The organism is Streptomyces sp. C36, assembly GCF_040932295.1.
Lineage (GTDB): Bacteria > Actinomycetota > Actinomycetes > Streptomycetales > Streptomycetaceae > Streptomyces > Streptomyces triculaminicus.
The window spans coordinates 283,890-338,790 of sequence record NZ_JBFQGI010000005.1; the positions used below are offsets into that span (position 1 = coordinate 283,890).

General features: G+C 71.8%; 57 protein-coding genes (2 of these 57 only partly in view). 23 read left to right on the plus strand and 34 right to left on the minus strand.

Annotation, left to right across the window (positions count from 1 at the left end; translation table 11 throughout):
* Positions 1-238 carry the 3' portion of an ATP-binding protein gene (locus AB4K12_RS17650; RefSeq protein ID WP_368435074.1) on the plus strand. The gene continues 2,363 nt to the left of window position 1, outside the view, so the window shows 238 of its 2,601 coding nt (coding positions 2,364-2,601); its start codon lies beyond the left edge, outside the window; it ends in the stop codon at positions 236-238.
* Positions 239-338: 100 nt separating this feature from the next.
* On the opposite strand, the gene nucS is transcribed toward AB4K12_RS17650, so the two are convergent.
* Positions 339-998 carry an endonuclease NucS gene (gene nucS, locus AB4K12_RS17655; protein ID WP_368435075.1) on the minus strand — a complete coding sequence of 220 codons (660 nt, stop codon included), beginning with the start codon at positions 996-998 and terminating at the stop codon, positions 339-341.
* A gap of 207 nt (positions 999-1,205) precedes the next feature.
* On the opposite strand from nucS, the gene AB4K12_RS17660 reads away from it, so the two are divergent.
* On the plus strand, positions 1,206-1,598 hold the full coding sequence (locus AB4K12_RS17660) for an SCO5389 family protein (RefSeq protein WP_086574723.1): 393 nt from the start codon (positions 1,206-1,208) through the stop codon (positions 1,596-1,598).
* Between the two features lie 145 nt (positions 1,599-1,743).
* Here the strand turns inward: AB4K12_RS17660 and AB4K12_RS17665 are convergent, their stop codons facing one another.
* Positions 1,744-2,769 carry an LLM class flavin-dependent oxidoreductase gene (locus AB4K12_RS17665; RefSeq protein WP_368435076.1) on the minus strand — a complete coding sequence of 342 codons (1,026 nt, stop codon included), beginning with the start codon at positions 2,767-2,769 and terminating at the stop codon, positions 1,744-1,746.
* Between the two features lie 203 nt (positions 2,770-2,972).
* Between AB4K12_RS17665 and AB4K12_RS17670 the strand changes: the two genes are divergently transcribed.
* Positions 2,973-3,305 (plus strand): ATP/GTP-binding protein, encoded by a 333-nt coding sequence (locus AB4K12_RS17670; RefSeq protein WP_086574727.1) that lies wholly within the window; start codon positions 2,973-2,975, stop codon positions 3,303-3,305.
* Between the two features lie 46 nt (positions 3,306-3,351).
* Here the strand turns inward: AB4K12_RS17670 and AB4K12_RS17675 are convergent, their stop codons facing one another.
* The 7 genes from AB4K12_RS17675 to mce all read right to left on the minus strand — a co-directional run bounded on the left by AB4K12_RS17675 (position 3,352) and on the right by mce (position 14,210).
* Positions 3,352-4,329, minus strand: a complete 978-nt coding sequence (locus AB4K12_RS17675) for an ABC transporter permease subunit (RefSeq protein WP_368435077.1) — start codon at positions 4,327-4,329, stop codon at positions 3,352-3,354.
* Entirely contained in the window at positions 4,326-5,501 is a 1,176-nt protein-coding gene (locus tag AB4K12_RS17680; RefSeq protein WP_368435078.1) for an ABC transporter ATP-binding protein, read from the minus strand. The genes AB4K12_RS17675 and AB4K12_RS17680 overlap by 4 nt, the downstream gene beginning before the upstream one ends.
* A gap of 153 nt (positions 5,502-5,654) precedes the next feature.
* Positions 5,655-6,425: an ABC transporter permease gene (locus tag AB4K12_RS17685; RefSeq protein ID WP_368435079.1), complete on the minus strand. Its 771-nt coding sequence runs from the start codon at positions 6,423-6,425 to the stop codon at positions 5,655-5,657.
* Between the two features lie 2 nt (positions 6,426-6,427).
* Positions 6,428-7,414: an ABC transporter ATP-binding protein gene (locus AB4K12_RS17690; protein WP_368435080.1), complete on the minus strand. Its 987-nt coding sequence runs from the start codon at positions 7,412-7,414 to the stop codon at positions 6,428-6,430.
* Positions 7,415-7,642: 228 nt separating this feature from the next.
* Positions 7,643-8,581: a cellulose-binding protein gene (locus AB4K12_RS17695; protein ID WP_086568306.1), complete on the minus strand. Its 939-nt coding sequence runs from the start codon at positions 8,579-8,581 to the stop codon at positions 7,643-7,645.
* A gap of 124 nt (positions 8,582-8,705) precedes the next feature.
* Positions 8,706-13,592, minus strand: coding sequence for a polarized growth protein Scy (gene scy / locus AB4K12_RS17700; RefSeq protein ID WP_368435280.1), 4,887 nt, complete (start codon positions 13,590-13,592; stop codon positions 8,706-8,708).
* Between the two features lie 177 nt (positions 13,593-13,769).
* A complete protein-coding gene (gene mce / locus AB4K12_RS17705) occupies positions 13,770-14,210 on the minus strand; it encodes a methylmalonyl-CoA epimerase (protein ID WP_368435081.1) in 441 nt (146 codons plus the stop codon).
* A 139-nt stretch (positions 14,211-14,349) separates the two neighbouring features.
* Between mce and AB4K12_RS17710 the strand changes: the two genes are divergently transcribed.
* A complete protein-coding gene (locus AB4K12_RS17710) occupies positions 14,350-15,561 on the plus strand; it encodes an acetyl-CoA C-acetyltransferase (RefSeq protein ID WP_086568311.1) in 1,212 nt (403 codons plus the stop codon).
* Positions 15,562-15,605: 44 nt separating this feature from the next.
* On the plus strand, positions 15,606-16,562 hold the full coding sequence (gene meaB, locus AB4K12_RS17715; RefSeq protein ID WP_086568312.1) for a methylmalonyl Co-A mutase-associated GTPase MeaB: 957 nt from the start codon (positions 15,606-15,608) through the stop codon (positions 16,560-16,562).
* A 131-nt stretch (positions 16,563-16,693) separates the two neighbouring features.
* Here meaB and AB4K12_RS17720 read toward each other — a convergent pair whose 3' ends face one another.
* The 4 genes from AB4K12_RS17720 to AB4K12_RS17735 all read right to left on the minus strand — a co-directional run bounded on the left by AB4K12_RS17720 (position 16,694) and on the right by AB4K12_RS17735 (position 19,417).
* Complete coding sequence (locus AB4K12_RS17720; RefSeq protein WP_086568314.1) at positions 16,694-17,170, minus strand: MarR family winged helix-turn-helix transcriptional regulator; 477 nt, start codon at positions 17,168-17,170, stop codon at positions 16,694-16,696.
* A 102-nt stretch (positions 17,171-17,272) separates the two neighbouring features.
* Positions 17,273-18,040, minus strand: coding sequence for an AIM24 family protein (locus AB4K12_RS17725; RefSeq protein WP_368435082.1), 768 nt, complete (start codon positions 18,038-18,040; stop codon positions 17,273-17,275).
* Positions 18,037-18,687: an AIM24 family protein gene (locus AB4K12_RS17730; RefSeq protein WP_207247967.1), complete on the minus strand. Its 651-nt coding sequence runs from the start codon at positions 18,685-18,687 to the stop codon at positions 18,037-18,039. Before AB4K12_RS17730 ends, AB4K12_RS17725 begins: the two co-directional genes overlap by 4 nt.
* Positions 18,688-18,778: 91 nt before the next feature.
* Complete coding sequence (locus AB4K12_RS17735) at positions 18,779-19,417, minus strand: AIM24 family protein (RefSeq protein ID WP_368435083.1); 639 nt, start codon at positions 19,415-19,417, stop codon at positions 18,779-18,781.
* A 182-nt stretch (positions 19,418-19,599) separates the two neighbouring features.
* On the opposite strand from AB4K12_RS17735, the gene AB4K12_RS17740 reads away from it, so the two are divergent.
* From AB4K12_RS17740 to AB4K12_RS17760, 5 genes are all read left to right on the plus strand, one after another.
* Positions 19,600-19,944 carry a DUF3817 domain-containing protein gene (locus tag AB4K12_RS17740; RefSeq protein ID WP_368435084.1) on the plus strand — a complete coding sequence of 115 codons (345 nt, stop codon included), beginning with the start codon at positions 19,600-19,602 and terminating at the stop codon, positions 19,942-19,944.
* Positions 19,941-20,243, plus strand: coding sequence for an MTH1187 family thiamine-binding protein (locus AB4K12_RS17745; RefSeq protein ID WP_368435085.1), 303 nt, complete (start codon positions 19,941-19,943; stop codon positions 20,241-20,243). Before AB4K12_RS17740 ends, AB4K12_RS17745 begins: the two co-directional genes overlap by 4 nt.
* A 79-nt stretch (positions 20,244-20,322) precedes the next feature.
* Complete coding sequence (locus AB4K12_RS17750) at positions 20,323-20,832, plus strand: MarR family winged helix-turn-helix transcriptional regulator (protein WP_086567705.1); 510 nt, start codon at positions 20,323-20,325, stop codon at positions 20,830-20,832.
* A gap of 55 nt (positions 20,833-20,887) precedes the next feature.
* Positions 20,888-21,220, plus strand: a complete 333-nt coding sequence (locus AB4K12_RS17755; protein ID WP_086567707.1) for a DUF3817 domain-containing protein — start codon at positions 20,888-20,890, stop codon at positions 21,218-21,220.
* A gap of 78 nt (positions 21,221-21,298) precedes the next feature.
* Positions 21,299-22,999, plus strand: a complete 1,701-nt coding sequence (locus tag AB4K12_RS17760) for a methylmalonyl-CoA mutase (protein ID WP_086567701.1) — start codon at positions 21,299-21,301, stop codon at positions 22,997-22,999.
* Positions 23,000-23,023: 24 nt separating this feature from the next.
* Here AB4K12_RS17760 and AB4K12_RS17765 read toward each other — a convergent pair whose 3' ends face one another.
* Positions 23,024-23,710 (minus strand): TetR/AcrR family transcriptional regulator, encoded by a 687-nt coding sequence (locus AB4K12_RS17765; RefSeq protein WP_368435086.1) that lies wholly within the window; start codon positions 23,708-23,710, stop codon positions 23,024-23,026.
* Positions 23,711-23,916: 206 nt separating this feature from the next.
* Here AB4K12_RS17765 and AB4K12_RS17770 point away from each other — a divergent pair, with 206 nt between their 5' ends.
* The 4 genes from AB4K12_RS17770 (at position 23,917) to AB4K12_RS17785 (ending at position 27,919) form a co-directional block, all read left to right on the plus strand.
* On the plus strand, positions 23,917-24,879 hold the full coding sequence (locus tag AB4K12_RS17770; RefSeq protein ID WP_368435087.1) for a tetratricopeptide repeat protein: 963 nt from the start codon (positions 23,917-23,919) through the stop codon (positions 24,877-24,879).
* A 574-nt stretch (positions 24,880-25,453) separates the two neighbouring features.
* Positions 25,454-26,083, plus strand: coding sequence for a DUF6230 family protein (locus AB4K12_RS17775; protein ID WP_368435088.1), 630 nt, complete (start codon positions 25,454-25,456; stop codon positions 26,081-26,083).
* Between the two features lie 113 nt (positions 26,084-26,196).
* Positions 26,197-26,646 carry a DUF6114 domain-containing protein gene (locus AB4K12_RS17780; RefSeq protein ID WP_368435089.1) on the plus strand — a complete coding sequence of 150 codons (450 nt, stop codon included), beginning with the start codon at positions 26,197-26,199 and terminating at the stop codon, positions 26,644-26,646.
* Positions 26,636-27,919: a hypothetical protein gene (locus AB4K12_RS17785; RefSeq protein ID WP_368435090.1), complete on the plus strand. Its 1,284-nt coding sequence runs from the start codon at positions 26,636-26,638 to the stop codon at positions 27,917-27,919. The genes AB4K12_RS17780 and AB4K12_RS17785 overlap by 11 nt, the downstream gene beginning before the upstream one ends.
* On the opposite strand, the gene AB4K12_RS17790 is transcribed toward AB4K12_RS17785, so the two are convergent.
* The 4 genes from AB4K12_RS17790 to pta form a co-directional block, all read right to left on the minus strand.
* Positions 27,920-28,357: a hypothetical protein gene (locus tag AB4K12_RS17790; RefSeq protein ID WP_368435281.1), complete on the minus strand. Its 438-nt coding sequence runs from the start codon at positions 28,355-28,357 to the stop codon at positions 27,920-27,922.
* Between the two features lie 252 nt (positions 28,358-28,609).
* Positions 28,610-30,034 carry a pyruvate kinase gene (pyk, locus tag AB4K12_RS17795; RefSeq protein ID WP_368435091.1) on the minus strand — a complete coding sequence of 475 codons (1,425 nt, stop codon included), beginning with the start codon at positions 30,032-30,034 and terminating at the stop codon, positions 28,610-28,612.
* 72 nt (positions 30,035-30,106) lie between these two features.
* A complete protein-coding gene (locus AB4K12_RS17800; RefSeq protein WP_368435092.1) occupies positions 30,107-31,318 on the minus strand; it encodes an acetate kinase in 1,212 nt (403 codons plus the stop codon).
* A gap of 127 nt (positions 31,319-31,445) precedes the next feature.
* Positions 31,446-33,542, minus strand: coding sequence for a phosphate acetyltransferase (gene pta / locus AB4K12_RS17805; protein ID WP_368435093.1), 2,097 nt, complete (start codon positions 33,540-33,542; stop codon positions 31,446-31,448).
* Positions 33,543-33,763: 221 nt separating this feature from the next.
* Between pta and AB4K12_RS17810 the strand changes: the two genes are divergently transcribed.
* Positions 33,764-34,789 (plus strand): ATP-dependent 6-phosphofructokinase, encoded by a 1,026-nt coding sequence (locus tag AB4K12_RS17810; RefSeq protein ID WP_086568144.1) that lies wholly within the window; start codon positions 33,764-33,766, stop codon positions 34,787-34,789.
* 91 nt (positions 34,790-34,880) lie between these two features.
* Here the strand turns inward: AB4K12_RS17810 and AB4K12_RS17815 are convergent, their stop codons facing one another.
* From AB4K12_RS17815 to AB4K12_RS17835, 5 genes are all read right to left on the minus strand, one after another.
* Complete coding sequence (locus tag AB4K12_RS17815; RefSeq protein WP_368435094.1) at positions 34,881-37,427, minus strand: ABC transporter permease; 2,547 nt, start codon at positions 37,425-37,427, stop codon at positions 34,881-34,883.
* A gap of 60 nt (positions 37,428-37,487) precedes the next feature.
* A complete protein-coding gene (locus tag AB4K12_RS17820) occupies positions 37,488-38,201 on the minus strand; it encodes an ABC transporter ATP-binding protein (RefSeq protein ID WP_368435282.1) in 714 nt (237 codons plus the stop codon).
* A gap of 284 nt (positions 38,202-38,485) precedes the next feature.
* Positions 38,486-39,322 (minus strand): carbohydrate ABC transporter permease, encoded by an 837-nt coding sequence (locus tag AB4K12_RS17825; protein ID WP_207248160.1) that lies wholly within the window; start codon positions 39,320-39,322, stop codon positions 38,486-38,488.
* Positions 39,323-39,444: 122 nt separating this feature from the next.
* Positions 39,445-39,867, minus strand: coding sequence for a CBS domain-containing protein (locus AB4K12_RS17830; RefSeq protein ID WP_368435095.1), 423 nt, complete (start codon positions 39,865-39,867; stop codon positions 39,445-39,447).
* A 64-nt stretch (positions 39,868-39,931) separates the two neighbouring features.
* Positions 39,932-40,357: a CBS domain-containing protein gene (locus tag AB4K12_RS17835; RefSeq protein ID WP_368435096.1), complete on the minus strand. Its 426-nt coding sequence runs from the start codon at positions 40,355-40,357 to the stop codon at positions 39,932-39,934.
* Between the two features lie 226 nt (positions 40,358-40,583).
* On the opposite strand from AB4K12_RS17835, the gene AB4K12_RS17840 reads away from it, so the two are divergent.
* Entirely contained in the window at positions 40,584-41,390 is an 807-nt protein-coding gene (locus AB4K12_RS17840; protein ID WP_086568156.1) for a VOC family protein, read from the plus strand.
* 198 nt (positions 41,391-41,588) lie between these two features.
* The gene (locus tag AB4K12_RS17845) at positions 41,589-41,870 is read left to right on the plus strand and encodes a hypothetical protein (protein ID WP_368435097.1); all 282 of its coding nucleotides are present in this window, start codon (positions 41,589-41,591) and stop codon (positions 41,868-41,870) included.
* Here AB4K12_RS17845 and AB4K12_RS17850 read toward each other — a convergent pair.
* A complete protein-coding gene (locus AB4K12_RS17850) occupies positions 41,855-42,505 on the minus strand; it encodes a helix-turn-helix domain-containing protein (RefSeq protein ID WP_368435098.1) in 651 nt (216 codons plus the stop codon). The two genes, AB4K12_RS17845 and AB4K12_RS17850, sit on opposite strands and share 16 nt — an antisense overlap.
* Positions 42,506-42,696: 191 nt before the next feature.
* Here AB4K12_RS17850 and AB4K12_RS17855 point away from each other — a divergent pair, with 191 nt between their 5' ends.
* Together AB4K12_RS17855 and AB4K12_RS17860 are read left to right on the plus strand one after the other, a co-directional pair.
* Positions 42,697-42,921 (plus strand): hypothetical protein, encoded by a 225-nt coding sequence (locus AB4K12_RS17855; RefSeq protein WP_143587608.1) that lies wholly within the window; start codon positions 42,697-42,699, stop codon positions 42,919-42,921.
* A gap of 145 nt (positions 42,922-43,066) precedes the next feature.
* On the plus strand, positions 43,067-43,585 hold the full coding sequence (locus tag AB4K12_RS17860) for a hypothetical protein (RefSeq protein WP_368435099.1): 519 nt from the start codon (positions 43,067-43,069) through the stop codon (positions 43,583-43,585).
* Between the two features lie 99 nt (positions 43,586-43,684).
* On the opposite strand, the gene AB4K12_RS17865 is transcribed toward AB4K12_RS17860, so the two are convergent.
* From AB4K12_RS17865 to AB4K12_RS17880, 4 genes are all read right to left on the minus strand, one after another.
* Entirely contained in the window at positions 43,685-44,557 is an 873-nt protein-coding gene (locus AB4K12_RS17865; protein ID WP_368435100.1) for a carbohydrate ABC transporter permease, read from the minus strand.
* Positions 44,554-45,918 (minus strand): extracellular solute-binding protein, encoded by a 1,365-nt coding sequence (locus AB4K12_RS17870; protein WP_368435101.1) that lies wholly within the window; start codon positions 45,916-45,918, stop codon positions 44,554-44,556. The genes AB4K12_RS17865 and AB4K12_RS17870 overlap by 4 nt, the downstream gene beginning before the upstream one ends.
* 73 nt (positions 45,919-45,991) lie before the next feature.
* Positions 45,992-46,708, minus strand: a complete 717-nt coding sequence (locus tag AB4K12_RS17875) for a response regulator (protein WP_368435102.1) — start codon at positions 46,706-46,708, stop codon at positions 45,992-45,994.
* Positions 46,705-48,336, minus strand: coding sequence for an ATP-binding protein (locus tag AB4K12_RS17880; RefSeq protein ID WP_368435103.1), 1,632 nt, complete (start codon positions 48,334-48,336; stop codon positions 46,705-46,707). Before AB4K12_RS17880 ends, AB4K12_RS17875 begins: the two co-directional genes overlap by 4 nt.
* A 130-nt stretch (positions 48,337-48,466) precedes the next feature.
* Here AB4K12_RS17880 and AB4K12_RS17885 point away from each other — a divergent pair, with 130 nt between their 5' ends.
* Positions 48,467-49,843: a cation:dicarboxylase symporter family transporter gene (locus AB4K12_RS17885; protein WP_368435283.1), complete on the plus strand. Its 1,377-nt coding sequence runs from the start codon at positions 48,467-48,469 to the stop codon at positions 49,841-49,843.
* Positions 49,844-49,894: 51 nt separating this feature from the next.
* Here the strand turns inward: AB4K12_RS17885 and AB4K12_RS17890 are convergent, their stop codons facing one another.
* The 3 genes from AB4K12_RS17890 to AB4K12_RS17900 all read right to left on the minus strand — a co-directional run bounded on the left by AB4K12_RS17890 (position 49,895) and on the right by AB4K12_RS17900 (position 51,297).
* On the minus strand, positions 49,895-50,635 hold the full coding sequence (locus AB4K12_RS17890; RefSeq protein ID WP_368435104.1) for a DUF899 domain-containing protein: 741 nt from the start codon (positions 50,633-50,635) through the stop codon (positions 49,895-49,897).
* Positions 50,636-50,842: 207 nt separating this feature from the next.
* Entirely contained in the window at positions 50,843-50,983 is a 141-nt protein-coding gene (locus tag AB4K12_RS17895) for a DUF6255 family natural product biosynthesis protein (protein WP_368435105.1), read from the minus strand.
* Entirely contained in the window at positions 50,980-51,297 is a 318-nt protein-coding gene (locus AB4K12_RS17900) for a hypothetical protein (RefSeq protein ID WP_368435106.1), read from the minus strand. Before AB4K12_RS17900 ends, AB4K12_RS17895 begins: the two co-directional genes overlap by 4 nt.
* 149 nt (positions 51,298-51,446) lie before the next feature.
* Between AB4K12_RS17900 and AB4K12_RS17905 the strand changes: the two genes are divergently transcribed.
* Together AB4K12_RS17905 and AB4K12_RS17910 are read left to right on the plus strand one after the other, a co-directional pair.
* Positions 51,447-52,298 (plus strand): helix-turn-helix domain-containing protein, encoded by an 852-nt coding sequence (locus AB4K12_RS17905; protein WP_368435284.1) that lies wholly within the window; start codon positions 51,447-51,449, stop codon positions 52,296-52,298.
* 9 nt (positions 52,299-52,307) lie between these two features.
* On the plus strand, positions 52,308-52,544 hold the full coding sequence (locus AB4K12_RS17910; RefSeq protein WP_368435107.1) for a DUF397 domain-containing protein: 237 nt from the start codon (positions 52,308-52,310) through the stop codon (positions 52,542-52,544).
* Positions 52,545-52,556: 12 nt separating this feature from the next.
* On the opposite strand, the gene AB4K12_RS17915 is transcribed toward AB4K12_RS17910, so the two are convergent.
* A complete protein-coding gene (locus AB4K12_RS17915; RefSeq protein WP_368435108.1) occupies positions 52,557-53,060 on the minus strand; it encodes a hypothetical protein in 504 nt (167 codons plus the stop codon).
* Positions 53,061-53,315: 255 nt separating this feature from the next.
* Between AB4K12_RS17915 and AB4K12_RS17920 the strand changes: the two genes are divergently transcribed.
* Positions 53,316-53,918, plus strand: coding sequence for a DUF3995 domain-containing protein (locus AB4K12_RS17920; RefSeq protein WP_368435109.1), 603 nt, complete (start codon positions 53,316-53,318; stop codon positions 53,916-53,918).
* A gap of 152 nt (positions 53,919-54,070) precedes the next feature.
* Here the strand turns inward: AB4K12_RS17920 and AB4K12_RS17925 are convergent, their stop codons facing one another.
* On the minus strand, positions 54,071-54,613 hold the full coding sequence (locus AB4K12_RS17925; RefSeq protein ID WP_368435110.1) for an NUDIX hydrolase: 543 nt from the start codon (positions 54,611-54,613) through the stop codon (positions 54,071-54,073).
* Positions 54,614-54,616: 3 nt separating this feature from the next.
* Positions 54,617-54,901, minus strand: the 3' portion of a protein-coding gene (locus AB4K12_RS17930; protein WP_368435111.1) for an adenosylhomocysteinase. 837 nt of this gene lie beyond the right edge of the window; only the last 285 of its 1,122 coding nucleotides appear in the window; the start codon falls outside the window, past its right edge; its stop codon occupies positions 54,617-54,619.

Here is a 54,901-nt window from a genome sequence, read left to right on the forward strand (position 1 = left end):
CACCCAGTCGCCCACGCCGGGCCGGCCGTCCCAGAGCCCGACCCGCTCGCCCGGCGGCGGGGAGAGCCCCAAGCCGACGCCGCCCACGCCGACGAAGACCGAGGAGAAGCCTCCGACGACGCCGCCCACGCAGCCGCCGACCAAGGACCCGCAGCCCCCCACGGCCGCCGGCTCCAACTCGGCGAGCGGCCCCGCCCCGGGCGGGACCGCCTCCGGCGGCGGCACCCCCGTCGCCTAGCCGCGGGCTCCGCGCCCACGCGAAGAGGGCCCGTACGGTGCGTACGGGCCCTCTTCGCGTGGTGCGGCGGCCGCCCGGAAGGGTCCGGGCGGCCGGCCGCTCAGAACAGTCGCAGCTTGTCGTCCTCGATGCCGCGCATCGCGTCGTAGTCCAGGACGACGCAGCCGATGCCCCGGTCGGTGGCGAGCACGCGGGCCTGGGGCTTGATCTCCTGGGCGGCGAAGATGCCGCGCACGGGGGCCAGGTGCGGGTCGCGGTTGAGGAGCTCGAGGTAGCGGGTGAGCTGCTCCACACCGTCGATCTCGCCGCGCCGCTTGAGCTCCACGGCCACCGTCGCGCCGTCCGCGTCGCGGCAGAGGATGTCCACCGGGCCGATGGCCGTGGGGTATTCGCGGCGGATGAGGGTGTAGCCCTCGCCGAGGGTCTCGATGCGGTCCGCCAGGAGCTCCTGGAGGTGCGCCTCCACGCCGTCCTTGATCAGGCCGGGGTCCACGCCCAGCTCGTGCGAGGAGTCGTGCAGGACCTCCTCCATGGTGATGATGAGCTTCTCGCCCGCCTTGTTGATCACCGTCCAGACGCCGTCGCCCTCTTTGAGGGTGCACGGCGGGGACATCCAGTTCAGGGGCTTGTAGGCCCTGTCGTCGGCGTGGATCGAGACGCTGCCGTCCGCCTTCACCAGAATCAGGCGCGGGGCGGAGGGCAGGTGGGCGGTGAGCCGGCCCGCGTAGTCCACGGAGCAACGGGCGATGACGAGACGCATGGTGAGCCACGCTACTCGACTCCTGCCACTTCACGCGATTCGCCCTGGAAGGCCCCCTCGGGCTTTGGCCAGTTGTCGGTGTTCTCCTGGTGGGGCAGCAGTGGCCGGATTACCGTTGAAGCGGGCGGTCGTCGTACGGGCACAGGGCGTCGTCGTCCGCTCGCCCATCCCTGAGACCCCGCTCGCGGGGTCGCGAGAGGAGAACCCATGTCGCTCGACGTCTCACCGGCCCTCCTCGAACAGGCCGAGCGAGGCGAGGTCGACGAAGCCGATTTCGTCGACTGCGTCCGGACCTCCCTGCCCTACGCATGGGAGATGATCAGCTCCCTGGTGGACCGGCTCAAGGTCGAAGGCGGACAGTTCGCCGACAACCGGACGCCCCCGCCGGACGAGCAGGCGCGTGGCCAGCTGCTGCGCGCCCTGGCGAGTGACGCGATTCGCGGTGCGCTGCAGCGGCACTTCGGGGTGCGCCTGGCGTTCCAGAACTGCCACCGGGTGGCCGTCTTCCCGACCGACCCTTCGGTGGACGAGCGACTGGCCCGCTTCACCTCCGTGAGGGGCCAGCTGCTGAACCAGTCGCCGGAGCTCCGGGACTGCTGACGCGTCCTGTGCTGCCGCTCCGAGTGCGGGAGGTGCGGAGAAACGGGGGCGGCAGCTCCGCCGGGGCCTGTGGCCGGCGGACGGGACGGGACCATGCGGGACCCTATGGGCGCGGACCGGGCGGGAGCCGGCCGGAGGCGCCGGGTCAGGTGAGCAGAGGCAGCACGTCCGCGCCGAGGCGGCGGAGGTTCTCCTCGGTGGCCGCGAGGTCGCCGGAGCCCTCGGCGAGCAGGGCGAAGCGACCGATGCCCGTGCGCTCGCGGGTGGCCGCGAGGCGGTCGGCGCACAGCCTGGGCGAGCCGACGGGGTGGAGATCGCACAGCAGCTCCGTGTACGCGAGGGGATCGCGCATCCGGCGGATCCTGCCGTCGACGGTCACATGCGCCGACAGTCCGTGGTGCAGCCAGCCCGGCATCGTCTTCAGCAGCGTCTCCCGCGCCTCCTGGCACCGGTCGGCGATCTGCACCACCCCGGCCGCCACATGACCGGCCGACGCCACCTCATCGGGTGAACGCCCCGCCTCCAGCGCGCACTTGCGCCACAGGGCGACCATGTCCGCCTTCTCCTGGTCCTCGCTGTGCATGCCCAGCAGCATCGGCAGCCCGTGCGCCGCCGCCAGCCGCACGCTGGCGGGCGAGGTGCACGCGACGACCACGCCGGGGCCGGTCGAGTCCAGCAGCTCGTCGGGCCGGGGCACCACCGGGACCTCGCGGAAGGAGAACCGTTCTCCCTCAGTGCCCACCCGGGGCTCCCGCAGCCAGCGCATCAGCAGTTCGAGCGACTCGGGGAACCCCTCTTCGTACGCCTCCAGGCCCGAGTTGAAGACCTCGAGGTCCACCCAGGGCCCGCCGCGGCCCACCCCGAGGGTGAACCTTCCGCCCGAGGTGAGGTGCAGCAACGCCGCCTGCTCCCCCAGCGCCACGGGGTGGGTGGTGGGCAGGACGCTGACGGCCGTGCCCACCCCGAGGGTGCGGGTGCGGCCGAGCAGCAGGGCGGCGAGGGTCACCGCGGACGGGCACACTCCGTACGGCACGAAGTGGTGTTCCGCCAGCCAGACCGCGTCCAGCCCCGCCTCCTCGGCGACCTCCGCCGAGCGGACGGCCCGGTACAGCGCCTCCCCGTGCCCCTGGCCGGGGAATTGGGCGGACAGGACAAATGCTCCAACGCGCATCGCTCTTTGTTCCTCCTAGCGACCGACGCGGCATCCCCCTGGAGGCAATAACGGCTGACACGTGCCGAAGGTACGGCCCTGCGTGAAGTTTTCATGATGATCGGTGCGCGGGCGCCATAGAGCCGGGGGACGCCGGGACGGGGCGGTGACCGTGCCGCGTAGGCTGGTCACGACCCGTAGCCCCAGACCCACCGAGGTGCCCCGTGTCCCCGCGCCGAAACCGCCCGCGAGGCGGGACCGACCGATCGTCACCCCTCCCGCCCGACACCGGCGGCGCGCGGTACGGCCTGGAGCGCACCGAGAGCTGGCAGGGCGAGGAGTGGGCGGTCCGCATGATCGGCGGCGGCGCGGCGGCGAAGCACTACCGCTGCCCGGGGTGCGACCAGGAGATCCCGCCCGGGGTGCCGCACGTGGTGGCCTGGCCGCAGTTCGGCGGCGGCGTCGAGGACCGCCGGCACTGGCACACCTCCTGCTGGAACGCGAAGGACCGCCGGAGCGCGCGGCTCCAGCGGTCCCGTAACGCGCCCAGGTACTGACCCCGGGCCGCCTAGGGCGTGTCCGACACGTCCTGGCGGCGGTCGCTCACGCGTCCCGCCTGGTCAGCGAGACGTACGCGCCGGCCAGCGCCACACCGGCCACGCCCAGCATGATCCACAGCGGGGTCCAGCCCGTGGGCCCCTCGATGTGGTCGGCCGAGGTGGCGTAGAACGCCGAGAGCTGCATCGGGATCGAGTACTCGATGAGCGCCTTGCGGACCTCCGAGAGGGCGTCGCCCATCATGAACAGCGACAGCACCATCGGCAGCAGGACCACGCCCAGCATGAGCGTGATCGCCCCGGCGGAGTGCCGCAGCAGCGCGCCCACGGCGAGGCCCAGCAGGCCCAGCGTCGCCACGTACAGGCTCACCCCGACCGTCGCCCGCAGCCAGGTCTCGGCGTCCGGGGTGAAGGTGGTCCTGTCGCCGAGCAGCGCGGAGTCCACCACCGCGATCATCCCGGTGGAGACGAGGGTGATCACGAACGTCAGGAGGAAGAAGACGATCGACTTGGCCCCCAGCACCCGCCCACGGTCCGGGCACGCGGTCAGGGTCGTACGGATCATGCCGGTGCCGTACTCGGAGGAGATCGTCAGCACGCCGAGCGTGACCACGCAGATGATGCCGAGCAGCACCCCGAAGAAACCGAGGGCGAGCGGCGAGGAGTTGCCGGTGTCGCCGTCCTGGCCGGCGACGAGGGTCGCGGCCAGGAAGCCGATGCCGAGGACGAGCAGCACCATGACGCCCAGCGTCCACATCGTCGACCGCACGGACCGGATCTTGGTCCACTCGGAGGCGACGGCGTCGAGGAGCGTGGCCTTGCGGATCGGGATCGGCGACACGTAGCCGACGGGGCCGCCGGCGGGCGTCTGGCCCGGCCAGTAGCCCTGCGCCTGGCCGGGGTGCGGGGCGGCGGCCTGCGCACCCGGGTGCGGCGGCACCGCGGGCGCGGGCACGGCCGGGGCGTGGGGCGGGGTCTGCGGGGCGGTCTGCGGGGGCGCGGGGGGCTGCTGCGGGGTGGTCATCGGGCGTCCTCGCTGTCGCGCTTGGTCAGGTCGGCGGGCGCGCCCTGCGGAGCGGGCCCGGAGGGCGGGGGAGCGGTCGGGGCGGCGGGGGCCACGGGGGCCGGCGCCTGCGGCGCGGCGACGGGCTGGGCGTAGGGGTTGGGCTGCTCGCCCGGCAGGACCGGGTAGGCCTGCTCGGCCCAGCCCTGCGGGGCGGCGGCGGGCTGCTGCCAGCCGTGCTGGGCGGGCGGCGCCTGCAGGCCCGCGCGCTGGTCCTGGGTGGAGCGGTAGTCGACCGCGCCCTGCGTCATCCGCATGTACGCCTCCTCCAGGGAGGCCTGGTGCGGGGAGAGCTCCCACAGGCGGGTGTCCACGTCGTGGGCGATGTCGCTGATGCGGGGCAGCGCCAGGCCCGTGACCCGCAGGGCGCCGTCCTGCTCGGACAGCACCTGGGCGCCGGCCTCGACCAGCGCGGTCGTCAGCTTCTCGCGGGCCGCCACCTCGCCGTCGGGCGTGCGCACGCGCGCGAAGCCGGCCGAGTTCGCGGAGATGAAGTCCTTGACGCTCATGTCCGCCATGAGCTGCCCGCGCCCGATGACGATCAGGTGGTCGGCGGTCAGCGCCATCTCGCTCATCAGGTGCGAGGAGACGAAGACCGTACGGCCCTCGGCCGCCAGGCCCTTCATGAGGTTGCGGACCCAGAGGATGCCCTCGGGGTCGAGGCCGTTGACCGGCTCGTCGAACAGCAGCACCTGGGGGTCGCCGAGCAGGGCGGCGGCGATGCCCAGGCGCTGGCCCATGCCGAGGGAGAAGCCCTTGGAGCGCTTGCGCGCCACGTCCTGGAGGCCGACGACGCCGAGGACCTCGTCCACGCGGCGGGCGGGGATGCCGGAGAGCTGGGCGAGGGAGAGCAGGTGCATGCGGGCGCTGCGGCCGCCGTGCACGGCCTTGGCGTCGAGCAGGGCTCCGACCTGGCGCGGGGCGTTGGGGAGCTTGTGGAAGGGCTGCCCGCCGATGGTGACCCGGCCGGCGGAGGGCACGTCCAGGCCGAGGATCATGCGCATCGTCGTCGACTTGCCGGAGCCGTTGGGCCCCAGGAAGCCGGTGACGGCCCCCGGCCGTACCTGGAACGTCAGGTTGTGCACGGCCGTCTTGGCGCCGTAGCGCTTCGTCAGGCCGACTGCCTCGATCATTCTCCGCCCCTCGCGAGCTTCGTCCAGGGCATGAGCCCCCGTAAGGGTTAGGAGGATAGACGAGGGGTTGACGGTTCCCGATATGTGAGAGGTACGGGTGCGATAAGGCCCGAAGGCCCGGCCGCGCGGGCCCTCCGGGGCCTCGGACACCCCCTAGGCGTCCCGGCGGGCGAGCACCGCGTACCCGCCGATCAGCGCCGCCACCACCCACAGGGCCATGATCGCGAAGCCGCCCCAGGGGCCGTAGGGGGCGTCGTCGCCGACGGTGACGACCTGCATGACCTTCTGCCCGGCCTGGTCGGGGAGGTAGCGCCCCACCTTCTTGGTGGCGGAGACGTTGCCCAGGATGGCGGAGATGAGGAAGAAGAACGGCATCAGGATGCCGAGCGCGAGCATGGGGCTGCGCAGCATCGTCGCGACGCCCATGGAGAAGACCGTGATCAGCGTCATGTAGAGGCCGCCGCCGATGACGGCGCGCAGGACGCCGGGGTCGCCGAGGGAGGCCCGGTGGATCCCCAGCATCGCCTGGCCGGTGAAGAAGGCCGCGAAACTCGTGATCATTCCGACGGCGAACGCGAGCAGCGTGGCAATAGTGATCTTGCTGAAGAGAAAGGTGCCGCGCTGCGGGACCGCCGCCAGCGAGGTGCGGATCATTCCTGTGCTGTATTCGTTCGATACCACCAGCACCCCGAAAACGATCAATGCCAGCTGGCCGAGTCCCATTCCCGCGAAGCTGACGAATGTCGGATCGAATTCGATCTTTCCCTGGGGGTCGAGACGGTCGAAATCCTTCTTGGCCAGCGCGCTGATCAGCGCGCCGAGAACGACGGTCACCACCAGGGCGAGCCCCAGCGTCCACACCGTGGAACGCACCGATTTGATCTTCGTCCATTCCGACCGCAGGACCTGGGCCGCCACCGCCATGGTCAGGATCCCTTCTTCCGCCAGCCGGCTCCCCACTGCCCGCCCGCCTCCGCCGTCGGCGCCGCGGCGGCCGCCGGGCGGTGGTTCTCGTGCGCGTGGTACTCCACCGACCCGGCCGTCAGCCGCATGAACGCCTCCTCCAGCGAGGCCGACCGCGGGCTCAGCTCGTGCAGCACGAGCTGATGCCGCGCCGCCAGCTCGCCCAGGTGCGCCGCGTCCTCGCCCTCGACCTCCAGCGCCCCCTCCGCGCCGGGCGCGAAGTCGATGCCGGCGCCGCGCAGCACCTCCCGCAGCCGCTCCTGGTCGGGCGAGCGCATCGTGACGAACGCCCGGGAGTTCTCCGCGATGAAGTCCGCCATGCTGGTGTCGGCCAGCAGCTTCCCCTGGCCGATGACCACCAGGTGGTCGGCGGTCAGCGCCATCTCGCTCATCAGGTGGGAGGAGACGAAGACCGTACGGCCCTGCGCGGCCAGGCCCTTCATCAGGTTGCGGATCCAGTGGATGCCCTCGGGGTCGAGGCCGTTGACCGGCTCGTCGAACATCAGGATCCGCGGATCGCCCAGCAGGGCGCCCGCGATGCCCAGGCGCTGGCCCATGCCGAGGGAGAAGCCCTTGGTGCGCTTACGGGCCACCGAGGTCAGGCCCACGGTGTCCAGTGCCTCCCGCACCCGGCCCGCCGGGATGCCGTTGCTCTGCGCCAGGCACAGCAGGTGGTGGTAGGCGCTGCGGCCGCCGTGCATCGCCTTGGCGTCCAGCAGGGCACCGACGGTCTTGAGGGGGTCGTGCAGCTCGCGGTAGTGCCGGCCGTCGATGCGGACCGTGCCGCTGGTCGGCCGGTCCAGGTCGAGCATCATCCGCATGGTCGTCGACTTGCCCGCGCCATTGGGGCCCAGGAAGCCCGTGATGACGCCGGGCCGGACGGTGAACGTGAGGTGATCCACGGCGCGGACGTCGCCGTAGTGCTTGGTCAGCCCCTCAAGCTCGATCATTCCGCCACGGTAAGCGCGCCCACCGGGCCCCGCCACCGGTGGCGCGGACTCCGCCGGACGTCGTACGCGCCCCTCCGGAAAGGCCTCCGGAACGGCCTCGGGGAAGGCCTCCGCACAGACCTCGGGGAAAGACCACTCGGCGCGTCACGCGCCCCTTCGGGCGGCACATGACGCGCCGAGTACAGGTCCCCCGGTGGTCCCCCGGTCGAATGCCGTGCGGCCGCCGTGTCAGCGGCTCTGCTGGGCCGGAACGCCGCGCGAGATCGGCTCGTCGTCACCGGGCACCCCGGCCGCCGCCACGGCCGCGCCGGTCAGCGTCGCCAGCATCTCGCGCACGTTGGTCAGCTGGGCGTTGATGCTGTCGCGGCGGTTGGTCAGGGCCGCCAGCTCGCGCTCGGACTCGCTGCGGATGCGGTCCGCCTTGGCGTTGGCGTCGGCCACGATGTCCTCGGCCTGGCGCTGCGCGGTCTCCACCGTCTGGCGGGCCCGGCGCTCGGCGTCCGTGCGCAGCTTCTCGGCCTCCAGGCGCAGCTGCTCGGCACGGTGCTCGATCTCCGCAAGGCGCTTCTCGGCCTTCGCCTGCCGGGAGGCCAGGTCGCGCTCGGACTGCTCACGGCGCTTGGCCAGGTTGGTCTCGAAGTCCGCGGCGGCCTGGGCGGCCTTGGCCCGGGTCTCCTCGAAGAGGGCGTCCGCCTCCTCGCGCTTGGACTGCGCGTCCTTCTGCGCCTCGCTGCGCAGCTGGGCGGCGTCGCCCTTGGCCTTCTCGACGATCCGGGCGCCCTCGTCCTCCGCCTTCGCCTTGCGGTCGGCGGCGAACGACTCGGCGTCGTTGCGCACCTGCTGGGCGGCCGACTCGGCCAGCTCGCGGTGCTGCTCGGCGGCGCGCCGGGCCTCCTCACGCAGGTCCTTGGCCTCCTCCTCGGCCAGCCGGAGGATCTTCTCGACCCTGGCCCCGAGCCCCGCGTACGACGGCTCGGCGTCATTGATCTGCGCCTGAGCGTTCTGCGTTTCGAGGTGCAGCTCCTCGATGCGCTTTTCCAGAGAAGTGATCCGGGCCAGTGCGCTGTCACGGTCCGCTACGAGCTTCGTAATGCGGTCGTCCACCTGGCCGCGGTCGTATCCACGCCGCACCAACTCGAAGCCGAAGGGGGAGGAAGTGTCGCTCATGGGGTTCCTGTCATTGGAGACCTGTGAGGTGATAGAGCGAATCCTAGGGGCGTGAGCGGCGTGTCATCGAGCAGATGGTGGTAGACGGTGGGGGAATCTGGAAAATGACCCCTCGATTGAGTGGCTACTTTCGGTCCTGCTTGCCACCCGATCGAGTTGCGCCGACACCGGCCGCCGCCTTCACCCCGCCGTCCTTGGAGCCACCCGCCCCCGGGGACTCAAATGATTCCAACGCTTCCAACACGTCCTGGACACGGGAAATCTCGGCCTGAATGTCCTCACGACGGCGGACCAGGACGTCCAACTCCCGCTTCCCCTCCTCGAGAAGCCGAGCGGCCTCCTCGCGAGCCTCGGTGCGCAGGCGCTCGGCCTCGCGTACCGCGGTCGTCTTCTTCTGCTCGGCCTCCTTGATGAGCGCGTCCGCCTTCTTCACGGCGGTGATGCGCACCTTGCTGGCCTCGCCCTGGGCGTTGGAGATGAGCTTCTCCGCCTTCTCCTCGGCCTCCGCCAGCTGCTCGGTGGCCGCCGCGACCAGCTTGTCGCAGCGCTCGCCCGCCGACTGCATCGCCTCGGCCGCCTCCCGGCGGGCCCGCTCGTGCAGCTCCTCGACGTCGGTCTCGATCCGGGTGCGCAGCTCTTCGGCCCGCTCCCTTATGGCGGTGGCGTCCCCACGCGCCTCGGCGAGCATGGTGTTGGCGTCCGTACGGGCCTGCTCCACCAGCGCGTTGCCCTCGCCGGTGGCCTCGTTGACGATCCGCTCGGCCTCCTTGCGGGCGGCGCCCACCATGGCGTCGGCCTGCTCCTCGGCGGCGGTGGCGGCTCGTACCGCCTCCTCCTGCGCCTTGGCGACCAGGGCGTCCGCCTGCTCGGCCGCGTCCGCCAGCTTCCTGGCACCCGCGTCCCGGGCCTGGTCGATCGTCTGCTCGCCCTCGGCACGGGCCTCGGCGCGCAGCCGCTCCGCCTCCTGGACGGCGTCGGCCTTGATGCGCGCGGAGTCGGCCCGCGTGCTGTTGGCGTTCTCCTGCGCGGCGGCCAGCGCCTCGGCGGCGTCGGCGGACATCCGCTCCGCCTCCGCCAGCGCCTCGGCGACCAGGGTGTCCGCCTGCTCGGCGGCCTCCGCCCGGCGGGCGTTGGCGGCCTCGCGGGCCTCGTCGGTGGTGCGCGCCGCCTCCCGGCGGGCGCTCTCCAGCGCCTCGTCCGCGTCGCCGCGCAGACGCGCGGCCGCGGCCTCCGCCTCGGCGACGGCGCGCTCGGCCTGCTCGGCGGCCTCGGCGCGGTGGGCGTCGGCGGCCTCGCGGGCCTCCTCGAGGGCGAGGGTGGCCTCGGCGGCCATGTTCTCCGCCTCGCTCACGGCCTTCGCGATGAGCTCGTCGGCCTGCTGGGCGGCCTCCGCGCGGCGGGCGTTCGCCGCCTCGCGGGCCTTGTCCAGGATCCGGTCGGCGTCGTCCTGTGCCGAAGCCGTCAGCTCCGCCGCCTCGTCGACGATGCGCTCGGCCTCGGCCCGGCCCTCGGACCGGATCTTGTTCGCGTCCTCGCGGGCCTCGGCGCGGGTACGCGCCGCGTCCTGCTCGGCCGACGCCAGCGCGTCGGAGGCGTCCGTGCGCATCTGCTGCGCCTTCGCGGACGCGTCCGCCACCAGCCGCTCGGCCTCGGCCGTCGCCTTGGCGACCACGGCGTCGGCCTGCTCGTCGGACTTGGCCTTCTTCTCGGCGGCGGCCGTACGCAGCCGCTCCGCCTCCTCCGCGGCCTCGGCGCGCTGGGCGTCGGCGGCCTCGCGGGCCTCGTCCAGGGCGAGGGTGGCCTCGTCGGCCAGCTTCTCCGCCTCGCTCACGGCCTTCGCGATGAGCTCGTCGGCCTGCTGAGCGGCCTCCGTGCGCTGGGCGTTGGCCGCCTCGCGGGCCTCGTCGACCGTACGGGCCGCCTCGGCGCGCAGTCGGTCCGCGTCCGCCTCGGCCTGCGCCCGGTGGGCCTCGGCCGCCTCGCGGGCCTCGCCCTCGAGCCGGGTGGCGTCCGCCGTGGCGGCCTCCACCAACTCGGCGGCCTCGGCGACCAGCCGCTCCGCCTCGTTCGTCGCCTCGGCGATGAGCTCGTCCGCCTGCTGGGCGGCCTCGGTGCGACGGGCGTTCGCGCTCTCGCGGGCCTCGTCGACCATGCGGGCCGCCTCGGTCCGCAGCCGCTCGGCCTCCTCGCCGGCCTCGGCCAGCGTGACGCGGGCCTGCTCGGCGGTCTCCACGCGCTGGGCGTCGGCCGCCTCACGGGCCGCCTCGACCGTACGGGCCGCCTCGGCGCGCAGCCGCTCGGCCTCCTTCGCGGCCTCGGCGATCAGCTCGTCCGCCTGCTCGGCGGCCTCGGTGCGACGGGCGTTGGCCGTCTCGCGGGCCTCGTCCAGGACGCGGGCGGCCTCGGCCTCCACACGCGTGCCCTCGGCGATGGCCTCCGCGACCGTGCGCTCCGCCAGCTCCTTGGCGGCCTCGGCGGCGGCCTTGGCCTCCGCACGGGTGGCGGCCGCCTCCTCGTCGGCGCGCTCGCGCTCGGCGTAGGCCTCGGCGCGGACCCGGTCGGCCTCGATCTGGGCGTCGGTGACGGTCCGTTCGGCGTTGTGCTCGGCGGCCGAGCGCAGCCCGGCGATCTCCTCCTCGGCCTGCTCGTGCAGCCCGGCCACGGCGTCGCGCACCTGCTGGGCGGTCTGCTCGGCGGCGGCCACGAGCTCGCTCGCGCGCTGCTCGGCCTCCTCGACCAGGCGCCGCCCCTCCTCCTGCGCCTCGGCGACCCGCTTGCGCGCCGAGGCCAGCAGCTCCTCGCTCTGCTCGTGCGCCGCCTCGCGCTCGGCCTGCGCCTCCGTACGGGCGTCGCCGAGCAGCTCCTCGGCCTCCCGGCGGCGCCGGGCGGCCTCCTCCTGGGCGGCGGCCAGCGCCTCGGCGGCCTCGGCGGCCGTGCGCTCGGCGGCGGCGTTCGCCTCCGCCCGCAGCCGGTCGGCGCTCTCCTGCGCCTCCGTGCGCAGCCGCTCCGACTCCTCCTCGGCCTCGCTCACCAGGCGCGCGGCCGTGGCCTCGCCCTCCGCGCGGGCCCCGGCGGCCTCCTCGGCCGCCTCGGTCCGCAGCCGCTCGGACTCCTCCTCGGCCTGCTCCCGCAGCGTGCGCACCCGCTCCGCGGACTCCGTGCGCAGCCGCTCGGCCTCCTCGGCCGCCTCGCGGCGCAGCCGCTCGGCCTCGGCACGGGCCTCGCGCAGCGCCGTCTCGGCCGACTCCACGCGCTGCTCGGCCTCGGCCTGCAGCCGGGCCAGCTCGGACGCGGCCTCCTCGGCGCGGGCCCGGGCGGCCTCCTCGGCCTCCTCGCGGGTACGACGCGCGGCCTCGGCGGCCTCGGTGCGCGTGCGCTCGGCGTGGTCCTCGGCCTCCTCGGCCATCTCCTCGGCCTCGGCGCGGGCCCGCTCCAGGGCCTCCTCGGCCTGCTTGCGCAGCGTGGCGGCGCGCTCGCCGGCCTCGGTGCGCACCCGCTCGCTCTCGGCGGTCGCGCCGGCGCGCGTCTCCTCCGCGTTGGCCTTGGCCTTGGCCAGCAGCTCCTCGGCGGTGGTGGCCGCCTCCTCGATCTGCTGCAGCGCCTCGCGGCGGGCCTCGCCGCGGATGCGCTCGCCCTCGGCGACGGCCTCGGCACGCAGCTGCTCGGCCTCCCCGCGCAGCCGCCGGGCCTCCTCCTGGAGCTCGACGGTCCTGGCGCGGTACTCCTTGGTGTCGTCCTTCGCCTCGCCCTTGAGCTGCTCGGCGGTGTCCGCGGCCTGCTCGCGCAGCCGCTCGGACTCGGCCTCCGCCTCACCACGGATGCGCTCGGCCTCGGCGGCGGCGGCCTTGGTGGTGGCCAGGGCGTCCTCCGACGCCTTCGCCAGCACCTCCTCGGCCGTACGGGCGGCCTTGGCCAGGGCGGCGGCGGAGTCCTCGGCGACGGCGCTGCGCGCCTTCTCGGCGGCCTCGGCCACCAGCCGCTCGGCCTCGGCCGCGGCGTCCGCGCGCAGCTGCTCGGCCTCGGCCTTGAGGGCCTCGGCCTCCTTGGTGGCCTCGCTCACCAGGCGGGCGATCTCGGCCCTGGCCGTACGGGTGCGCTGCTCGTTGTCCGACTCGGCGCCGGCCAGCCGCCGGGAGGCGGCCTCCTTGGCCTCGGCGACGAGCTTGTCGGCCTCGGCGCGCGCCTCGCGCAGCGCCGTGTCGGCCTCCTGCAGGCGCGTCTCGGCCGTGCGCGTCATCTCGGCGGACGCGGTGCGCGCCTGGTCGGACTCGGCGCTGGTGGACGAGCGCAGCTGCTCGGCGTGGTCGGTGGCCTCCTGGGCCTGCGCGGAGGCGGCGCTCAGCAGCCGCTCGGCGTCCGTGCGCGCACGGCGCAGGATCGCTTCGGCTTCCGCGCGGGCCTCCTCGGCGGCGGCCCCGAGCCGGCCGCTGGCCTGCTCGGTCAGCCGCTGGGCCTCGGCGCGGGCCGCGGTCAGGGCCTGCTCGGCCTCCGCCCGCGACTCCTCCAGCAGCCGGCGCGCCTGCGACTCGGTGCGGGCGCGCAGCTGCTCGGCCCAGGCGACGTTCTCGTTGACGTGCGACTCGACGGTGCGGCGGCGCTCGTTGAGCTCCTCGTCCAGGCGCTGGCGGCGGGCCACCGCCTCGGCGTGCAGCTCCGACTCCAGGCGGGCCTGGCGCTCGGCCTGCTCCTGGAGCAGGCGCTGCGTCTGGGCCCGGGCCTCGCGCAGCTCGCGCTCGGCGTCCGTGCGCAGCTGCTCGGCCTGGATCTGGGCGTTGCGCAGCAGCTGCTCGGCCTGGTAGCCGATGTCCGCCGAGTCGTAGGCGGGACGGTGTGCGAGGTTGCGGCGCGCCTCATGGAGCTTGGCGCGCAACACCTCGACCTGGTAGCCGAGGTCGTCGGCGTGCTGGACAGCCTTTTCCCGCTCGGTCTTCAGCCGCTTCATCTCGGCCTCGAACTTCGAGAGGTGGTCGGCTTCCTCCAGCTGACTCTCCTGGCGCTCGTAGCCCCGCACAGCGCGGTCCATCCGTCCCCTGGTCGCGTCGGCGGCCGGCCCCGTACTGCGTCGGTGGTGGAACCCGGAGCCCGCCCTTCCGAAGAAATGGTGTCAGATCATCGGTACAGCCCGGGCCCGGGGGCCACCCGGTAACCCCGGCCGAACCCGCACTCTACCGGCCGGGGGAGGGGTGGGTCAGTGCTCCGCCTCCGGGCGGGGTGCCGAGGTGACCAGTTCGGTGAGCACACCGTGGCAGTCCTTGGGGTGCAGGAACGTGATGCGCGAGCCCATCGAGCCCCGGCGGGGCTCGTCGTAGAGGACCCGTACGCCCTTGTCCCCGATGGCCCGCGCGTCCCCGTCGACGTCCGCGGTGCCGAACGCGATGTGGTGAACGCCCTCGCCGTTCTTCGCGAGCCACTTGCCGACCGCGGAGTCCTCCCGCGTGGGCTCCAGCAGCTGCAGGTAGGAGGCCCCGCCGTCGGAGGTCTCGTTGATTTTCAGCATGGCCTCGCGGACGCCCTGCTCCTCGTTGACCTCGGTGTGGAACACCTCGAAGCCGTACGTGGCACGGTAGAACTCGACGGTCCGGTCGAGGTCGAAGCAGGCGATCCCGATGTGGTCGATGCGCGTCAGCATGGCTCCAGTGCACCGCCGGACGGGGTGGTTACGCAACGTGCGCGCGATCACACCTTCCGCCCGGTGACCGGGTGCCGCACCGCTCAGTACATTGACGGGAACCGTCGTTAACATCCCTCTGCTCGAAGGGGCCGCGCCCATGTCTGGTACGAACGGGAACAACCGCCGCACTTCCGTCATCGTCGCGGGCGCCCGTACGCCCATGGGACGCCTGCTGGGCTCGCTGCGCAGCTTCTCCGGCGCCGACCTGGGCGGCTTCGCCATCAAGGCGGCGCTGGACCGGGCCGGCATCGGCGGCGACCAGGTGCAGTACGTGATCATGGGTCAGGTGCTGCAGGCCGGCGCCGGGCAGATCCCGGCCCGCCAGGCCGCCGTCAAGGCCGGCATCCCCATGAACGTGCCCGCCCTGACCGTCAACAAGGTCTGCCTGTCGGGCCTGGACGCCATCGCGCTGGCCGACCAGCTCATCCGCGCGGGCGAGTTCGACATCGTGGTGGCCGGCGGCCAGGAGTCGATGACCAACGCCCCGCACCTGCTGCCCAAGTCCCGCGAGGGCTTCAAGTACGGCGCCGTCGAGATGCTCGACACGATGGCCCACGACGGCCTGACGGACGCCTTCGAGAACATCGCGATGGGCGAGTCCACCGAGAAGCACAACACCCGGCTGGGCATCCGCCGCCCCGAGCAGGACGAGATCGCGGCGCTGTCCCACCAGCGCGCCGCCGCCGCCCAGAAGAACGGCCTGTTCGAGGCCGAGATCACCCCGGTGGAGATCCCGCAGCGCAAGGGCGAGCCGGTCGTCTTCAGCAAGGACGAGGGCATCCGCGCGGAGACCACGACGGAGTCCCTGGCCAAGCTGCGCCCCGCCTTCACCAAGGACGGCACGATCACGGCCGGCACGTCCTCGCAGATCTCCGACGGCGCCGCCGCGGTGGTCGTGATGAGCAAGGAGAAGGCCGAGGAGCTGGGCCTGGCGTGGATCGCCGAGATCGGCGCCCACGGCAACGTGGCCGGCCCCGACAACTCCCTGCAGTCCCAGCCCTCCAACGCCATCCTGCACGCGCTGGGCAAGGAGGGCCTGACGGTCGGCGACCTCGACCTGATCGAGATCAACGAGGCGTTCGCCGCCGTCGCGGTGCAGTCCATGAAGGATCTGGGCGTATCCCCTGAAAAGGTGAACGTCAACGGCGGTGCCATCGCGCTCGGCCACCCGATCGGCATGTCGGGCGCCCGCATCGTGCTGCACCTCGCGCTGGAGCTCAAGCGGCGCGGCGGCGGGACCGGCGCGGCCGCGCTCTGCGGCGGCGGCGGCCAGGGCGACGCCCTGATCGTCCGCGTGCCGGGCAACTGACTCCCGGCCCCCGGCCGGCATCCGATGTGTGGAACGGAGCAGTGATGGTGGACGTCCCCGCTTTGGTCGAGCAGGCCCGCGACGGCAGGCCGCGCGCGGTGGCCCGGCTGATCTCCCTGGTGGAGGGGGCGTCCCCGCAGCTGCGCGAGGTGATGGCCGCGCTGGCCCCGCTCACCGGCGGCGCCTATGTGGTGGGCCTGACCGGCTCGCCCGGCGTCGGCAAGTCCACTTCGACGTCGGCGCTGGTGAGCGCGTACCGGCGGATGGGCAAGCGGGTCGGCGTGCTCGCCGTCGACCCCTCCTCGCCGTTCTCCGGCGGCGCGCTGCTCGGCGACCGGGTCCGGATGTCGGAGCACGCCTCCGACCCGGGCGTCTACATCCGCTCGATGGCCACCCGCGGCCACCTGGGCGGCCTGGCGTGGGCCGCCCCGCAGGCCATCCGGGTGCTGGACGCGGCCGGCTGCGACGTGGTCCTGGTGGAGACCGTGGGCGTGGGGCAGTCGGAGGTCGAGATCGCCTCCCAGGCCGACACGTCGGTGGTGCTGCTGGCGCCCGGCATGGGCGACGGCATCCAGGCCGCGAAGGCGGGCATCCTCGAGATCGGCGACGTCTACGTCGTCAACAAGGCCGACCGCGACGGCGCGGACGCCACGGCCCGCGAGCTCAACCACATGCTGGGCCTGGGCGAGGCCCGCGCGCCCGGCGACTGGCGGCCCCCCATCGTCAAGACGGTGGCCGCGCGCGGCGAGGGCACCGACGAGGTGGTCGAGGCGCTGGAGAAGCACCGCGCCTGGATGGAGGAGCGGGGCGTCCTCGCGGACCGGCGGCGCCGGCGGGCCGCGCACGAGGTGGAGACCATCGCCGTGACGGCGCTGCGCGAGCGCATCGGCGACCTGCGGGGCGACCGCCGGCTGGCCGCGCTCGCGGAGCGCGTGGTGGGCGGCGACCTCGATCCCTACGCCGCCGCCGACGAACTCGTGGCGGGCCTGACCGAGGGCTGACCCGGCCGAGGGCCGGAACGGCCGAGGGTCGAAACGACCGAGGGCCGGAACGACCGATCGCCGTCGCCGCCGGAGGAGTTCCGGCGGCGACGGCGATCGGCTTTTCAGCGATCAGTGGTGACCGGGAACGGTCAGATGCGCCCTCGCGTGGACCGCAGGTGCTGGGCGACCGGACGCAGGGACTCCTGGAGGGCCTTGAGCTCGTCCGTCGACAGCAGGTCGATGAAGTGCTCGCGCACGGACGCCACATGGTGCGGGGCGACCTTGCGCATGGTCTCCCAACCGTGGTCGGTGAGCACCGCGAACAGGCCGCGCCGGTCGGACTCGCAGTTCTCCCGGCGGACGAGCCCGGCGTTCTCCATGCGCGTGATCTGGTGCGACAGACGGCTCTTGGACTGCAGGGTGGCGGTCGCGAGGTCGCTCATCCGCATCCGGTGGTCGTCCGACTCCGAGAGGTTGACCAGGATCTCGTAGTCGTTGTTGGTGAGGCCGAACGGCTGCAGGTCCCGTTCGAGCTGGTGCATCAGCAGCCGGCTCACGTCCAGGTGGGCGCGCCAGGTGGCCTGTTCCTCGTCGCTGAGCCAGCGAGTGCCGTTCTCGGTGTCCATGGATGGATTCTACCTAAGAGGTTGAAAGATTAACTAAATGACAGGGCGGAACGAGCGGAACGAGAGGTCATGCGTTCGACGTCACACTCCGCAGGGTACCGCTCACAGCCCGAAGCGGCGCTGGAGGTCGCCCAGCTGACCCGGCAAGCGCGGTGTCATTGGCTGATTTCCGGGACTTGCGTGCGGAACGCCCGCCTGCTCAGGGGGAGCGTCGCCCGTCGGAATCTCCTCCATCAGTCGCTCGGTGGACTGCAGCAGCACGGTCCCGGAACCCACGAACTCGAACTGGTGCTCCTCGCCGGACGCGCCCCCCAGCCCCGTCAGCCGGCGCACCCCGCCCATGACCCCCCGCAGGTACTGGTGGTCGTAGTGATGGCAGGGCGACGGGCAGTCCGCCCAGCCCACCAGCGCCTGCGGGTCCACCCGGATCGGCGGCTCGACGAAGACGACCGGCCCGTTGGAGGCGGCCACGAACTTCCCCGTGCCGATCAGGGTCAGGAACCCCGGGATGATGGACTGCTTGAGCGAGAGCGACGGCTCGAAGGCCAGCAGATTCCCCGAGCGGACGGTGAGGTTGCCGTCCTCGAGGTCGTAGGAGTTGACGTCGAAGGAGCGGTCGGCGAGCAGCATCTTGCCCTGCCCCTCGGCCACCACCCAGTCCGCCGCGTGCAGCGGCGAATGGAAGCTGCCCGCGATCAGCCGGTCGAGCGGACCGTGGCCGATGCCGTGGAAGCTGATCCGCCCGTAATAGGCGATCATCTTCCCCTTCTGCAGGAACCACTGGCCCTTCAGATCCACGCTGAACGCGTACGCGTTGACGTTGTCGTTCGCCGGAAGGGTCGTCACGTCATGAATGACCGGGCCGCTCACAGCTTCTCCTCCGACGCCTGTACGTACACCGTGCCGTTGCCCGACAGCTCGAGCCGGAACGCCTCCCCGCTGCCCCGCCCGACGACCTCGCGCCAGCCGAGCGCGGCCGTCAGCTTGTTGCGCACGTCCCCGCGGTGCGCGACGTACGCCTGCGGGTCGACGGTGACCGGCCGCTGCGCGCTGATGGGCAGCTCGATCACGCCGCCGTGCGCCATCACCGCCACCGCGCCATGGCCCTTGAGGGTCGTGGTGAAGAGCCCCTGCCCGGTCACCTGACCGCGCACCATGCCCATCACACCCCCCTGCGACCCCATGAACATCGTCCCCTGCTGCAGGCCGCCCTCGAAGGCCAGCAGCCGGTCCGCCTCGACGTACAACGTGTCCCCGGAGAGCTCCACGACATGGACGTGATGGCCGCCGTGGCCGAACATCACCGTCCCGCTGCCCTCCACGGTCATCAGCGGGGTGGCCTCGTTGGCGATCCGCCGGCCGATCATCCCCATGACGCCGCCCTGGCCGCCGGCGATGCTCGGGGTGAAGGAGACGTCGCCCTTGTAGGCGAGCATCGCCCCGCGCTGGCTGAACAGCCGCTGCCCCGGGACCACCTGGGCCTCGACCATCCGCGAGTTCAGAAGCCGGAACGCCACGCTGTGCCCCTTTCGTTCGCTTCTCCGCCCGCGCGGCGCAGAGGTGCGGCTTTCGCGGTCGTCTGCGGCCCGGCGGCCGCGCGTGCGACGCTCACACGTCACCCCCGACCGTGTTCCGCTCGCTCGGCTGGACGTAGACGAGCCCCTCGCCCTCGAAGCGGATCTGGAACGCCTCCCCCGAGCCCTCGCCCATGAACGTCCGGAAGTTCACCCCGGACTGGAAGTGCTGCTTGAGCCGGCCCGTGTGCGCGATGTACGCGCCCGGGTCGACCTGCAACGGCGTCTGCGGGGTCACCCGCAGGATGATCGCCGACCCGTCGGAGAGGATCGCCGCCTGGCCGGAGCCCTCGACGGTCGTGGTGAACAGCCCGTTGCCCTGCGAGGCGCCCCGCAGGCCCGTGAAGGTCGTCCCGGTCCGCAGCGCCGAGTCCGTGCAGAGCAGGTTGCTCGCCTCGACGTACAGCGTCTCGCCCCGCAGCGAGACCAGATTGATCTCGCTCGCCCGGTCCGCGAAATAGCAGGTGCCGTGCCCCTTCACCTCCATGACTTCCATCGATTCGCCGGTGAGCCGGCGGGTGACCATGCCCCGCAGGCCGTCACCGCCGCCGGTCATCTTCTTGAACGCCATCTCGCCCTCGTACGCGACCATCGAGCCGTTCTTGGCCTTGACCGCGTCCCCCGTCATGTCGACGGCGAGGACCTTGCTCCCGTGGAGCCGAAACTGAGCCACGCCCCGACGCTAGCGGGCGGGCATACGGCTCCGACAGGCCCCATGGTCCGGCAGACGCGCCACACCACCCCGGAACCGGACCCGCATCCCTTGATCGCCGGCGCGGCTGCGACAATGGGGGAGTTTGTGAATGTCGTCACAAGCTGTGACGGCCCCGCCACTAGCGACGAAGGTGTGCCCCCGTGGACCTCATGACCGCCTCCGCCCTGCGCCGGCTCCGCCTGGTCTCCGCCCCGGAGGCCATTTCCTTCCTGCTGCTGGGCGTCTGCTCGGTGCTCAAGCGCACCACCGACTTCAACGCCGTTCCGGTGATGGGCGCCGTCCACGGCATCCTCTTCATCATCTACGTCATCTTCTGGCTCGACGCCTGGAACAAGACCAAGTGGGACCTGAAGACCGCGGCCCTCTACTTCGTCCTCTCCGTCCTGCCCTTCGGCGGCTTCTTCGCCGAGCGCAAGCTGCGCCGCGAGGCCGAGGCGAGCGTCATCGCCGCCCGCGCCCGCAAGGAGAGCGTGGTCAACGCATGATCGTCGCCTTCTCCGTCTCCCCGGTCGGCGTCGGCGAGGACGTCGGCGAGTACGTCGCCGACGCGGTCCGCGTCGTCCGCGAGTCCGGGCTGCCGAACCGCACGGACGCGATGTTCACCTCCGTCGAGGGCGAGTGGGACGAGGTCATGGACGTCGTCAAGCGCGCCGTCGCCGCCGTCGAGGCGCGCTGCGGACGCGTCTCGCTCGTCCTGAAGGCCGACATCCGCGAGGGCGTCACGGACGGGCTCACGTCCAAGGTCGCCACGGTCGAGCGCTATCTGGAGCAGGGCGGGGCCTGACGCCCCGCGCCGCCGTGGTCGCGTCCCGATATCCGGGATGGGGGAGATCGGGATGCGACCGCCCGGTATGGTCGGTCGGGTGCCGAAGCCGCTCAGCCTCCCGTTCGACCCCATCGCCCGCGCCGACGAGCTCTGGAAGCAGCGCTGGGGATCGGTGCCCTCCATGGCCGCGATTACCTCGATCATGCGGGCGCACCAGATCCTGCTCGGACAGGTCGACGCGGTCGTCAAGCCGTACGGGCTCACCTTCGCGCGCTACGAGGCGCTGGTGCTGCTGACCTTCTCCAAGGCCGGGGAACTGCCGATGTCCAAGATCGGCGAGCGGCTGATGGTCCACCCGACGTCGGTCACCAACACCGTGGACCGCCTGGTCAAGGCCGGCCTGGTGGACAAGCGGCCCAACCCCAACGACGGCCGCGGCACGCTCGCCTCGATCACCGGCAAGGGCCGCGAGGTCGTCGAGTCGGCCACCCGCGACCTGATGGCGATGGACTTCGGGCTCGGCGCGTACGACGCGGAGGAGTGCGGGGACATCTTCCGGATGCTGCGGCCCCTGCGGGTCGCCTCCGGCGACTTCGCCGAGGACTGACGCGCGGGCCGACCCGCGCGAAGATCCCGCAAATCGGGCGGTTACGCTCATGGGCATGAAGCGAAGCGTGCTGACCCGCTACCGGGTGATGGCCTATCTGACCGCCGTGATGCTGCTGGTGCTCTGCGCCGCCATGGTCTTCAAGTACGGCTTCGACACCGGGGCGGGCGCCACGCTCGTGATCTCCCAGATCCACGGCGTGCTCTTCATCATCTACCTGGTCTTCGCCTTCGACCTGGGCTCCAAGGCCAAGTGGCCGGTCGGCAAGCTGCTGTGGGTGCTGGTCTCCGGCACCATCCCGACCGCCGCGTTCTTCGTCGAGCGCAAGGTCGTCCGGGAGATCGAGCCGATGATCGCCGACGAGGCGCCGGCCGTCGCCAAGGCCTGACCCTTCTCCGCCGGGCGCAGTACGCGCCCGGCGGTTGCCCATCGACATTTACTAGGACGTCCTAGTAAATTCGGAGGCATGGACGCTGAAGCCATCGAGGAGGGCCGTCGCCGCTGGCAGGCCCGCTATGACAAGGCCCGCAAGCGCGACGCGGACTTCACCACGCTGTCCGGGGACGAGGTCGAGCCGCTCTACGGCCCCCGCCCCGGCGACACCTACGAGGGCTTCGAGCGGATCGGCTGGCCCGGCGAGTACCCCTTCACCCGCGGTCTGCACGCCACCGGCTACCGCGGCCGGACCTGGACCATCCGGCAGTTCGCCGGGTTCGGCAACGCCGAGCAGACCAACGAGCGCTACAAGATGATCCTGGCCGCCGGCGGCGGCGGGCTCTCCGTCGCCTTCGACATGCCCACCCTCATGGGCCGCGACTCCGACGACCCCCGCTCCCTCGGCGAGGTCGGCCACTGCGGCGTCGCCATAGACTCCGCCGCCGACATGGAGATCCTCTTCAGGGACATCCCGCTGGGCGACGTCACCACCTCCATGACGATCAGCGGGCCCGCCGTCCCCGCCTTCTGCATGTACCTGGTCGCCGCCGAGCGGCAGGGCGTCGACACCGGCGTCCTCAACGGCACCCTGCAGACGGACATCTTCAAGGAGTACATCGCGCAGAAGGAGTGGCTCTTCCCGCCCGAGCCCCACCTGCGCCTGATCGGCGACCTGATGGAGCACTGCGCGAGCTCCATCCCCGCCTACAAGCCGCTGTCCGTCTCCGGCTACCACATCCGCGAGGCCGGGGCCACGGCCGCGCAGGAGCTCGCCTACACGCTCGCCGACGGCTTCGGCTACGTGGAGCTGGGGCTCAGCCGCGGCCTCGACGTCGACGTCTTCGCACCGGGCCTGTCCTTCTTCTTCGACGCCCACCTCGACTTCTTCGAGGAGATCGCGAAGTTCCGGGCGGCCCGCAGGATCTGGGCCCGCTGGATGAAGGAGGTCTACGGCGCGAAGACCGACAAGGCCCAGTGGCTGCGCTTCCACACCCAGACCGCCGGCGTGTCGCTCACCGCCCAGCAGCCGTACAACAACGTCGTGCGTACGGCCGTGGAGGCGCTGGCCGCCGTGCTCGGCGGCACCAACTCCCTCCACACCAACGCCCTCGACGAGACCCTGGCCCTGCCCAGCGAGCAGGCCGCCGAGATCGCCCTGCGCACCCAGCAGGTGCTGATGGAGGAGACCGGCGTCGCCAACGTCGCCGACCCGCTGGGCGGCTCCTGGTACGTCGAGCAGCTCACCGACCGCATCGAGGCCGACGCCGAGAAGATCTTCGAGCAGATCAGGGAGCGCGGCCTGCGGGCGCACCCCGACGGCAGGCACCCCATCGGCCCCATCACCTCCGGCATCCTGCGCGGCATCGAGGACGGCTGGTTCACCGGCGAGATCGCCGAGAGCGCCTTCCAGTACCAGCGGTCCCTGGAGAAGGGCGCCAAGCGCGTCGTCGGCGTCAACTGCCACGAGGGCTCGGTGACCGGCGACCTGGAGATCCTGCGGGTCAGCCACGAGGTCGAGCGCGAGCAGGTGCGCGTCCTGGCCGACCGCAAGACGCACCGCGACGACGCGAAGGTGCGCCGGTCCCTGGAGGCCATGCTGGCCGCCGCGCGGGACGGCTCGAACATGATCGGGCCGATGCTCGAGGCCGTTCGGGCCGAGGCCACCATGGGTGAGATCTGCGATGTGCTCCGCGAGGAGTGGGGCGTGTACACGGAGCCGGCCGGGTTCTGAGGGCCCGCGCCGCGCGCGGCGTCCTCACACGCCGGACGGGCTGCTGTTCAGCCCGTCCGGCGTGTGGGTCCCGGTCGCGGATCCCAGCCCGCCCACCAGCACTCCCGCGAACGTCCGTGCCCACTCCTCGTCCACGGACTCGGCACTCACCAGCGTCCGGTGGACGACGGCCCCGGCGATCACGTCGAAGATCAGATCCGCCGTACGGGCCGCGACCTCCGGGTCGTCCTCCCGCGGCAGCTCCCCCCGCGCCTGCGCGCGCTCGCGCCCCAGCAGGACCAGTGACTTCTGCCGGTCGACGATCGCGGAACGGATCCGGTCGCGCAGGGCGTCGTCCCGCGTCGACTCCGCGACCACGGCCATGAGGGCCGTCTTGGTCTCCGGCCGCTCCAGCAGCGCGGCGAACCGCAGCACGACGCCCTCGATGTCGGCCTGCAGGCTGCCCCGGTCGGGGAGCTCGAGGTGTTCGTCGAAGAGGGCGGCGACCGCGTCCACCACCAGCTCGTTCTTGCTCGCCCAGCGACGGTAGAGGGTGGTCTTGGCGACCCCGGCGCGCGCCGCCACGTCGCCCATCGTCAGCTTGCCCCAGCCCAGTTCGACCAGCGCGGTGCGCGTCGCGTGCAGGATCGCCCGGTCCGCCGCGGGATCGCGGGGCCGGCCCGTGCGGCCGCCGCCGGGGCGGTGGTGGGCGGGGGGCGGGGCGGAACTCATGGGGCCGACCCTACCGCCGAGTAAGGGAGCGGGTGTGAGACGCAGATCACGGGGAAACCTTGCCGGAGAACCCACCCCTGCAGTTACGCTACGGCTCGTAGCGTAAGAGCGACAACCACGGACGCCAGGTGGGGACCCGGCGTCACAGCGGAACCGCTACCGCCGTACTTTTCCGGTTCACCGCGTGCAGGGGGGAGGATAGGCCCATGCAGCCACGGAACATGTCCATGAGTGGAGTGGTCGACCTCGCCGCGGTGAAGGCGGCCGGGGAAGCGAAGCAGAAGGCGGAGCAGGCGCGGGCCGAGGCCGCGCGCCAGGGCGTGGCGCCCGGCGCCGGCGTCCGGCTCGTCCTCGACGTCGACGAGGCGGGCTTCGAGCTGGAGGTCCTGCAGCGCTCCGCCGAGGTGCCCGTCGTCGTCGACTTCTGGGCCGACTGGTGCGAGCCGTGCAAGCAGCTCAGCCCGTTGCTGGAGCGGCTGGCGCAGGAGTACGCCGGGCGGTTCGTGCTCGCCAAGGTCGACGTCGAGGCCAACCAGCTGCTGTTCCAGCAGTTCGGTGTCCAGTCCATCCCGGCCGTCTTCGCCGTGGTGGCCGGGCAGGCCCTGCCGCTGTTCCAGGGGGCCGCCCCCGAGGAGCAGATCCGGCAGGTGCTGGACCAGCTGATCGCGGTGGCGGAGCAGCGCTTCGGCATCGTGGGCGTGGCCGTGGAGCCGGGCCAGGGCGCCGAGGCCGCGCCGGCCGCGCCGGTGAGCCCGTACGACTCCGTCCTGGGCGCCGCGCACGAGGCGCTGGACGCCGGTGACCTGGGCGGCGCCGTGCGCGCCTACCAGAACGTCCTGTCCGGCGACCCGGGCAACGCCGAGGCCAGGCTGGGCCTGGCCCAGGCCGAGCTGCTGCAGCGCGTCCAGGGTCTGGACCCCCAGCAGGTGCGCAAGGCGGCCGCGGACGCCCCGGGCGATGTGGCGGCGCAGATCACGGCGGCCGACCTCGACCTGGTCGGCGGGCACGTCGCGGACGCCTTCGGGCGGCTGATCGACACGGTCAAGCGTTCGGCGGGGGAGGACCGGGAGGCCGCGCGGGTGCGGCTGCTCGAGCTGTTCGAGGTGATCGGTCCGGAGGACCCGCGGGTGACGGCGGCGCGTACGGCGCTGTCGCGCGCGCTGTTCTAAGGGCCTCGCGTCCCCTGTGTCCCAAGCGGCACAGTCGCCGCGCTTTGCCAAAACTTGGTAAACGCGCGCTCTGTTACTGCCAGTAAGAGGAGCCCGGGCATTCGCCCGGGTTCCTCTGTTTTTCTCCGCCTGTGCGCGGGCACGCTGCGGCATCTTCACCCGGTGGTCCGATGCGGACCGGTCGCCCGGTGGTTATCGCCCCGTTACTCGTGAGTAATCAACCTCTTGTGCCCCGGGCGCGAATGGACCACGATCGGCGCAGCCCGGTCCATACCCGCGATCCGTCCCACCGGTCGGCACGCGGTGTGTGGGTCCCCACCGGGTGGACCGGTGCCCCGGCGCCGGTTCTGGGACAGGGGGGTCCCCGCCGCCAACGGCAGGGCCTGTTCCCGCGGTTGCGCGAAGGCGTGGCCAGTGGTTGTCGCTCGGGGGTGAACGCCGATGTGCAGCGGGCGCGATGCGCGCCGTCACGTGCGACGGCGATCTCCTTCCCGAGGACGTAGCACTTCTCCCATCCCGGCGCGGGCCGAAGACGCCCGCGGCCGGAGATGTACGTCCGAGAAGGAGGAAAGTGGTGAAGTCCCAGACTCGTGGGGGCACCAGATGGCGTCGGTTCGCCGTCGTGATGGTGCCGAGCGTCGCGGCGACGGCCGCGATCGGCGTCGCGCTCGCCCAGGGCGCGCTGGCGGCGTCGTTCAGCGTCTCCGGCCAGCAGTTCCAGGTGACGGCCAAGAGCCTCAACGGCAAGGGGTTCGTCCAGTACGGCGCGCTCGACCAGACCAAGAAGGGCAACAAGCCCGTCGCGGTGGTCGGCATCAACTCGGCGGAGATCACCAAGCTCTGCCAGGCGGTGACCATCCCGACGCCCATCGGCGACGTGTCGATGAAGCTGACGGCCGGCGACGGTGACAAGAAGGTCGAGGCGACCAAGCTCTTCATCGACGCCGACGACCTCTCCGCCAACGCCAAGTTCACCAACGTCGACATCGGCGTCTCGGTGAGCGACACCACCAAGGGCCCGGGGCCGGCGGCCCCGGACAAGGACGGGCGCGGCGCCTATGTGGCGGGCTCGTTCGCCCAGCAGGCCGACGAGGTGGAGTTCACCGACGTCAACCAGCGCGCCTGGGCGACCTCGGCGGGCTCGTTCACGCTCCCGGGCCTGCACATGAGTGTCAGCACGGGCGCCGGCAAGTGCCCCGGGTGACGCACTGAGCGGTCGGGTACGGGGCGGTGCTTCCGCGTCCCCGTGCCCGTACCGTCCCCGCGTCCCTTCGCGCCACGCACCACCGATTCGCCAGTCCCGAGGAGCTGTACACCATGAGCGCCGAAACGCGACCACGGCTGATCGACACTCTCGGCCGCACCCGCCGTTCATTCTGGGACTGGCGGGGCCGCCGCCCCTTCTGGGGCGGGCTGTTGTGCATACTGGCCGGCGTACCGATCATGTACATCCCGTACCAGACGATGACTCTGGGCGACCTGCACATCCGCATGGCCACGACGGCGGGCGCCGGCTCGCTGATCATCGGCGTGCTGCTGATCGTGCTCGGACTGACCATGTGGTACCAGCCGCAGTCGAGGGTCTTCGCGGGCGTCGCCGCGATCCTGCTCGCTCTGGTCTCCCTGGTCGTCTCCAATTTCGGCGCCTTCCTGGTCGGCTTCCTGCTCGCCCTCATCGGGGGCGCGCTCGGCGTCTCGTGGGCGCCCGGCAGGCCGCCGGCGCCGGCCGCCGTCGAGCACTCCGGCGGGAGCCACCGTGCCGACTGACCACGAACACGACGGCCGCCCCGACGGCCCCACCAGATCCGGCCCGCGGCATGCCGCGCCCCGCAAGCCGCTGCTCTCCCGGCTGCACATGCCGGCCGGGAAGGCGGTCGCCCTCGCGGCGATGCCCAGCGCGGTGCTGATGGGCATGGGCCTCACGCCGACGCTGGCGCAGGCCCGGCCCGTACCGCCGGTGAACCCCTTCGGGGACGCGGGGTGCGTGACCGCGCCGGACGCCGCCCCGGAGGAATCGCCCGGGCCGACGGACGAGCCGACCCCGTCCGGATCCGCGTCGCCGTCCCCGTCCTCGTCGGCGTCCGCGTCGGCCAAGCCGGACGGCAAGGACAGCGGCGCGACGAGCCGGGGCCGCGAGCCCTCCGGCACGCCGTCCGCGAAGCCGCCGACGGCTTCGCCGTCACCGTCGTCGTCCCCCTCGCCGTCCGTGTCTCCGTCCAAGAAGACGAATCCGCTGGATCCGCTGGGGCTCGGCGAGAAGCTCGGCGACATCCTCACGGGCCGCAAGGGGGACGCGAAGCCGGACGGTACGGGCGCGTCGCCCACCCCCTCCGCCTCGCCCTCGGCGTCGCCGTCCCCGTCCGGCCGGCAGCCCGAGGCGCCCAAGGCACCCAAGGTGCCCGCGGCGCCCAAGGCGTCCAAGTCCAAGGACGCGACCGAGGCCGGCGAAGCACCCGAGGCCAAGGGCACCCCCAAGGCCCCGTCCGCGTCGGACTCGGCGTCACCGTCGCCGTCGCCGTCCCCGTCCGCCTCGGGGGACACCGACAAGACCCCGAAGCCCTGCCCCCGCCCCAACGTCATCGACGAGAACGAGAAGCGCGCCTTCCCCAACCAGCCCTGGTACCTGGAGGCGAGCAGGCTCACCCTGACCGGGCTGACCTACGAGGGCGTCAAGAAGATCACGACGGTGAACGGGCAGCAGAAGTCCGTCCTGAAGTTCACCGCGGACTCGCTGGCGATCAAGGACCTGCACCAGGTCGTCAACAGCCAGGGCAAGCAGTACCACGTGGCCGGCATGGGCACGGAGTCCACGGTCGGCGGTGGCCGGATCACCATGTACACCGAGGAGCTGAAGGGCAAGCTGCTGGGGCTGATCCCGGCGACGCAGTCGCCGACGAGCCCGCCCCCGCTGATCCCGGGCGTGAAGCTGCCGATCCCGATCTTCTTCACCGACGTGAAGATCCGCCAGTCGGGCCAGTACGGCGGGACGCTCCACATCCCGAACCTCCACCAGTACCTGACGGAGGGCACGTACTCCTGATCAGGGGGCGGCCGGCAGGAGTCCCATCAGCTGCCGGCCGTCCGCCCGGCACGGGGACGGGAAGGTCAGTCTGAGGCCTTCGGCCTGGCCGGCCAGGGCCAGTTCGATGATCAGCGTGAGGCCGAGCATGCCCTTGCGCGCCGGGCACGCCGCCACGTAGGGGCGCGCCAGCTCTATCAGGAGCTTGCCCGGCTTCCCGGTCGCGGTCGAGGCGTCGAAGAACAGCAGGCGCCGGTCCGTGAGGAGGAGGTACATCTGCCGCGGGCGGACCGTCGCCATCATGGTGCCGCCGCTGAGCACGCCGACGAGCGCGGCGGCCGCCACCTGCCGGCGCACCGAGACGGTGCCGACGTTGGCGCAGGTGATGAGGTCGACCCGTTCATCGGCGGCCAGCATCGGGGTCGCGGCTTCGAAGGTCTGTCTGCGGCGGCGGTCCATGAGGGACACGGGTGCTCCTTGCGGGTGGTGCGTGATTCAGGGAGCGAACGGTATGGCATGCCGCCCCCGGCCCCGCGCGCGGGGCGGCCGTCGCGAGCGCCTCCGCCCCGGGGGCGTCCCGGAAGGCCGGAGACGCCCCGAAAAGACCTGGGACACCACGGAAACCCTGGACACCACGGAAAACCCTGGACGTCCCGGAAAAGGCGACGGCCGCCACCCCAGCGGGGGTGACGGCCGTCGTGCTGCGCGAACCTAGCGGTTCTCGCCCAGGTGGTGGACCCGCACCATGTTGGTGGTGCCGGGGATGCCGGGCGGGGAGCCGGCCGTGATGATCATGGTGTCGCCGTCGTTGTAGCGCTTGAGCTTCAGCAGCTCGGCGTCGACGAGGTCGACCATCGCGTCGGTGTTCTCCACGTGCGGGACGACGAAGGTCTCGACGCCCCAGCTCAGGGTGAGCTGGTTGCGGGTGGAGGCGTCCGTGGTGAAGGCCAGGATCGGCTGGGCCGCGCGGTAGCGGGCCAGGCGGCGGGCGGTGTCACCGGACTTGGTGAAGGCGACCAGCGACTTGGCGCCCAGGAAGTCCGCGATCTCGCACGCTGCGCGGGCGACGGAACCGCCCTGGGTGCGCGGCTTCTTGCCCGGCACCAGCGGCTGGAGGCCCTTGGAGAGCAGCTCCTCCTCGGCCGCCTCGACGATGCGGGACATCGTCTTGACGGTCTCGATCGGGTAGGCGCCCACCGACGACTCGGCGGAGAGCATGACCGCGTCCGCGCCGTCCAGGATCGCGTTGGCGACGTCGGACGCCTCGGCGCGCGTGGGGCGCGAGTTGGTGATCATCGACTCCATCATCTGGGTGGCGACGATCACCGGCTTGGCGTTGCGGCGGCACAGCTCGATGAGGCGCTTCTGCACCATCGGGACGCGCTCGAGGGGGTACTCCACGGCCAGGTCGCCACGGGCCACCATGACACCGTCGAAGGCCATGACGACCTCCGCCATGTTGTCGACGGCCTGCGGCTTCTCGACCTTGGCGATGACCGGCACGCGGCGGCCGACCTCGTCCATGACGCGGTGCACGTCGCGGACGTCGGCGGCGTCGCGGACGAAGGACAGCGCGACCATGTCGCAGCCCATGGCGAGCGCGAACTTCAGGTCGTCGATGTCCTTCTCGGACAGCGCCGGGACGTTCACCGCCGCGCCGGGCAGGTTGATGCCCTTGTGGTCGGAGATGACGCCGCCCTCGATGACGATCGTCTTGACCCGGGGGCCGTCGACCTCGGTGACGCGCAGCTCGACGTTGCCGTCGTTGATCAGGACCTGGTCGCCCTTGACGACGTCGCCCGGCAGACCCTTGTAGGTCGTGCCACAGATGGTCCTGTCGCCCGGGACGTCGTCGATGGTGATCGTGAACTCGTCGCCGCGCACCAGCTCGACGGGACCGTCCGCGAAGGTCTCCAGGCGGATCTTCGGGCCCTGCAGGTCGGCGAGCACGCCGACCGCGCGCCCGGTCTCCTCCACGGCCTTACGGAGGCGGTTGTACCGCTCCTCGTGCTCCGCGTGGGTCCCGTGGCTCATGTTGAAACGGGCCACGTTCATGCCGGCCTCGATCAGCGTCTTCAGCTGGTCGTAGGAGTCGACGGCAGGGCCCAGGGTGCAGACGATTTTGGAACGGCGCATGAGGCGGATCCTATCGGTTTGTTTCGGAGCGGAATATTCGAGCTGTGGGAATGACCAAGGAAAGGTCGGCGATCACGAGCTGACCAGCGCATACGTCTGGGTGGCGATCTCCAGCTCCTCGTCGGTCGGCACCACGGCCACCGCGACCCGGGCGCCCTCGGGGGAGATCAGCCGCGCCGCGTCCGAGCGGATCGCGTTGAGGTCGGCGTCCACGGCCAGGCCCAGCTGCTCCAGGCCCGCCACGGCGGCCTCGCGCACGGGAGCGGCGTTCTCGCCCACGCCCGCGGTGAAGGCCACGGCGTCGACCCTGCCGAGAACCGCGTAGTAGGCACCGATGTACTTCTTCAGCCGGTGCACGTAGATGTCGAAGGCGAGCTCCGCCCGCTCGTCGCCCTCGTCGACGCGCCGGCGGATCTCGCGCATGTCGTTGTCGCCGCACAGTCCGATCAGACCGCTCTTCTTGTTCAGGAGCGAGTCGATCTCGTCGACGGACATCCCGGCGGTGCGCGCCAGGTGGAAGATCACGGCGGGGTCCATGTCACCGGAGCGGGTGCCCATGACCAGGCCCTCCAGCGGGGTCAGGCCCATCGAGGTGTCCACGCAGCGGCCGCCGCGCACCGCCGAGGCCGAGGCGCCGTTGCCCAGGTGGAGGACTATGACGTTGACCTCGGAGGGGTCCTTGCCCAGCAGCTCGGCCGTGGCGCGGGAGACGTAGGCGTGCGAGGTGCCGTGGAAGCCGTAGCGGCGGATGCGGTGGGCGTCGGCCGTCTCGACGTCGATGGCGTAGCGCGCCGCGGACTCCGGCATCGTCGTGTGGAAGGCGGTGTCGAAGACCGCGACCTGCGGCAGGTCGGGGCGCAGGGCCTGGGCGGTGCGGATGCCGGTGATGTTGGCCGGGTTGTGCAGCGGGGCGACCGGGATCAGCCGCTCGATCTCCGCGACGACCTCCTCGGTGATCACGGTCGGCTCGGTGAACTTCCGGCCGCCGTGCACCACGCGGTGGCCGATCGCGGCCAGCTCGGGGGAGTCCAGGCCCAGCCCGTCGGCGGCCAGCTCCTCGGCGACGGCGTTCAGCGCGGCGGCGTGGTCGGCGATCGGCTCCACGCGCTCGCGCTTGGCGCCGTCCGTGGCCAGCGGGGTGTGCGCCAGCCGCGAGGTCTCCTCGCCGATGCGCTCGACCAGCCCGACGGCCAGGCGGGCGCCGTCGGCCATGTCGAGCAGCTGGTACTTGACCGAGGAGGAGCCGGAGTTGAGGACGAGAACTCGGGTGGCGTGGGAAGTCATCGGGGCTTTCCGGTTGAGGGGGGGCGGGTGGGGTGCTGCTACGGCTGTGGGGTGCCGGGGCCGTACGGGCCGGCGGGCGCGGGGCCCGCCGGGTGCTCGTACGGCCGTACGGACGCGGGGGTGCGGCTCAGGGTTCCGTGCGCTCGCCGCGCTGCTCGCCCTGGGCCTGGATGGCGGTGATGGCCACCGTGTTCACGATGTCCTGGACCAGCGCGCCGCGCGAGAGGTCGTTGACCGGCTTGCGCAGGCCCTGCAGGACCGGGCCGACCGCGACCGCGCCGGCCGAGCGCTGCACGGCCTTGTAGGTGTTGTTGCCCGTGTTGAGGTCGGGGAAGACCAGCACCGTGGCCTTGCCCGCGACCTCGGAGCCGGGGAGCTTGGTCTTCGCCACGGCGGCGTCCACGGCGGCGTCGTACTGGATCGGGCCCTCGACCAGCAGGTCCGGCCGGCGCTCGCGCACCAGCTCGGTGGCCTTGCGGACCTTGTCGACGTCCGCGCCGGATCCGGAGGTGCCGGTGGAGTACGACAGCATCGCGATCCGCGGCTCCACGCCGAACTGGGTGGCGGTCTCGGCGGACTGGATGGCGATGTCCGCGAGCTGCTCGGCGTTCGGGTCGGGGTTGACCGCGCAGTCGCCGTAGACCAGGACCCGGTCGGCCAGGCACATGAAGAAGACCGAGGAGACGATCTGGGCGCCCGGCGCGGTCTTGATGATCTCGAAGGCGGGGCGGATGGTGGCGGCGGTGGAGTGCACCGCGCCGGAGACCATGCCGTCGGCCAGGCCCTCCTGGACCATCAGCGTGCCGAAGTAGGACACGTCGGCGACGACGTCGTGCGCCAGCTCCACGGTCATGCCCTTGTGGGCGCGCGCCTTGGCGTAGATCTCGGCGAAGCGCTCGCGCAGCGGCGAGGACTGCGGGTCGATGAGCTGCGCCTCGGCCAGGTCGATGCTCAGCTCGGCGGCGCGCTTGCGGATCACGTCCTCCTCGCCCAGCAGGATGAGGTCGCAGACGTCGCGGCGCAGCAGCACGTCGGCGGCGCGCAGCACGCGCTCCTCGGTGCCCTCGGGCAGCACCACGCGGCGGCGGGCGGAGCGGGAGCGCTCGATGAGCTCGTGCTCGAACATCATCGGCGTCACCCGGCCGGAGCGGGCCACGGCGATGCGGCCGGTGAGCTCGGAGGTGTTGACGTGGCGCTCGAAGAGGCCCAGCGCGGTCTCGGCCTTGCGCGGCGAGGACGCCTCGAGCTTGCCCTCGACCGCGAACAGCTCGGCCGCGGTGGGGAAGGAGCCGCCGGGGACCGAGACGACGGGGGTGCCGGGGGCGAGCCGGCCGGCCAGCGCCAGGATGTCCGGGCCCGGGCGCTCGTCCAGGGTCAGCAGCACACCGGCGATGGCCGGAGCGCCCGCGCTGTGCGCGGCGAGCGCGCCGACGATCAGGTCCACGCGGTCGCCGGGGGTGACCACCAGGCAGCCCTCGGTGAGAGCGGGGAGGAAGACGGGCAGCATGGCGCCGCCGAAGACGAAGTCCTTGGCGTCGCGCGAGAGGCCGGCGTCATCGCCGAGCAGCACCTCGGCGCCCAGCTTCTGCACGATCTGGCGCACGGTCGGCGCGGAGAGCGAGCCGTCCTCCGGCAGCGCGTAGCAGGGCACCGGCAGGGTCGCCGAGAGCCGCTCGGCGATCGCCTCGCGGTCGGCGGGCGAGACGCGGTTGACGACCAGGGAGACGACGTCGCAGCCGAGCGTCTCGTAGGCGCGGTAGGCGTTGCGGGCCTCGGCGTCCACGGACTCGGCCGACTGCTCCTGGCCGCCGACGACCGTGATCACGGAGGCGGCGAACTCGTTCGCCAGCCGGGCGTTGAGGGCCAGCTCGTCGGGCAGGGTGGTGCCCGCGAAGTCGGTGCCCAGGACGAGTACGTACTCGTGCTCGCGGGCCACGGCGTGGAAGCGCTCCACCAGGAGCGAGACCAGCTCGTCGGTGCCGTGCTCGGCCTGCAGGGCGGCGGCCTCGTTGTAGGTCAGGCCGACGACGCTCTCCGCGGACTGCGCCAGCCGGTAGCGGGAGCGCAGCAGGTCGACGAGACGGTCGGGCCCGTCGCCGTGGAAGAGGGGGCGGAAGACGCCCACCTTCTCCACGTGGCGGGTGAGGAGCTCCATGACTCCCAGCTCGATGACCTGGCGCCCGTCGCCCCGGTCGGTCCCGGTCACGTACACGCTGCGCGTCACGCGTGCTCTCCTTGATGCCCTAGTGCTTCGCCGAGTGTTCTTCGGACTGTCGTTCGGAAGAAATTAGACCCGTTAAGGTGGCCTTGACCTCTTGACAATACCTGCGACCGTGGATAAGGCGCGCGTCAAGGGGGTGATGGCGGAGTGCCGCACTACCGCCCGGCCCGTGACAGAATCGGTCCGGCTCACAGGTACCAGTAGCGAGCAGGAGACACAGCACGATGCGCATCGGAGTCCTCACCGCGGGCGGAGACTGCCCTGGCCTGAACGCTGTCATCCGTTCGGTGGTACACCGGGCGCTTGTCGGCCACGGCGACGAGGTCATCGGCTTCGAGGACGGCTTCAAGGGGCTGCTCGAAGGCCGCCACCGCAAGCTCGACCTGGACGCCGTCAGCGGCATCCTGGCCCGCGGCGGCACCATCCTCGGCTCGTCCCGCCTGGAGCGCGCCCGGCTGCGCGAGGCGTGCGAGAGCTCCAAGGAGCTCGCCCGCGACCTCGGCATCGACGTGCTCATCCCGATCGGCGGCGAGGGGACGCTCACCGCGTCCAAGATGCTCTCCGACGCGGGCCTGCCCGTCGTCGGCGTCCCCAAGACCATCGACAACGACATCTCCTCCACGGACCGCACCTTCGGTTTCGACACCGCCGTGGGCGTCGCCACGGAGGCCATCGACCGCCTCAAGACCACCGCGGAGTCCCACCAGCGGGTGATGGTCGTCGAGGTCATGGGCCGCCACGCCGGCTGGATCGCCCTGGAGTCCGGCATGGCCGGCGGCGCCCACGGCATCTGCCTGCCCGAGCGTGCCTTCGACCCGGCCGACCTGGTGAAGATGGTGGAGGAGCGCTTCGCCCGAGGCAAGAAGTTCGCCGTCATCTGCGTCGCCGAGGGCGCCCACCCCGCCGAGGGGTCCATGGACTACGCCAAGGGCGCCATAGACCAGTTCGGTCACGAGCGCTTCGCCGGCATCGGCACCAAGCTCGCCGGTGAGCTCGAGCGCCGCCTGGGCAAGGAGGCCCGCCCGGTCATCCTCGGCCATGTGCAGCGCGGCGGCACGCCCACCGCGTACGACCGCGTCCTCGCCACCCGCTTCGGCTGGCACGCGGTCGAGGCCGCCCATCGCGGCGACTTCGGCAAGATGACCGCGCTGAAGGGCACCGACATCACGATGGTGCCGCTGGCCGACGCGGTGACCGAGCTCAAGCGCGTCCCGGAGAACCGGATGAACGAGGCGGAGTCGGTCTTCTAGACCGTACTTCCGTACCTCTCCTCGAGAGTGACGAAGGGCGGCGGGTCCACTGGACCCGCCGCCCTTTCGTGTACGCGTCGTGCCGCGCCGCCTACTGCGCCCCGATCGCCTCCAGCGTGTCCAGCTTCGCCGCCCGGCGGGCCGGCCAGACCGCGGCCAGCACGCCGACCGCGAGGGCCAGCAGCAGGAACACCCCGATCCGACCCCACGGCACGACCATGGCGTACTGCGGGAAGGACGAGCGCAGCAGGTGGCCGCCGGACCAGGCGAGGAAGACGCCGACCCCGACGCCCAGCACCGCGCCGAACATCGCGATCATCACGGACTCCAGCCGGACCATCCGCTTGACCTCGCGCCGGTCCAGGCCGATCGCGCGCAGCATCCCGATCTCCCGGGTCCGCTCGAAGACCGACATGGCCAGGGTGTTGACGACGCCGATGACGGCGATGACGACGGCCATGCCCAGCAGCCCGTACATCAGGTAGAGGATGTCGTCGATGCTGCCGGCGTCGGCGCGACGCAGGTCGTCCTGGCTCTGGACCTTGATGAGCGGGTTGCCGCCGAGCGTCTCCTTGATCTTGACCGGCAGGTCCTTCGCCCGGCCCGGGGCGGCCTTCAGCAGCACCTGGTCGTCGCGCACCTTGTCCATGTGCGGGTCCAGGAGGGCGGGGGCGGTGAGGACCGAGGAGAGCACGTCGTTGTCCCGGTAGACGGCGACGACGCGCGGGGCGGCCTTCTTCCCGTCGTAGAAGGACATCGGCAGGGCGGCACCGGCCTTCAGGCCCCGGTCCTTCGCGAACGTCTCGGAGACCGCGACGGTCGCTGTGCCGCGGACGTCGGACAGCGAGCCGCTGACCATACGGACGTCCGCCACCTTGGCGATGGCCGCGACATCCGTGGCCAGGGCGAGCGAGGGGTGGTCGTCCGTCCGGAAGCCGGTCGTGCGCAGCGCGACGGCCGCGTCGACGCCGGGCTGCCCGGCGAGCGTCCTGGCGATCTCGGGGGAGAGTCCCTGGTAGCTGGAGGAGCTGACCTTGTAGTCGGCGGTCAGGTCCTGCGGGCCGAGCTTGGCCATGCCCCGGTCCGCCGAGACGGCGGCCACGGTCAGGCCGGTGATCAGGGTGAGGCCGATCATCAGGGCGGACGCGGTGGCGGCGGTGCGGCGCGGGTTGCGCAGCGCGTTCTGACGGGCGAGCTTGCCGCTGACGCCGGAGAGCCGGATCGCGAGCCGTCCGAAGAGATGGACGAACGGGCGGGAGAGCAGCGGGGCCAGGACGATCACGCCGGCGAGGGTGAGCGCCGAGCCGGCCATGGCGTACTGCATGCCGCTGCTGTCCTTGAACGTGGTGACGTACAGCATGGTCGCCACGCCGAGGCCGGTGAGGGCCGCGCCGAGGGAGTTGCGCAGGACGAGGCCGCGGGTGGCCGGCGCCTGGTCGACGGCGGCCAGCGCCTCGACCGGGGCGATCCGCGCGGCCTTGCGGGAGGGCAGCCACGCGGCGAGCACGGTCACCACGACGCCGACGCCGAGGGCGGTCAGCGCGGCCGTCGGCGTGACGACCAGCGGGCCGTCCGGCAGACTCGCGCCGGTCGCGTTCAGCACCGAGCGCAGGCCGGTGGCCACGCCCAGGCCCAGGACGAAGCCGACGGCGGAGGCGGTCAGGCCCAGCAGGCCCGCCTCGATCAGCACCGAGCGCACCACCTGGCGGCGCGTGGCGCCGACGGCCCGCAGCAGCGCGATCTCCCGGCTGCGCTGGGCGATGAGCATGGTGAAGGTGTTGGCGATGATGAAGACGCCGACGAAGAGGGAGATGCCGGCGAAGACCAGGAGCGTCTTGCGGATCGAGCTCGTCTGCTCGTCGATCATCTTGGACTCGGCGGCCGCGAGCTGCTTGCCGCTCTGCGCCTCGAAGGACCGCGGCAGCACCCGGCGGACCTCGGCCGTCAGCTTCTGCTGGTCGGTGCCGGGGGTCGCGGAGACGACGAGCTCGCTGAACTCGCCGGGCTTGCCGAAGAGCTTCTGCGCGGTCGCCGTGTCGAACAGGGCGAGGCTGCCGCCCGCGCTGACGCGCGGGTCGTCGGTCGCGGCGATGCCGACGAGCTTCTTGGTCATCACCGGGCCGTCGACGGCGAGCCGGACGGTGCCGCCGACCTCGGCGCCCGCCTTCCCGGCCGTCTTCGCGTCCAGGACGATCTCGCCCTCGGCGGCGGGGCCCCGGCCCTTGACGATCGGGTAGCGGCTGTCCTTGCCGTTCGCGCCGGGTACGTAGTTGGCGCCGGTGCTGCCCCACTCGCTGCCGGCGGGATTGTTCCCCTTGTCCGCGATCACGGCCGCGCCGCCGACGGACGGGCGTACGGCGGCCACGCCGGGCAGGGCGCGTATGGAGTCGACGACGCGGTCGTCGAGGGGCCGCGCGGCCTCCGCCTCGGCGTCGGTGCCGGGGCGGCCGCCGCCCGCGGTGACGGAGACGGCGACGTCGCCGAGGCTCTTGGACATCCGGTCGCGGAAGGCGCTGCCGACGGAGTCGCTGAAGACGAGGGTGCCGGAGACGAAGGCGGTGCCGAGGAGGACCGCGAGCGCGGTCATCATCAGCCGGGTTTTGTGCGCGAGGAGATTGCGCAGGGCGGTACGGAACATTTCGGGGTCAGTCCTGGAGATCGAGGCCGGCGGGGATCAGGGCGTGGATCAGGGCGCTGATCAGCTCGTACGGCCCTTGGCGTCGAAGGCCTTCATACGGTCCAGCACCGCGTCGGCCGTCGGTTCGCGCATCTCGTCGACGATGCGGCCGTCGGCGAGGAAGAGGACGCGGTCGGCGTAGGAGGCGGCGACGGGGTCGTGGGTGACCATGACGATCGTCTGCTCCAGCGCCCGTACGGACTCGTGGAGGAAGCCCAGGAGTTCGGCGCCCGAGCGGGAGTCGAGGTTGCCGGTCGGTTCGTCCGCGAAGATGATCTCGGGCTTGGAGGTGAGCGCGCGGGCCACGGCCACCCGCTGCTGCTGGCCGCCCGACAGCTGGCTCGGCCGGTGCGCGAGGCGGCCGGACAGGCCCAGCGTCGTCACGATCTGCCCCAGCCACTCCCGGTCCGGCCTGCGGCCCGCGATGTCCATCGGCAGGGTGATGTTCTCCAGCGCGGTCAGGGTCGGCAGCAGGTTGAAGGCCTGGAAGACGAAGCCGACCTTGTCCCGGCGCAGCCGGGTCAGCTGCCGGTCGCCGAGCGAGCCGAGCTCGGTGTCGCCGATGAGGGTGGACCCGGAGGAGATCGAGTCCAGGCCGGCCATGCAGTGCATCAGCGTCGACTTGCCGGAGCCCGACGGCCCCATGATCGCGGTGAATTCGCCGCGCCGGAACTCCACCGACACCGCGTCCAGGGCCGCCACACGGGTCTCACCCTGCCCGTAGACCTTGCTCAGTCCCGTGGCACGGGCGGCGACGGCGCCGCGGCCGCGGCCGTGGCCGGGGTGCGGGTGGGGGAGGGCATGGGCTGCGGCCGAGTGGGACACGAGGTCTCCTCCGGAGGGGGGCAGGGGGACGGAATCAACGGTTCCAATCCTCGGCGCGGCCGCCGGGCGATACGTCAGCCATGCGGCCGGAATCCGGCGTCGCACTTTGGGTCGCCAGGGGTACGCCCACGTAGTCCCTCAGATGGATCCCGTCATCCTCGGGGCTCACTCCCTGCCCCTGTCCTCCCCTCTCCTCACCCCTTGACCGCGCCGCCCAGCGCGAAGCCGCCCCCCAGGCGCCGTGCGATGAGGGCGTAGAGAAGGATCACGGGCGTGGAGTAGAGGATCGAGAAGGCCGCCAGCTGCCCGTAGGCGACCTGTCCGTAGTTCCCGAAGAAGGTGAAGATGCTGACGGACGCGGGCAGTTGGTCGGGGGTGAGCAGCAGCATGAAGGGCACGAAGAAGTTGCCCCACATCATGATGAAGCAGTAGACGGTCACCACCGCCACGCCCGGCCCCATCAGCGGCAGCACGACCCTGACCAGCGTCTGCAGCCTGCCCGCGCCGTCCGTCCAGGCCGCCTCCTCCAGCAGGACGGGCACGCCGTCCATGAAGTTCTTCATCAGCCAGATGGCGAAGGGCAGTTGGGCGGTCGCGAGGAACAGCGCGGTGCCGTAGACGGTGTCGATGAGGTTGATCCGTACGAACAGCCCGTACACCGGCACCATGATCGCCGTGATCGGCAGGCACGTGGCGAACAGCAGCCCCAGCAGATACGGCCGGCTGAAGCGCGAGCGGTAGCGCGACAGCGGATACGCGGCGAGGGCCGCGCAGGCGATCGTCAGCAGGGTGGCACCGCCGCACAGCAGGAGGCTGTTGAGCATGGGGGTGAAGGTGATCTCGTCGGTCAGGACGGACGAGAAGTTCTCCGGCGTGAGGCGCGCGGGGGTCCGGACGCGAAGGCCGGCCTCCGCGTCCACGGACGACAGGACGAGCCACAGCAGCGGTACGGCGAAGGCCGCCGCGACGCCCAGCAGGGCGGCGTCGGCGGCCAGACGGTGACGGGTGCGGCGGGCGAGGAGCGGGCGCATGGCACCTCCGGGGCGCGGCACGGCGTGGCGTACCGCCGGCGCGGCGTCGCGCGAGCGGGCCAAGGGGAGCGTAGCGCGCGCCGGAGGTGTGCGTTACCCGGCGTCGGGGCCGGGTGGGGCCCTCAGCGAGCGGGCGAGTAGATCTGCCCGGCGAAGGCCGCGACCTGGGCGTCCGGCAGGTGCCGGGCGACGTCGGCCTCGCTGATCATGCCGACCAGGCGCTTGTTCTCGATCACCGGCAGCCGGCGGATCCTGTGAATCTCCATTTCGTGCAGGACGTCGTCGACGTCGGCGTTCGCGTCGATCCAGCGGGGCGTGCCCTCGCACAGGTCGGCCGCGGTCACCTTGTCCGGGTCGTGCCCCTTGGCCAGGCACTTCACGACGATGTCCCGGTCGGTGATGATGCCGCACAGCCGGCCGTTGTCGTCGCTGACCGGCAGGGCGCCCACGTCGAGCAGCTGCATCACCTGGGCGGCACGGGTCATTGTCTCCTCACGCGTGATCCACTGCGCGCCCTCGTGCATGATGTCCTTGGCCTTGGTCATGATCGGCCTCCTCGGCCCTTCGTTCCGGGAAGACGGCCCGCCGGGCCGACCGGGTGGGCGGCGGTCATTGCCGGGCGTAGACCATTCCCGCGAACTCGGCTATCTGGTCTTCCGTGAGGTGCTGGGCGAGATCCGCCTCGCTGATGATGCCGACCACGCGCTTGTTCTCGACCACGGGCACCCTCTTGATGCGGTGACCCTCCATCTCGTGGAGCACCTCTTCGATGTCGGCGTTGGCGTCCACCCAGCGCGGCGTGCCCTCGCAGAGTTCGGCGGCCGTGCACTCGGCCGGCGCGCGGCCCTCGGCCACGCACTTCACCACGATGTCGCGGTCGGTGATGATGCCGCACAGCCGCTCGTTGTTGCTCTCGTCGGCCACCGGCAGGGCGCCTATGTTCAGGTCGCGCATCATCTGTGCCGCGCGTTCCAGGTTGTCCGACTTGGTGAGCCAGTGGGCTCCGGGGTGCATGATCTCCTTGGCCGTGGTCATGTGTGCCTCCTGAGTGCGTGCGATCTTGACGTGCTCTCCTGATGGCACCTCCATCGTCCCTCTCCCCGCCCCCCGGGGCGATCGGAGGACTGCTCCGTTCGGGTGACGGCCCCCACGCCCGTAAGCCCGGCCCGCACCCCCGCGCGCCGGGCGCGCCCCGGCCCCCGGTGCCAGACTGAACCCGGCCGGATAAAACCGGCGGAATCCGTCGAAGGAGCACACCACCATGCTCACCACCGACTTTGTCACCGGCGCTCCCAACTGGCTCGACCTCGGCACGCCCGACACGGAGGCGGCCACCGCCTTCTACGGCTCCGTCTTCGGCTGGGACCTCGAATCCGCCGGTCCCGACGCCGGGGGCTACGGCTTCTTCAAGAAGGACGGAAAGAACGTCGCCGCCCTCGGCCCCCTCAGCGAGGACGGCGCCAGCTCCGCCTGGACCGTCTACTTCCAGACCCCCGACGCCGACGCCACCGCCAAAGCCGTCGAGAAGGGTGGCGGCGTCACCCGCGTCGCCCCCTTCGACGTCATGGAAGCCGGCCGCATGGGCTGCTTCACCGACCCCGGCGGGGCCGACTTCGCCGTCTGGCAGCCGGCAGCCGTCAAGGGCCTCGAGAAGACCTCCGACGAGGGCTGCCTGTGCTGGACCGAACTCCACGCCGGCGACCTCGCCGCCGCGAAGGCCTTCTACCGGGGCGTCTTCGGCTGGCGCTCCGCCGACCTCAAGGTTCCCGGCATGACGTACACCGTCCTGTCGACCGCGGAGGGTGACGACCAGCAGGAAGCGTCCTTCGGCGGCGTGGTCCCGCTCCTCGAGGAGACCGAGACCCCGCGCTGGATCCCCTACTTCGCCGTCGCCGACGTCGACACGGTCGTCCGTGCGACGCAGGGGGGCGGTGGCTCCGTGCGGGTGCCGGCCTCCGACGTCCCGGACGTCGGCCGCATGGCCTGGCTGGCCGACCCCTTCGGCGCGACGTTCGCGGTGATCAAGCCGCAGCCGCCGGTGACGCCGCCGACCGTTGTCATGGGGTGAGTTGCGCTTCGCCGTGACGTCTCCGCGCTCCGACTCCTCCAAAAGGCAGTCGAGTTGGGCACGCACAGGGCGCAGCGCCGGTTCCGCGCTCCGGCGCGGGGGCGTGCCGCGAGGCGGGGCGGACACGACTCCTTCCCGCACCCGGCCCGACCGTAGCGTTGAACGCGCAAGCAACCTCAGGTGCGGAGGGAGCGACAGATGGCAGTGATGGTGCACAGCCGTGGCGCGGGGTGGAACCCGGAGCTCTACCAGGCGACGATCGACAAGGCGATTCCGGACAGGGCGAACCCGCCGGCCGGGCTGCTGGCCCATGTCGCCACGCCGGCGGGCGAGGGGGAGTGGCAGGTGATCGACGTCTGGGAGTCGGAGGAGGCGTTCCGCGCCTTCCTGGAGAAGATCGTCATTCCGGCGGCGATGGAACTGGGGGCGCCGCCCTTCGACTCCACGGTGTTCGAGGTCTACAACTACCTGATTCCGTAGGTCACCGCCTGGAGGTCCCGCCAGCGCTCCCGCCACTCCTGCTCGTTGCCGTCGAGGGCCCAGACGATGCTGCGCAGTGCTTCCCATCGAGGGATCCGCCGGCCGCGGAAGACATCGGAGAGGGTCGAGGGGCCGACCACGACGGGGAGTGCGTCGTTGGCGCGGATCCGGTCCGAGATCTGCCGCAACGACGGGGCGCCGGCCGTCGTCCGCAGGCGTCGCAGCTCGGCGGCGAACGGGGCCGCCCCTCGCGTGGGGCCGATGCCGGACTGCCGCGGAAGCGGGGTCGGTTCCACCGCCGGTGCGGCCGGTGCCGCGCGGGGTGCGGGCACCGGAACCCGCCGGCGGCGGGACCGCTCGCGTTCCAGCTCCGCCTCCGTCGCCGTGCGCTTCATCAGCCACTCCACCGGATCCCCGCCCCAGGCGGTGACCAGGGCGCCCAGGATCGGGCGCGTCGGTACGCGCCGGCCGCGCAGGGCCGCGTAGAGCGTGGAGCGGGGGATGTGCGATCGCGCCGCTATCTGATCGACCGTCGGGGCCTCGAAGCCGGCGGCGTCGCGCAGGGCGCGGAGTTCGAGGGCGAACCGGGCCAAGGGTCCGTCGGCCGAATCCAGATGCGTGAGCCGTCTGGGCATGTCGTCCCCCATTGTCGCCGTTTGGGCGCGTATTGTAGTCGTATTGTCTCGTTCGATTGAACAGGGACAGACGGTCAATACATGCTGGTGGCCCGGAAGTTGACAAGCCGCCAGTGTCCCCGGCCTCGCAAGCACAAGAGGACACATGGCGGCCCAGCCAGCCGATGTCATCGGCGGGAAGGACGGACCGGATGGGTCAGTCGCTCTCTTATCGTCCCCTACGGCCCCCGTGGAAGCGCAAGCCGTTCCCGGACATCGCCGTCGTGGTGGTGGTCGTCATCGTCGTGCTGGGCGCGGGTCTCGCGCTGCCCGGTGACCGGGTCGCCGCTTTTACGGGGCTCTTCGGCGCCGTCGCCAACCTGGTGGTGCTGACGCGTCACGGGAAGGGCGGGGCGGGCGTCCGCTCCCATTCCTGACGCCGGCCGAGGGAGGGGCGGAACTCGAGGTTCCGTCCCTTCTCCCGCCCTGTCCAACCGTTATATTCCGAGGCTTGTCTTTGCTTTTTCTTTGCTGTTGACTCGAGCGGCTGTACCCCATCTCCACTGCTCGAAGGAACCTTTCGTGAACCGCTCCGCCCGTGTCCGCCGCACCCTCTCCGCCCTCGCCGTGGCCGGCCTGGCGCTGACCGCCGTGACCGCCGTGACCGCCTGCAGCACCGAGGACGTCCGGAAGGCCGCCGGGAAGGAGGAGGGCACCGAGGGCAGGAAGTCGGTCGAGGAGAAGGCCGCCGACGCCAAGAAGTCCGTCGAGGACAAGGCCGTGGACACGGTCGACAAGGCCGTGGGCGGGAGCTTCGAGGTCACCTACGAGGTCACCGGCTCCGTCGACTCGGTCGACTTCAACGAGGGCAAGGGCTCGGCGGCCAAGCCGGACTTCACCACCGAGGAGAAGCCGAAGACGCCGTGGAAGAAGACGGTGACCCTCAAGGGCATCGAGTCCCCGACCGTCAGCGCGATGGTCGCCGAGGGCGAGGGCGGCTGCAAGATCACGTACAAGGGCAAGGTCCTGGACGAGAAGACCGCCAAGGCCTCGGACACGGGTCTGGCGCTGTGCAACGCGGTCTCGCCGCTCGGCCAGTAGTCCCCGCTCTGTCGGCAGTCCCCACTGGTTCAGCAGTCCCCACTGGTTCAGCAGTCCCCGCTGGGTCAGTAGTCCCCAGTCGCCGCGGGAGGGGCCCGTTCACACCTCCTCCCGCAGCAACCGCACGTACACCGCCGAGAACAGCCCTCCCACCAGCAACAGCAGCAGCGCCACCGCCGTGCCGTAGCCGATCAGGGACTTCAGGAACGCCTGGTCGTACATGAACACCGGCAGCGTCTGGCTGCGGTTGCCCGGCCCGCCCCGCGTCATGGCCCAGATGAGGCCGAAGACCGACAGTGTCTGCAGGGTGTTGAGCATCAGGTTCGTGCCGATCGAGCGGCGGATCATCGGCAGGGTGATGTGCCAGAAGCGGCGCACGCCGCTCGCCCCGTCGACCTCCGCCGCCTCCGTCACGTCCCGGGGGATCTCCGCGAGCGCGGCCGAGTAGACCAGCATCGAGAAGGCCGTGCCCCGCCAGACGTTGGCGAACGAGACGGCGAGGATGGGCAGGGTGAACAGCCAGTTCTGGCCGGGCAGGCCCAGCCCCTCCAGGACGGCGTTCAGCGTGCCCTCCCGGGTGAAGAACGTGTAGAGCAGGAAACCGGCGACGATCTCCGGGAGCACCCACGCGGCGATCACCACCGTGCCCGTCAGCGTCCGCACCGCCTTCGAGGCGCGTCGCATCAGGGCGGCGAGGGCGAAGCCCAGGGTGTTCTGGCCGACGATCGACGACAGGACCGTGAAGACCAGGGTCAGCAGCACCGCGTGGGCGAAGTCGTCGTCGGCGAAGGCGCGCCGGAAGTTGGCGAGGCCGACGAACGAGGCCGAGGCCTGGCCCGAGAGCTGGGTGTCGGTGAAGGCCAGGACGACGCAGTAGCCGATCGGCCCGGCGAGGAAGAGCAGCAACAGCAGGGTGGCCGGGGCGAGAGGGAGCCAGCGCGGCAGACCGCCCGCGGTGCGGCGCGCGCTCACCGGGCCGTCACGCCCGCCGGGCCCGCGATCGAGCGCAGCCGCTCGTCGTAGCGCCGGGCGGCCTGCGCCGCGTCGGCGTCGCCGGTCGTGACGGACTCCATGGCCTCCTGGATGGCGTTGGAGACCTGCGGGTAGACCGGCAGCGCCGGGCGGTGGTGGGTGACCTGGACGAGGTCGGTGAAGAAGGAGACGCCCGGCATCGACGTGCGGTAGGCGGGGGCCGCGGCCACGTCGTCGCGCACGGCGATCTGCGCGTCCCGCACGGTCCAGTCGGTGGCGTTGGCGGGGCTCTGCAGGGTTTCGACGAGCTGCCAGGCGAGGTCGGCCCGGGGCGACTTGGCGCTCACCGACCACGCCCAGCCGCCGGAGAGGCTGACGCGCCCGGGTGCCTTGCCGTCCCGTGTCGGGAAGGCCGTCCGCCCCATCACCTTCGACCACTGGGGCCAGGGCCTGGCCCCGGAGGCGAGCCAGAACTTGCCGAGCCAGGAGCCGTCCAGGGCGATGGCCAGCTTGCCGCCCGGCAGCCAGTCGTCGGTCACCCGGGTGCCGATGGTGGGGGAGAGGGCGTCCGACGGCTCGGGGCCCAGCTTCTCGGCGTAGACGGTCCGGACGAACTCCAGCGCGTCCCGGAAGCCCGCCCCGCCCGTCACCCACTTCTTCGACGACGGCTCGTAGAGCGGGTCGGCCCCGGTGCCGTACGCCAGCATCTCGAAGCCCTGCATCGAGGCGGCCTCGCCGGCGCCCTTGCCGGTGTAGACGTTGAGGGGGATCACCCCGGGCAGCTTGCGCTTGAGCGTACGGGCGGCGTCCAGGACGTCGTTCCAGGTCCGCGGGTGCCAGTCGGCCGGCAGACCGGCGCGGGCGAAGAGTTCCTTGTTGAACCACAGGGCGCGGGTGTCGGTGCCGTCCGGCACCCCGTACGTCTTCCCGTCCTCCGCCCGCACCGACGCCTTCGCGGCCGGCGCGAAGCGGCCCCACTGCTTCCAGCCGGCCAGCCTGTCGTCCAGGGCTCTCAAGTAGCCGCTCTTGACGTCGGAGTTGAGGACGAAGGTGTCCTCGTGCACGACGTCCGGTGCGGTCTTGGGCGACCGCATCATCTGCTGGACCTTGGCGTAGTAGTCGTCCTGGGTGGCCTGGACGGGGATGAGCCGGAGCTTCTTGCCTTCGTGCTCCCGCTCGAACTGCTTCTTGATCACGGCCAGGTAGTCGTCCATGAGCCGGACCTTGTTGTCCGTGCTGCGCGGATAGACGACCTTCACGGTGTCCGGGTCACCGCCGGAGTCGCCGCAGGCGGTGAGCGTCGCGAGGGCGGCGAGGGCGGTGAGGGCTGCGACGAGAGGTACGGGGCTGGTGGGGCGCACGGCACGACCTCCTGCACCTTGGGATGTCGAGTCGTACGTTCCCCCGGCGGCCCCGCCGCACGCGCCCGGGCCCTCAGCGCCTGCCGGCCCAGCGGTAGAGCAGCTCGGGCCGGCCTATCTGCCCGTACTGCGGGGCCCGTGCGGCCCGCCCGGTGTCCACGAGGTACTCCAGGTAGCGCCGCGCTGTGATCCGCGAGACGCCCACCGTCGTGGCGGCCGCCCCCGACGAGAGGCCGCCGTCGTCGGCGGAGCGCAGGGTCTCGGTGATGGCCTGCAGGGTGTCCACGGCCAGGCCCTTGGGCAGCGCCACCGGCTGCGGCGCGCGCAGCGCGGAGAGCGCCCGGTCCACCTCCTCCTGCCCGCTCGCCTCCCCGGCGGCGGCCCGGAACTCCGCGTACCGCACGAGGCGGTCGCGGAGGGTGGAGAACGTGAACGGCTTGAGCACGTACTGGACGACGCCGAGCGACACCCCCTCGCGCACCACGGCCAGGTCGCGGGCGGAGGTGACGGCGATGACGTCCGCGGCGTGCCCGGCCGCGCGCAGCGAGCGCACCAGCTGCAGGCCGTGGCCGTCGGGCAGGTAGAGGTCCAGCAGGAGCAGGTCGATGGCCGTGCGCTTCAGGAACTGCGAGGCGTCGCACCGCGAGTGCGCCACGCCCGCGACCGTGAACCCGGGCACCCGGCCCACGTACAGCGCGTGGGCGTCGGCGGCCACCGGGTCGTCCTCGACGACGAGCACCCGGATCGGGGGCGCGGCCGCTCTCGGCAGCGGTCTCGGGCTCGTGCTCATGCGGGGACTCCTTCGGATGTACGGACACTCAGGGGCAGCCGGACCGTGAACTCGGCCCCGCCGCAGGGGGAGACGCCGAGGGCGACCGTGCCGCCGTTGCGCCGGACGGCCTGCTTCACGAGCGCCAGCCCGAGCCCGCGGCCGTGCGGCGCGGGCCCCGGCGACTTGGTGGACCAGCCGCGCCGGAACACCTCGTCCACGGCGTCGGGCGCGACGCCGGGGCCGCTGTCGCCGACCCTCAGCAGCAGTTCTCCGTCCTCGGCGCGCACGGTGACGACGACCCGGCCGGGGCGGTGGGCGTCGCGGGCCGCCTCGACGGCGTTGTCGACGAGGTTGCCGAGGACGGTGACCAGGTCGCGGGCGGGCAGGCCGGGCGGCAGGAGCCCGTCGTCGACGCGGGTGTCGTCGGCCAGGACGAGCTCCACGCCCTGCTCGTTGGCCTGGGCGGCCTTGCCCAGCAGCAGCGCGGCCAGGACCGGTTCGGCGACGGCCGCGACGACCCGGTCGGTCAGGGCCTGGGCCAGCTCGAGCTCGGCGGTGGCGAAGTCCACGGCCTCGTCGGCGCGGCCGAGCTCGATGAGGGAGACCACCGCGTGCAGCCGGTTGGCGGCCTCGTGCGCCTGCGAGCGCAGCGCCTCGGCGAAGCCGCGGACGGAGTCCAGCTCGCCGGACAGCGCCTGCAGTTCGGTGTGGTCGCGCAGGGTCACCACCGTGCCGTGCCGCTCCCCGCCGGAGACGGGCGAGGTGTTGACCACCACGATCCGCTCGGCGGTCAGGTGCACCTCGTCGACGCGCGGCCCGGGGGCCAGCAGGGCCTCGGTGACGGACGGCGTGAGCCCGAGGGCGTCCACGCGGCGGCCGACGACGTCGCCGTGCAGGCCCAGCAGCTCCCGCCCGGCGTCGTTGATCAGCGCGATGCGTCGGGCCCCGTCCAGCATCAGCAGCCCCTCGCGCACCGCGTGCAGGGCCGCCTCGTGGTAGTCGCGCATGCGGCCGAGTTCGGCGGCGTTCATGCCGTGGGTCTGGCGGCGCAGCCGGGAGTTGAGGAGGTACGTCCCGGCCCCGCCGAGGGCGAGCACCGACAGCGCCACCACGAACAGCACGGTCAGCTGGCGGCGCACCTCGGCGCTGATCGCGTCCACGGTGATGCCGGCGCTGACCAGCGCGGTGACGCCGGCGGAACCGGACCGCACGGGCACGACGGCCCGCACGGACGGGCCCAGCGTGCCGGTGTACGTCTCCGAGAACGCCTGCCCGCGCAGGGCGGGGCCCGTGTGGCCGAGGAAGCGCTCGCCGATCCGGAGCGGGTCGGGGTGGGTCCAGCGGACCCCGCCCGGGCTCATGATCGTCACGAAGTCGACCCCGGTGTCGTGGCGCACCCGCTCGGCGTACGGCTGCAGCGCCGCGCTGGGATCGGGCGTACGCACCGCCGCGCGCACGGCGGGGGACGCGGCGACGGCGGCCGCGGCGGCCGTGACCTGCCGGCGGGCAGCCTCCTGTGCCTGACCGCGTCCGGAGACGTAGGCGAAGACCGCGCAGGCGGCCACCACGGCGGTGACCAGCACGATCTGCATCGCGAAGAGCCGGCCGGCCAGGCTGCGGGGGCGGCGTATGCGAGGTTTGCGCATGGCGGACAGTGTGCCTGCCCTTGCGTTCGTGAACGTAATGCACGCAAGGGTGACCGCCGTCACATCCGCGTGCATAGTCTCCGCGACGACGTACGGACGCGTCCAGGCACACGAGGAGACAACCGTGGCAGTGCAGTTCCCATCGGCCGGCCGCAGGCCCGACCGGACCCATTACCTCTATCTCGCCGTGATCGGCGCGGTGCTCGCGGGCATCGTGGTCGGCTTCGCGGCACCCGGCGTCGCGGTCGACCTCAAGCCGCTGGGCACCGGCTTCGTCAACCTGATCAAGATGATGATCTCGCCCGTCATCTTCTGCACGATCGTGCTCGGCATCGGATCGGTGCGCAAGGCCGCGAAGGTCGGCGCGGTGGGCGGGCTCGCGCTCGGCTACTTCCTGCTGATGTCCACCGTCGCCCTCGCCATCGGCCTGGTCGTCGGCAACCTCCTGGAGCCCGGCAGCGGCCTCCACCTGACGGACTCCCTCCGGCACGCCGGCGAGGCCCAGGCCAAGGGCGCCGCCCACGAGTCGACCTCCGCCTTCCTGCTCGGCATCATCCCGACCACCATGGTCTCCGCCTTCACCGGCGGCCAGGTGCTCCAGACCCTGCTCGTCGCGCTGCTCTGCGGCTTCGCCCTGCAGGCCATGGGCCCGGCCGGCGAACCGGTGCTGCGCGGCATCGGCCACATCCAGAAGCTGGTCTTCCGCGTCCTCGGCATGATCATGTGGGCGGCGCCGGTGGGCGCGTTCGGCGCGATCGCGGCGGTGGTCGGGGCGACGGGCGTCGACGCCCTGAAGTCCCTGGCCGTCATCATGATCGGCTTCTACACCACCTGCCTGATCTTCGTGATCGTGGTGCTGGGCACGCTGCTGCGCCTGGTGGCAGGGGTCAACATCTTCACCCTGCTCAAGTACCTGGGGCGCGAGTTCCTGCTGATCCTGTCGACGTCGTCGTCCGAGTCGGCGCTGCCGCGACTGATCGCGAAGATGGAGCACCTGGGCGTCAGCCGCCCGGTCGTCGGCATCACCGTCCCCACGGGCTACTCCTTCAACCTCGACGGCACGGCCATCTACCTGACCATGTCCTCGCTGTTCGTCGCCGAGGCCATGGGACAGCCGCTCTCGGTGAGCCAGCAGATCTCGCTGCTCCTGTTCATGATCGTGGCGTCGAAGGGCGCGGCCGGAGTGACGGGCGCGGGACTCGCCACCCTCGCGGGCGGCCTGCAGTCGCACCGCCCCGAGCTGGTCGACGGCGTCGGTCTGATCGTCGGCATCGACCGCTTCATGAGCGAGGCCCGCGCCATGACCAACTTCGCGGGCAACGCGGTGGCCACCGTCCTGATCGGCACCTGGACCAAGGAGATCGACAAGGAGCGGATGGCCGAGGTCCTCGCCGGCCGGGCCCCCTTCGACGAGGCGACCCTGCTCGACGACGCCCACGGCCACGGGCACGGCGAGGCGCCGGACCCCTCGGGGGAGTCCGGGGACAAGGAGCCGGTACCGGCGTAGGCCCGGGGGTGGGCGGGGAGCACGGCCCCGCCCGCCACGGACCCGGTGGGCTCAGTCGCGCCGTCCCCGGGGACCTTGGCGCGTCTTGGCCAGCCACTCCGGGTCCGGCTCGGTGTCGCCGCCGCCGTACGCGTCGTGCCAGTTCCACCACTCGTACGGCGGGGTACTGGGGTAGCCCTCGGGGGAGTCCTCCCACGTCTCCTGCCGCCCGAGCGCGGTCATGTCGAGGTAGCTCCAGGTGCTCCCCAGCGCCTCGTCGCCGCGGGCGTTGATGAAGTAGGTGCGGTACACGCTGTCGCCTGTGGCGCCGTCGCGGATGAACGCGTTCGTGCCGTGCCACTCGTTCACACCGAAGTCGGCGTCGAAGGTGTCGGTGATCGTGTACCAGGGCATCGTCCAGCCCATCCGCGCCTTCACCCGCTCGATGTCCGGCTGCGGCGCGCGCGAGGCGAAGACGAGCGTGGTGTCGCGGGCGTTCAGATGGGCGAGGTGGCCGACGTGGTCGGCGACCATCGAGCACCCGCGGCAGGCGTGCTCGGGCCAGCCGAACACCCCGGGCTCGTGGAAGGCGCGGTAGACGATCAGCTGACGACGCCCCGCGAACAGGTCGAGCAGACCCACCCTGCCCTCGGGGCCGTCGAACGCGTACTCCTTCTCCACCGCCGTCCACGGCATCCGCCGCCGCTTGGCGGCCAGCGCGTCCCGGGCCCGGGTCAGCCGCTTCTCCTCCACCAGCAGCTCCTGGCGCGCGGCCTCCCACTCCTGCGGCGGAACGATCGGGGGAGTCTTCATGATGGCGTTCACCCTTCGGCTGGAGCGACCCCCTGCGTCCAGGGTCGGCCGCCACCGCCCCGGGCGCACACCGAGCGGGCGGAGCGAGCCGCTCCGGTTCACCCCGCGAGTCGGAAGCGGCTACGGGGGCCGCCGATGCCCCAGTGGCTGAGGTGGTAGGCCGTGCGGGAGATCAGCGTGGCCGCCGTCCGGTCGGCCTTGGCGCGCCTACGGGCCGGTGGGCGCACCGCTTGCGGTAGGCCGGGGGGGTCGTAGGGCGCCGTAGTCCGTGAAGCGGCGAGTGCCGCAGTGCTTGCAGCGGGCCTCGCCGGTTCCTCCGGATTCCCAGTCGGGGTGATGGCACGTCACCGGTTCGCCTCCGAGCTGGAGTGCGCCGTGATCCAGTGGCGGTGCGCGTCGGCCGCCGCCTTGCCGCGCTGCTCGGGCGGCACGGTGCGGCGGCGCGCCGCCAGCGTTACGCAGTCGGGGCACGTGCCGAGGTAGGGCCGCAGCCCCGCCGCCTCGCGCTCCTCGCCGGTCGCCAACCGCAGGGCCGCGAAGGGCACCTCCCATTGCAGTGAGCCGTCGGGGCTCTGCAGCTGTACGCGGCTGCTCGAGCCGCCGATCACTTGGGCGATCCTGTCTTCCCGTACGTCCACCACGTAGGCGCCTTTGCGGTACATGGGCCCTCCGAACTCCGGTCGCGCTCCTGCGTGTTGGTAGAACCATAGGGCAGGCGCTAAAAGCGTTTAGCGGTTTCGTGAAACCCGTCGGAGTGAACCGTTGAACGGTTGACCGCATGGCAGCATGGACCTGCAAGGGGAGGAGCGAAGTGCCATTGAGAACAGCACCAACCGCCCGGCAGCGGCGGCTTGGCGTCGAGCTGCGCAGGATGCGCGAGCAGGCAGGGATGACCGCTCCGCAGGTGGCGGAGCAACTGGGCGGCAACCGGACCGGCATCACCAATATGGAAGCGGGTCGCTTCGGTGTCAGCGTGGAGCGCATCAGGGCGCTCGCTCGGATCTATGCGTGCGGCGACCAGCCGTACATCGATGCCTTGGCGAGTTTGGCCGAAGAGCGGGGCAGGGGCTGGTGGGACGACTATCGCGACATCGTCATCAAGGCCGCTGTCGACGTGGCCGAGATGGAGCACCATGCCCTGGGCCTACGCTCAATGACGATCATGCATATGCCTGGGCTTCTGCAGACGGAGGACTACGCCAAAGCGGTCTTCGCCGCGGGCATTCCGAAGTCGACTCCCACGGAACTACGCCGCAATGTCTCCTTCCGTATGCGGCGCCGGGCGGTTCTGGACAGGGATAATCCGCCTACTTGCATGTTCCTTGTACATGAGGCTGCCCTACGGATGCAGTTCGGTGGGCCGGAGGTGGCAGCCAGGCAGCTACGGCACGTGCTCGAGGAGTCGGAGCGCGAGAACATCACCGTGCGTGCGATTCCGTTTGCGGCCGGTGGATTCTCCATGGCTGGCCTGTCCGTCCTCTACGCTACGGGCCCTGTGCCCCAACTGGACACAGTCCAACTCGATGTAGCGCACGGTGGTGCGCTGCTGGATGCCCAGGCTCACCTGGCCAACTATCGGGCTAGATTGGACTATGCGGAAGAGATTTCTCTGGGCCCCGACGATACCCGCAAACTTATGCGTGATATCGCTCAACAGTGGTGAAGGTGTGGCATGTCAGAGATTCGCTGGCAAAAATCGTCATTTTCTACGGACACAGCGGCATGTGTAGAACTTGCCCTGTGGCAAAAATCGACTTTCTCATCTGAAACGCAGGGCGACTGCTTAGAACTCGCCAAACCGCCCGGCCGAATACTCCTCCGCGAAAGCGACACCCCCGACACCGTGATCACCACCTCCCCGGCCGCCCTGCGAGCCCTGCTCGCCACGGCGACCGGGCGGTGGCGCTAGGCGCTGTCCGGGTCAGCCGCAGCGGGACCAGGCTCCCCATTGGCCGTTGCCCGGGTCGACGCTGCACCAGTAGCCGCTGCCGTACACCTCCACGGAAACGGCGCGTCGGGCACCCTGCGCCGCGGCCGCGCCCGTGTCGTCGGCCCGGCCGTTGTGCGGCATTTCCTGCCAGCGGCCCGAGCCGGGCCACGCGTGCCAGATCGTGCGGTCCGGAGCGATCCCGAAGCTTTCGAGACGTGACGAGGTCCAGGCAACGTCCAGGATGCTCGAGCCGTCGCGGAAGGTGCCGGTGTAGCCGTACCGGCTGGCGTTCCAGTTGGCTGCGCCGGTCCCGCCCGGCGTCACGGTGAAGTCGGCGTCCGGGGACGAGCCGGCTGCCACGAGGGCGCGTTTTACGGCGAGTTCGCCCGGGTCGGAGGTGGTGGCCGGAGCGGCCTGGGCCGCGGTGCCTGCGGAGAGCGTCGCCGCCAAGGCCGCCGCTGCTAGTGCCGTCATCGCTCGTGCGCGGTTGAGCATGGTGGTGCCCCCTGTTCGCGGTCGTACGGACGGTGATCCGGTGGCCAACGCCGCTTGTCTAGCAGCGGGCTGCCACCGCGACCAGAGGGGCCGCACCGGGTTGGCCCCGTTCAGGACAGGCACGGGCCGGCCGAGCAGGGGATTGGTGGAGACCGGCCTCCGCCCCGCGAACGAGCCGGCGTTCCGCCGTGCGGCGGAGGCGGTCGGCCGCCACGACGGATGCCGTACACCGTGACGTCGCGGGAGCCTGGTTCCATGAACGACACGATGAGGCTCCCGGCAGCACCGATGAGGCTCCAGGCAGCCCCCAGATGGTCCGGGTACGCCGCTGCCGCATGGGGCTTCGCGTTCGCCGTGCCGAGCTTCTACTGGGCGGTGGGCGGTCTGGCCGGTGCCGAGTCCACGATCGCGCCGGCCCTGGTGAAGCTGGTGCGGGAGCGCGATACCGGCTTCGTCACGGTGCTGTGGGTGACCGGCGTGCTCAAGGTCGTCGGTGGTCTGCTGGGGCTGGCCCTGATACGCGACCGGGTGGGGAAACGCGGCCCGAACCGTCTCCTGCAGCTGATGGCGTGGGGTGCGGCGGTGCTGCTCGTGTGGCATGGAGCGCTGTTCGTGCTCCAGGGGCTGCTCGTGGAGACCCATGTGGTGGGTCTGGACCCGGAGCTGCGGCCGGTGAGCCGCTGGTACACCTACCTGTGGGGGCCGTGGTTCGTCGCCGGCGGGGTGGCCTTCGCCCTGGCCGCCCGCGCCCACGTCAGGAAGGTGGCCGACCGGCGGGACGCCACCGCCGCCGGTGTGGTCGGCGGGGTCGGCGCGCTGGTGCTGTCGGTCGTCGCTCTGGTCGCCGGCATCGGCTGAGACCGCATCCGCGGCCACCGGCCTCGTCGCGGCGGAACGGTGACGCGGCCGCGAGAGAGCCCCGCCCGGAGAGGGCGGGGTCCTGCGTTCAGCCACAAACAGCCCCGCTCATCCGCGACGGGGGCGTACGGGCAGGTCCCAATGGGGCGCGGTCAGCGCAGCGCGGTGCGGACGTGATGCCGCAGGGTCTCGTCAGCGATCATGTCCATGCTGCGCCACGCGTAGCCGCTCACCTCTTCCTCTTGCAGGGTCACGGCCTGGTCGCCTTCGAGCCGGAAGAGGTACCGGAAGTCGGTGTGCTGGTGCGCCGGCTCGCCCTTGCTCGTGTTTTCGGGGATGGGGTGTACATCGATGTGTACGGGGGTGGGCAGCACCGGGGCCACCTTGAGCGTGATGCCGGTTTCCTCCACGAGTTCCCGCAGGGCGGCCCTCAGCAGGTTCGGGTCCTCGGGCTCGAGGTGCCCGCCGGGTGTCAGCCACTTGCCGAGCGCCACATGGTGGATGAACAGCACCTCGGAGAGCTGGTTGACCAGGACGGCACCCGCCGTGGCGTGGCCGCGGAACTCCTTCCGGCTGGTCAGGTCGGCCCCGGCGTCCAACAGTTCGTACACGGGGGCGAGTACGGGTTTCTCGTCGGGGTGGGTGTCGGCGTATGCGCTCAGAGTGTCGCGGATGTGCTGCCGTGTGATGGGCATGGATCACCTGTTGTAGTAGTTGAGCCAGGTTCCTGCGATGGTCGCGCGGTCTTCCGTGGGCACTTCGTGCATACCGGGGTCGAGCCCCTCTCGGGCGAGCTGCCGCACACCCGCGAGGATTTCAGCTTGGACCAGAAAGATGAACGGTCCAACGCTCGCGCCGTGGATGAAGTTGACCGCGTTCCCGTCGTTCAGCAGATAGAAGTAGTGACCCGTCGTGCTGTACCGGGTCACGTTCTCCCCCGAGCTGGTGCGGCTGTAGCCGTCGGGCAGCCCGTCCAATTCCAG

Coding starts and splice junctions, on each gene's coding strand:
- AB4K12_RS17800 (WP_368435092.1), bottom strand. CDS start 31,318: ATGACTTCCCACGCCACCCGAGTTCTCGTCCTCAACTCCGGCTCCTCC.
- nucS (WP_368435075.1), bottom strand. CDS start 998: ATGCGTCTCGTCATCGCCCGTTGCTCCGTGGACTACGCGGGCCGGCTC.
- AB4K12_RS17875 (WP_368435102.1), bottom strand. CDS start 46,708: ATGAGCACGAGCCCGAGACCGCTGCCGAGAGCGGCCGCGCCCCCGATC.
- mce (WP_368435081.1), bottom strand. CDS start 14,210: ATGCTGACGCGCATCGACCACATCGGGATCGCCTGCTTCGACCTCGAC.
- AB4K12_RS17690 (WP_368435080.1), bottom strand. CDS start 7,414: ATGATCGAGCTTGAGGGGCTGACCAAGCACTACGGCGACGTCCGCGCC.
- AB4K12_RS17880 (WP_368435103.1), bottom strand. CDS start 48,336: ATGCGCAAACCTCGCATACGCCGCCCCCGCAGCCTGGCCGGCCGGCTC.
- AB4K12_RS17720 (WP_086568314.1), bottom strand. CDS start 17,170: ATGGACACCGAGAACGGCACTCGCTGGCTCAGCGACGAGGAACAGGCC.
- AB4K12_RS17825 (WP_207248160.1), bottom strand. CDS start 39,322: ATGCGCCCGCTCCTCGCCCGCCGCACCCGTCACCGTCTGGCCGCCGAC.
- AB4K12_RS17815 (WP_368435094.1), bottom strand. CDS start 37,427: ATGTTCCGTACCGCCCTGCGCAATCTCCTCGCGCACAAAACCCGGCTG.
- AB4K12_RS17915 (WP_368435108.1), bottom strand. CDS start 53,060: ATGCTCAACCGCGCACGAGCGATGACGGCACTAGCAGCGGCGGCCTTG.
- AB4K12_RS17710 (WP_086568311.1), top strand. CDS start 14,350: ATGTCTGGTACGAACGGGAACAACCGCCGCACTTCCGTCATCGTCGCG.
- AB4K12_RS17695 (WP_086568306.1), bottom strand. CDS start 8,581: ATGAGCGACACTTCCTCCCCCTTCGGCTTCGAGTTGGTGCGGCGTGGA.
- AB4K12_RS17830 (WP_368435095.1), bottom strand. CDS start 39,867: ATGACCAAGGCCAAGGACATCATGCACGAGGGCGCGCAGTGGATCACG.
- AB4K12_RS17855 (WP_143587608.1), top strand. CDS start 42,697: ATGGGTCAGTCGCTCTCTTATCGTCCCCTACGGCCCCCGTGGAAGCGC.
- meaB (WP_086568312.1), top strand. CDS start 15,606: ATGGTGGACGTCCCCGCTTTGGTCGAGCAGGCCCGCGACGGCAGGCCG.
- AB4K12_RS17745 (WP_368435085.1), top strand. CDS start 19,941: ATGATCGTCGCCTTCTCCGTCTCCCCGGTCGGCGTCGGCGAGGACGTC.
- AB4K12_RS17840 (WP_086568156.1), top strand. CDS start 40,584: ATGCTCACCACCGACTTTGTCACCGGCGCTCCCAACTGGCTCGACCTC.
- AB4K12_RS17810 (WP_086568144.1), top strand. CDS start 33,764: ATGCGCATCGGAGTCCTCACCGCGGGCGGAGACTGCCCTGGCCTGAAC.
- AB4K12_RS17760 (WP_086567701.1), top strand. CDS start 21,299: ATGGACGCTGAAGCCATCGAGGAGGGCCGTCGCCGCTGGCAGGCCCGC.
- AB4K12_RS17675 (WP_368435077.1), bottom strand. CDS start 4,329: ATGACCACCCCGCAGCAGCCCCCCGCGCCCCCGCAGACCGCCCCGCAG.
- AB4K12_RS17835 (WP_368435096.1), bottom strand. CDS start 40,357: ATGACCACGGCCAAGGAGATCATGCACCCCGGAGCCCACTGGCTCACC.
- AB4K12_RS17845 (WP_368435097.1), top strand. CDS start 41,589: ATGGCAGTGATGGTGCACAGCCGTGGCGCGGGGTGGAACCCGGAGCTC.
- pyk (WP_368435091.1), bottom strand. CDS start 30,034: ATGCGCCGTTCCAAAATCGTCTGCACCCTGGGCCCTGCCGTCGACTCC.
- AB4K12_RS17910 (WP_368435107.1), top strand. CDS start 52,308: ATGTCAGAGATTCGCTGGCAAAAATCGTCATTTTCTACGGACACAGCG.
- AB4K12_RS17920 (WP_368435109.1), top strand. CDS start 53,316: ATGAACGACACGATGAGGCTCCCGGCAGCACCGATGAGGCTCCAGGCA.
- AB4K12_RS17680 (WP_368435078.1), bottom strand. CDS start 5,501: ATGATCGAGGCAGTCGGCCTGACGAAGCGCTACGGCGCCAAGACGGCC.
- AB4K12_RS17790 (WP_368435281.1), bottom strand. CDS start 28,357: ATGGACCGCCGCCGCAGACAGACCTTCGAAGCCGCGACCCCGATGCTG.
- AB4K12_RS17685 (WP_368435079.1), bottom strand. CDS start 6,425: ATGGCGGTGGCGGCCCAGGTCCTGCGGTCGGAATGGACGAAGATCAAA.
- AB4K12_RS17755 (WP_086567707.1), top strand. CDS start 20,888: ATGAAGCGAAGCGTGCTGACCCGCTACCGGGTGATGGCCTATCTGACC.
- AB4K12_RS17765 (WP_368435086.1), bottom strand. CDS start 23,710: ATGAGTTCCGCCCCGCCCCCCGCCCACCACCGCCCCGGCGGCGGCCGC.
- AB4K12_RS17770 (WP_368435087.1), top strand. CDS start 23,917: ATGCAGCCACGGAACATGTCCATGAGTGGAGTGGTCGACCTCGCCGCG.
- AB4K12_RS17780 (WP_368435089.1), top strand. CDS start 26,197: ATGAGCGCCGAAACGCGACCACGGCTGATCGACACTCTCGGCCGCACC.
- AB4K12_RS17890 (WP_368435104.1), bottom strand. CDS start 50,635: ATGAAGACTCCCCCGATCGTTCCGCCGCAGGAGTGGGAGGCCGCGCGC.
- AB4K12_RS17850 (WP_368435098.1), bottom strand. CDS start 42,505: ATGCCCAGACGGCTCACGCATCTGGATTCGGCCGACGGACCCTTGGCC.
- AB4K12_RS17925 (WP_368435110.1), bottom strand. CDS start 54,613: ATGCCCATCACACGGCAGCACATCCGCGACACTCTGAGCGCATACGCC.
- AB4K12_RS17900 (WP_368435106.1), bottom strand. CDS start 51,297: ATGTACCGCAAAGGCGCCTACGTGGTGGACGTACGGGAAGACAGGATC.
- AB4K12_RS17665 (WP_368435076.1), bottom strand. CDS start 2,769: ATGCGCGTTGGAGCATTTGTCCTGTCCGCCCAATTCCCCGGCCAGGGG.
- AB4K12_RS17660 (WP_086574723.1), top strand. CDS start 1,206: ATGTCGCTCGACGTCTCACCGGCCCTCCTCGAACAGGCCGAGCGAGGC.